This window comes from Limnothrix sp. PR1529 (assembly GCF_002742025.1).
Lineage (GTDB): Bacteria > Cyanobacteriota > Cyanobacteriia > CACIAM-69d > CACIAM-69d > CACIAM-69d.
Genome location: NZ_LIRO01000035.1, coordinates 1 through 57671, shown reverse-complemented (window position 1 = coordinate 57671; position 57671 = coordinate 1). Strand labels below are relative to the sequence as shown.

40 protein-coding genes (1 of these 40 running past the window's edge) are annotated in these 57671 nt (G+C 54.5%); 24 read left to right on the top strand and 16 right to left on the bottom strand.

What is annotated here, in order from left to right; all coding sequences use genetic code 11:
• The 4 genes from AMR42_RS05545 to AMR42_RS05530 form a co-directional block, all read right to left on the bottom strand.
• On the bottom strand, nt 1–645 hold the 5' portion of the coding sequence (locus AMR42_RS05545) for an aldose epimerase (RefSeq protein ID WP_099532465.1). Its footprint begins 231 nt before the window's first position; only the first 645 of its 876 coding nucleotides appear in the window; its start codon is at nt 643–645; its stop codon lies beyond the left edge, outside the window.
• A gap of 174 nt (nt 646–819) precedes the next feature.
• Complete coding sequence (locus AMR42_RS20260) at nt 820–2145, bottom strand: CAP domain-containing protein (RefSeq protein WP_158234373.1); 1326 nt, start codon at nt 2143–2145, stop codon at nt 820–822.
• 86 nt (nt 2146–2231) lie between these two features.
• Nucleotides 2232–3710, bottom strand: coding sequence for a DUF4335 domain-containing protein (locus AMR42_RS05535; protein ID WP_099532464.1), 1479 nt, complete (start codon nt 3708–3710; stop codon nt 2232–2234).
• Nucleotides 3707–4342 (bottom strand): DUF3038 domain-containing protein, encoded by a 636-nt coding sequence (locus tag AMR42_RS05530; RefSeq protein ID WP_099532463.1) that lies wholly within the window; start codon nt 4340–4342, stop codon nt 3707–3709. The genes AMR42_RS05535 and AMR42_RS05530 overlap by 4 nt, the downstream gene beginning before the upstream one ends.
• A gap of 362 nt (nt 4343–4704) precedes the next feature.
• On the opposite strand from AMR42_RS05530, the gene AMR42_RS05520 reads away from it, so the two are divergent.
• Together AMR42_RS05520 and AMR42_RS05515 are read left to right on the top strand one after the other, a co-directional pair.
• Nucleotides 4705–5241, top strand: a complete 537-nt coding sequence (locus tag AMR42_RS05520) for an adenine phosphoribosyltransferase (RefSeq protein ID WP_099532461.1) — start codon at nt 4705–4707, stop codon at nt 5239–5241.
• A 593-nt stretch (nt 5242–5834) separates the two neighbouring features.
• On the top strand, nt 5835–6755 hold the full coding sequence (locus tag AMR42_RS05515; protein WP_143472949.1) for an NF038130 family PEP-CTERM protein: 921 nt from the start codon (nt 5835–5837) through the stop codon (nt 6753–6755).
• A gap of 282 nt (nt 6756–7037) precedes the next feature.
• On the opposite strand, the gene AMR42_RS05505 is transcribed toward AMR42_RS05515, so the two are convergent.
• Complete coding sequence (locus AMR42_RS05505) at nt 7038–7712, bottom strand: VWA domain-containing protein (protein WP_234406659.1); 675 nt, start codon at nt 7710–7712, stop codon at nt 7038–7040.
• Nucleotides 7713–8423: 711 nt separating this feature from the next.
• Between AMR42_RS05505 and AMR42_RS05500 the strand changes: the two genes are divergently transcribed.
• On the top strand, nt 8424–11012 hold the full coding sequence (locus AMR42_RS05500; protein ID WP_099532483.1) for a glycogen/starch/alpha-glucan phosphorylase: 2589 nt from the start codon (nt 8424–8426) through the stop codon (nt 11010–11012).
• Between the two features lie 444 nt (nt 11013–11456).
• Entirely contained in the window at nt 11457–12896 is a 1440-nt protein-coding gene (locus AMR42_RS05495; protein ID WP_099532457.1) for a sensor histidine kinase, read from the top strand.
• Nucleotides 12897–12911: 15 nt separating this feature from the next.
• On the opposite strand, the gene AMR42_RS05490 is transcribed toward AMR42_RS05495, so the two are convergent.
• Both AMR42_RS05490 and AMR42_RS05485 read right to left on the bottom strand, forming a co-directional pair.
• Entirely contained in the window at nt 12912–14876 is a 1965-nt protein-coding gene (locus AMR42_RS05490; RefSeq protein WP_099532456.1) for an FAD-dependent oxidoreductase, read from the bottom strand.
• A 117-nt stretch (nt 14877–14993) separates the two neighbouring features.
• Entirely contained in the window at nt 14994–16535 is a 1542-nt protein-coding gene (locus AMR42_RS05485; protein WP_199858096.1) for a DUF2079 domain-containing protein, read from the bottom strand.
• Nucleotides 16536–16630: 95 nt separating this feature from the next.
• Here AMR42_RS05485 and AMR42_RS05480 point away from each other — a divergent pair, with 95 nt between their 5' ends.
• The 13 genes from AMR42_RS05480 to AMR42_RS05415 all read left to right on the top strand — a co-directional run bounded on the left by AMR42_RS05480 (nt 16631) and on the right by AMR42_RS05415 (nt 37974).
• Nucleotides 16631–17272, top strand: coding sequence for a hypothetical protein (locus tag AMR42_RS05480; RefSeq protein ID WP_099532454.1), 642 nt, complete (start codon nt 16631–16633; stop codon nt 17270–17272).
• A gap of 96 nt (nt 17273–17368) precedes the next feature.
• Nucleotides 17369–17959 (top strand): Uma2 family endonuclease, encoded by a 591-nt coding sequence (locus AMR42_RS05475; protein ID WP_099532453.1) that lies wholly within the window; start codon nt 17369–17371, stop codon nt 17957–17959.
• A 717-nt stretch (nt 17960–18676) separates the two neighbouring features.
• A complete protein-coding gene (locus AMR42_RS05470) occupies nt 18677–19174 on the top strand; it encodes a DUF2231 domain-containing protein (protein WP_099532452.1) in 498 nt (165 codons plus the stop codon).
• Entirely contained in the window at nt 19174–19791 is a 618-nt protein-coding gene (locus AMR42_RS05465; protein ID WP_099532451.1) for a DUF2231 domain-containing protein, read from the top strand. The genes AMR42_RS05470 and AMR42_RS05465 overlap by 1 nt, the downstream gene beginning before the upstream one ends.
• The gene (locus AMR42_RS05460) at nt 19788–20726 is read left to right on the top strand and encodes a cytochrome c oxidase subunit II (RefSeq protein ID WP_099532450.1); all 939 of its coding nucleotides are present in this window, start codon (nt 19788–19790) and stop codon (nt 20724–20726) included. Before AMR42_RS05465 ends, AMR42_RS05460 begins: the two co-directional genes overlap by 4 nt.
• An 84-nt stretch (nt 20727–20810) precedes the next feature.
• Nucleotides 20811–22493, top strand: a complete 1683-nt coding sequence (ctaD, locus tag AMR42_RS05455) for a cytochrome c oxidase subunit I (RefSeq protein ID WP_099532449.1) — start codon at nt 20811–20813, stop codon at nt 22491–22493.
• A gap of 94 nt (nt 22494–22587) precedes the next feature.
• Nucleotides 22588–23115, top strand: coding sequence for a heme-copper oxidase subunit III (locus tag AMR42_RS05450; protein ID WP_199858097.1), 528 nt, complete (start codon nt 22588–22590; stop codon nt 23113–23115).
• Nucleotides 23116–23246: 131 nt separating this feature from the next.
• On the top strand, nt 23247–24758 hold the full coding sequence (locus tag AMR42_RS05445) for a GMC oxidoreductase (protein ID WP_099532447.1): 1512 nt from the start codon (nt 23247–23249) through the stop codon (nt 24756–24758).
• Between the two features lie 408 nt (nt 24759–25166).
• Nucleotides 25167–26972, top strand: a complete 1806-nt coding sequence (gene aspS / locus AMR42_RS05435; RefSeq protein ID WP_099532445.1) for an aspartate--tRNA ligase — start codon at nt 25167–25169, stop codon at nt 26970–26972.
• Nucleotides 26973–27623: 651 nt separating this feature from the next.
• A complete protein-coding gene (locus AMR42_RS05430) occupies nt 27624–33707 on the top strand; it encodes a PAS domain S-box protein (RefSeq protein WP_158234371.1) in 6084 nt (2027 codons plus the stop codon).
• A gap of 172 nt (nt 33708–33879) precedes the next feature.
• Nucleotides 33880–37116, top strand: a complete 3237-nt coding sequence (locus AMR42_RS05425; protein ID WP_099532443.1) for a valine--tRNA ligase — start codon at nt 33880–33882, stop codon at nt 37114–37116.
• 78 nt (nt 37117–37194) lie between these two features.
• Nucleotides 37195–37650 (top strand): hypothetical protein, encoded by a 456-nt coding sequence (locus AMR42_RS05420; protein ID WP_099532442.1) that lies wholly within the window; start codon nt 37195–37197, stop codon nt 37648–37650.
• A gap of 15 nt (nt 37651–37665) precedes the next feature.
• Nucleotides 37666–37974 (top strand): DUF3593 domain-containing protein, encoded by a 309-nt coding sequence (locus tag AMR42_RS05415; protein WP_099532441.1) that lies wholly within the window; start codon nt 37666–37668, stop codon nt 37972–37974.
• A gap of 80 nt (nt 37975–38054) precedes the next feature.
• On the opposite strand, the gene AMR42_RS05410 is transcribed toward AMR42_RS05415, so the two are convergent.
• A complete protein-coding gene (locus AMR42_RS05410; protein ID WP_099532440.1) occupies nt 38055–38936 on the bottom strand; it encodes a DUF1838 domain-containing protein in 882 nt (293 codons plus the stop codon).
• Nucleotides 38937–39205: 269 nt separating this feature from the next.
• On the opposite strand from AMR42_RS05410, the gene AMR42_RS05405 reads away from it, so the two are divergent.
• Together AMR42_RS05405 and nadA are read left to right on the top strand one after the other, a co-directional pair.
• Complete coding sequence (locus AMR42_RS05405) at nt 39206–40495, top strand: glucose-1-phosphate adenylyltransferase (protein WP_099532439.1); 1290 nt, start codon at nt 39206–39208, stop codon at nt 40493–40495.
• Nucleotides 40496–40906: 411 nt separating this feature from the next.
• Nucleotides 40907–41863 carry a quinolinate synthase NadA gene (gene nadA / locus AMR42_RS05400; RefSeq protein ID WP_099532482.1) on the top strand — a complete coding sequence of 319 codons (957 nt, stop codon included), beginning with the start codon at nt 40907–40909 and terminating at the stop codon, nt 41861–41863.
• A gap of 141 nt (nt 41864–42004) precedes the next feature.
• Here nadA and AMR42_RS21055 read toward each other — a convergent pair whose 3' ends face one another.
• Both AMR42_RS21055 and AMR42_RS05390 read right to left on the bottom strand, forming a co-directional pair.
• Nucleotides 42005–43060, bottom strand: coding sequence for a septal ring lytic transglycosylase RlpA family protein (locus AMR42_RS21055; RefSeq protein ID WP_099532438.1), 1056 nt, complete (start codon nt 43058–43060; stop codon nt 42005–42007).
• Nucleotides 43061–43377: 317 nt separating this feature from the next.
• Nucleotides 43378–43770, bottom strand: a complete 393-nt coding sequence (locus AMR42_RS05390; RefSeq protein ID WP_099532437.1) for a hypothetical protein — start codon at nt 43768–43770, stop codon at nt 43378–43380.
• 365 nt (nt 43771–44135) lie between these two features.
• Between AMR42_RS05390 and purM the strand changes: the two genes are divergently transcribed.
• The 3 genes from purM to AMR42_RS05375 all read left to right on the top strand — a co-directional run bounded on the left by purM (nt 44136) and on the right by AMR42_RS05375 (nt 47714).
• Nucleotides 44136–45164 (top strand): phosphoribosylformylglycinamidine cyclo-ligase, encoded by a 1029-nt coding sequence (gene purM / locus AMR42_RS05385; protein WP_099532436.1) that lies wholly within the window; start codon nt 44136–44138, stop codon nt 45162–45164.
• A gap of 107 nt (nt 45165–45271) precedes the next feature.
• Nucleotides 45272–46138 (top strand): prolipoprotein diacylglyceryl transferase, encoded by an 867-nt coding sequence (gene lgt, locus AMR42_RS05380; RefSeq protein WP_099532481.1) that lies wholly within the window; start codon nt 45272–45274, stop codon nt 46136–46138.
• Between the two features lie 211 nt (nt 46139–46349).
• Nucleotides 46350–47714: an esterase-like activity of phytase family protein gene (locus tag AMR42_RS05375; protein ID WP_234406658.1), complete on the top strand. Its 1365-nt coding sequence runs from the start codon at nt 46350–46352 to the stop codon at nt 47712–47714.
• Nucleotides 47715–47767: 53 nt separating this feature from the next.
• Here AMR42_RS05375 and AMR42_RS05370 read toward each other — a convergent pair whose 3' ends face one another.
• The 5 genes from AMR42_RS05370 to AMR42_RS05350 form a co-directional block, all read right to left on the bottom strand.
• Complete coding sequence (locus tag AMR42_RS05370; protein WP_143472948.1) at nt 47768–48847, bottom strand: hypothetical protein; 1080 nt, start codon at nt 48845–48847, stop codon at nt 47768–47770.
• An 11-nt stretch (nt 48848–48858) separates the two neighbouring features.
• Nucleotides 48859–52425 (bottom strand): DNA polymerase III subunit alpha, encoded by a 3567-nt coding sequence (locus AMR42_RS05365; RefSeq protein ID WP_099532434.1) that lies wholly within the window; start codon nt 52423–52425, stop codon nt 48859–48861.
• Nucleotides 52426–52511: 86 nt separating this feature from the next.
• Entirely contained in the window at nt 52512–53585 is a 1074-nt protein-coding gene (cheB, locus tag AMR42_RS05360; protein WP_099532433.1) for a chemotaxis-specific protein-glutamate methyltransferase CheB, read from the bottom strand.
• Nucleotides 53586–53811: 226 nt separating this feature from the next.
• Nucleotides 53812–54795 carry a DNA polymerase III subunit delta gene (gene holA, locus AMR42_RS05355; RefSeq protein ID WP_099532432.1) on the bottom strand — a complete coding sequence of 328 codons (984 nt, stop codon included), beginning with the start codon at nt 54793–54795 and terminating at the stop codon, nt 53812–53814.
• A gap of 58 nt (nt 54796–54853) precedes the next feature.
• A complete protein-coding gene (locus AMR42_RS05350; protein ID WP_099532479.1) occupies nt 54854–55849 on the bottom strand; it encodes an aspartate carbamoyltransferase catalytic subunit in 996 nt (331 codons plus the stop codon).
• Nucleotides 55850–55953: 104 nt separating this feature from the next.
• On the opposite strand from AMR42_RS05350, the gene AMR42_RS05345 reads away from it, so the two are divergent.
• Complete coding sequence (locus tag AMR42_RS05345; RefSeq protein WP_099532431.1) at nt 55954–56136, top strand: hypothetical protein; 183 nt, start codon at nt 55954–55956, stop codon at nt 56134–56136.
• A 193-nt stretch (nt 56137–56329) separates the two neighbouring features.
• Nucleotides 56330–56866, top strand: a complete 537-nt coding sequence (locus AMR42_RS05340; RefSeq protein WP_099532430.1) for a hypothetical protein — start codon at nt 56330–56332, stop codon at nt 56864–56866.
• Between the two features lie 84 nt (nt 56867–56950).
• Here the strand turns inward: AMR42_RS05340 and AMR42_RS05335 are convergent.
• On the bottom strand, nt 56951–57671 hold a 721-nt coding region (locus tag AMR42_RS05335; protein ID WP_099532429.1), incomplete at its 5' end, for a lipoyl synthase.

Here is a 57671-nt window from a genome sequence, read left to right as displayed (position 1 = left end):
ATCAACCACAGGAAATCGCAGATCTAATTCATCTTGCTCAAAATCCAAAGTGCCATCAAACGCCCCAGTTGATTGGCGCTTTTGATCAAAATATTCAGTAACCGGAAGATCGATCGCCAGGGCCGATTTATCCGCCACGTTGAAGTAGGGATGCAACCCAGAAGAAAAGGGCATGGGGCGATCGCCCAAGTTGTGATGGTTTTGAATAATTTCTAACTGATTGCCCTGCAATCGATAGGTGAAATCCAATCGAAACTGAAAGGGATAAACGGCGAGGGTTGCGGGCGTGGCATCGAGGGTGAGGGTAATGCTCGCTGCGTCGCGCAAGTCGGAGCCAGTGACCATCCAAGGCAAATCGCGCGCAAAACCATGCTGCTTGAGAATGCCCGCTTCTCCACTGGGTAGCTGATAGCGATTGTCCGGCAAGTTCCCGCAAATGGGAAACAGAATGGGGATCCCGCCACGAATGCTGAGGTTGGGATCTTGATAGCGATCACGATCGAGATAAAGCAACTCTTGGCCCTGAATTGCCCAGCGGGTGATGATGCCGCCGCGATCGGGAACCACTTCCAAAACGGACTGGGCAGCCCCATCGGTCAAGCGAAAGACCGGCCACTGTTCAGCTAATTCTTCAACTTGAAACATGAGGTTCTGAATCCTGAATGAGTGGCAGATGCTAGAACGGGGCTGCCCTAGTTCATAGGGTCAAGGTTGCGGGATCAGTCGTTATCACAAGGGGCTTAAGCTCCTTGCTGCCTAACCGTTTGGCGGCGGCAACAGTCATTGGGCCTGACCTATCAAAATCCGCTTGCCGTGCGACTAGAACGGGGCTTGACCCGTGAAATTCCCCGGCGGTGAATAGCGACAAACTAAGGTATCGTTACCACCGCCCGAGGCCAGACCGCAGCCCACTTGCGTTGTGTTGCGCCAAACGATTTGGGTGTAGTGTCCCACATCGGCCCAGTTGCCGGTGGTGCTAACGTTGGGGAAAATTCCCTGCTTGAAAAACCGCTTTTCGGCTCCCCACAAATCCACCAGCGCTTTGGTGGAATAGGCCCCACTGGTTCCTCGGGCTAAATTTTCGCCCTGGCCGGTGTTTTGGGCATGGTTAAAGGCTCCGGTGGATGCCAACTGGTTTGCCCAGGCCTGGGCATCCCTGGCCAAGGAGTCTGACCAAGTGAGAGGAGCAACGCCCACCGCCGATCGATAGCTGTTGTGGGTGGTGAGGATGTCGTTCGTGAAGGTGCTGGTTCCGCCGCCGCTGGTTCCGCCGCTGTTGGTGGTAGTACCGGCCGCGCGGGCCACAGCATCGGGAGCAGCCCCCAAAAAGAAGGCAATTTCTTGACCGGCCGCATTGGTCACCAATGTGCCGGTGATGGAGCCGTCGCCGTCGGGATCAATGTCCACGCCCACGGTGCTCTGGATCGTTTGGCGAATGGTGGCGGCGGTGGCATTGGCCGGCAGGGTTAAACCCGGAGGCAAGATGCCGCTGCTGCCTTGCAGGAGGGTGACCAGGAAGCTGAGGGAATAGCTGGTGGCTTGGAAGCGCATATCGCTGGCATTCAGATTGTTGAGTTGCAGGCGATCGACCGTGGGATCAAAATCCAACACCACGTCCACATTGCTGAGACCGGTGGCATCACCCCGCAGGCTGAAGGTATCGGTTCCTGCACCGCCGATCAGCACATCGCTGCCCAAATCGCCGCTCAGGAAATCATTGCCTGCCCCGCCTAAGAGCAGATCAGAATCGCGCCCTCCCACTAGCGTATCGTTGCCGTCGCCACCTGCAACCCAATCGTTACCCAAGTTCCCAGCCACGAGGTCATCCCCCAGCCCGCCATCGAGGTCGTCTTGGTCGCGACCGCCCAACAGGCTGTCGTTTCCACCGTTGCCCCGCAGCCGATCGTTGCCCAAGTTGCCATAGATAAAGTCGCCCCCTTCGGAACCTTGAACGCTGTCTGCACCTTCCAGGGCCCGCAATCCTTGGGGGGCGGTGGCGAGCAAGTTGGCCGGAACGGTGTAGTTATCGTTACCGGTACTCAGATCAAAAAATCCTTCGGGAGAAAGACCAGCCATAGCTAAGGACACCAGGGGAATGGAGGATTGGGATTGGGGCGATCGAGTCGGTGTGGGTGCTTGAGCCAAATCAACCCAGCCATGAACCCAGAGATCGACCCAGTGATCGACCTAACCCCAAGGCCAACATACCCAGGAAATCCCCAAGAATCAGGTTAGGAACGCACATCGATCGACCCGTCGGGCCAAAAAACCACTCGAAACTGAGCCAAGGGAGCCAGTTGCACCTTGCCGTTGTCGCCTTTGATGGCGCTGGCGGCCGGGTTCAGCAATGGGCCCAGGGGGAAGGGTTTTTGGGCCGCATTGCGATTGGCGGGATCCGCGTCTACGGCGATGCCAACAGCGTTGGTGCGCACGTCATACATCAGGGGCATACTGGGCGCAGATTTGCCCTGCCAGGCGGTTCGCAAGCTCTTTTCGAGCTGGGCGCGGGCAGTTTCACGGGCGATCGCGTCGCTGAGGCTGGGATTCTGAATTCGGTTAACAGCGGCATTGCTGGCGTTCACCGATTCCATGGGGATCACTTGCACCCCCTGGGCAGCACTGAAGGAGACCTGGAAAGTGGCTAGGGGTTCCCCGGTATTAGCCCGATCGAGGGGCTTAAACAGCAATTTGGGCAACGGGGTACGGGCGATCGCCTCTTGGGCCATGGCGTTTTCCGGCAAATAGCCCACGATCGAGCCATCCTCGCCCACACTCACCCGGTAGTTCAGGGTCAGGGCCAAATTCTGGCGATCGGTCCAAGCCTGATCCAACTGACCGAGGAGATATCGCTCCAAGGCCGCCAACTGTTTGGGATCCGTCACCGGCTTGGCGGGAGTCAACAGCGTATCGGCTCCTTCTCCGGCCAAGGGCGAGGGCACTGAAACCGATGAGGGGGGAATGGCTGCACTCGTGCTGGTTGGGGATGCCGCCGGGAGCGATCGGGTTTGGGTTTGGGGTTTGGCGGGACTGGGTGCGGTGGCCGGTGAGGGCGAGGGCAAGGCCGACTGATTTTGAGGCGTGGGTGTGGGCGTGGGCCGCAACAGATCCTTGGGTTGTTGCACCTTGGGCACGGGCAGCATGAACAACAACCCCGCCGCCACGGCCAACCCGGAAGCGCCCAAGGCCACGGGAGCCGCCCGCTGCACCAGCGGTTCCGCCTGCACCAGGTCATGGCGAGACACCGGAGAGAACACCTGCTGGATGTCAGGCAAGGTTTTGGGATCGCCGTAGAACTGGTCGATCGTTTCCACCAAGTCAAACAGTTGCAGCGGGGTCAGCAATAGCTCGATCGGCTGCGGCGGGCCATCGCCGGGCCCCTCCGGATTCGGCGGCGGCATCACCAACAATCGATGTTTGCCTCCATCGGCTGACACAACCGCCACATTGGGCTGACTGGGATCGATCGCTGTGGGTAACTGGGGCGATTGAATGCCGCTGAAGCAACCCTGGGCGTATTGACTCACCACCTGGGCAAACCGCTCAAAAAAGCTGCGATCGCACAAAAATCCCTGGCCATGGGCAGGAAACTGACAATTCACCGTCAACAGCACCGATAAAGTCGGTCTTGCTTCCCCCACCTCTGCCAATGAATCCATGCCCTCCAGGGTCAGGACACAATTGGGCAAGCTGTACTGTCGTTGAATTGTCACGCCACTTCTCCGTCAAACAAACTAATCCAAAAGCGTTCCAGCCCCGCCGTTGACGAACAGTACAGTAACTGTTCCAGCAAGCGGAGGGCCAGGGTATTCAGGGCCTCGTCGGTGTTGTAAACCGTCACGGCCGATCGGCGTGGATTCATCCGGGCCCGGAAGTGGGCCCGGAACCGCTCCAGATAATCCGCCAGCCGAAAATGGTGCTCGAAGGATAGATCCTGCTCCTCCAGCCGCTCGCAAGCCAGAAGTAATTGCCGAATCAGCACCGTCAGTCGCTTGGCCAAATAAACCACAATCGTGGTCAGGGCCTTGGCCTCATTCAAGCTCAGGGGCCGCCGTTGCACCGCCCGCCGCAAAGGATTCGTGGCTCGCAGTCGCCACAGGTTAACCTTTGTGCCAACCACGCTCGTGATTCCCAGCTCTTGGGCACAGTAAAGAATCGCCTCAGACCCGCTGAGATCGAGGGCTTCGATCGCCAGGAGCATCAAGTCCAGTTGTTGGCGGGCCCGCCGGGGACATTCACCATCTTTCACGGGCGGGTTGGGCAACCGCTCCAAAATCGGCGGGATCTCCGGTGAATCTGCGGGAACAGGCGATCGATCGGCAAACATTGCACTCGAAGAAGTCATCGGCACAGAATCACATCAGCAATTCAATGAAACCATTGATTAGAAAATCATTTCGATCCATCGGTCAATCCGTCCAATTGTCCTTGCGGGGGCTGGGGGTCAATCCCGCCCAAACGAAGACCCCAGGGATCTGGGGCGATCAGGGAGGATCAGGCAGCCTGTGCCACTTGGGAGATCGGACTCTGAACAATCCTGCAATCATCCCGTAAGCACCACCCCCCGGACGATCGGTTGCGAAATTCAGCCCTGCAATTCAGCGATACTGATTTCGCGCTGAATTTCACACTGAACTTCGCCATGATTCCGCCGAACGATCCCCACCAGTTTAAGCAGTTTTAGGCAATCTCCTGGAGAAAACTCAGATGACCACACCCCAATCCCAGCCGACGGATTTGCATCGTCTGGTTCGTGCTATTCCTGATTTTCCACAGCCCGGAATTGTTTTCCGAGATATTACAACCCTTCTGCGCGATCGGGATGGTTTGCAACAGGCCGTGGATCACCTACACGATCGTTGTCATGATCTGCGCCCGGATTTTGTGGCCGGCATCGAAGCGCGCGGGTTTCTGTTCGGCCCGGCCTTGGCGTTGGCCTTGGGTGTGGGCTTTGTGCCCCTGCGCAAACCGGGCAAACTTCCCGCCGCCACCCATGGTGTGGAATATGACTTGGAATATGGGCGCGATCGCCTGGAAATTCACCAAGATGCGATCAGCCCCGGTTCACGGGTGTTGGTGGTGGATGACGTAATCGCTACCGGGGGCACTGCCGCCGCCGCTGGGCAACTGATCCATCAAATCGAAGCAACCCTAGTGGGCTATGGCTTTTTGATTGAACTCCAAGACCTGAAGGGGCGCGATCGCCTGCCCGATGTGCCGGTTCGATCGGTGCTGGTTTATTGATCAGCAAATTGACCGGCTCCTCACCCCTTTGACTGGGCCCTGAATCAGCGCTGGTTCGTTAAGCGGGAGATTAGGAACTAAAGATTGGTCTATTGAGCAAGGATGTTGATTGGGTGTGACCAGTTGGGATGGACTCCGATTGGTAACTCTTAACCATTCTTAGCAACTTGATCGAGATGCGTATTGGCAACCTTATTTTCTTGACTTGCTTTGGAATGGTCCATTCATTGCGATTTTTTTCGCAACCTCATTCTGTTTGATTCATCCGAGCATGTGATGTGTGATCGAAATCAACGATCAAAGAGATCAATCTCAGATCCCCATCGCAAGGTGTGATCAAGATCAATCATCGAAGCTTTCAGCAGAGCTTCATCAACTCCTTAAGAACCATCTGCACAACTTTATCCAGTCTTTACCTAATCGCCCTGGCCCTTCCCATAGGATTACATCAGTAGCAGGTTAAGTCAGCCCAGTGCGCCCAAAACCCTGATGGCTGACCAGCGCAAAAACAAGCGCGTCCTAGCTGGGTGCTCCTTAAAAACAAGCCCAAAATTTTTAGCCCAAGTTAGCTCAAGACTGTTGGAGTCGAAAACATGGTTGGACTTTTCCCCAAACTGGTCGTAAGCGCCTCAATGGCCGCTGGCGTGGGGTTGTTTGCCGGAGCACCAGCCCTCGCCGCTAGCCTCCAAGGTGCCAGCACCACCGGCAATATTCTGGTGTATTGCTCGAACGGCACCAACACCTTTCTGTGCGATAACAGCAACCTCGGCACTGCCCTGCAAGGGGATTTGACCGCGCCGGGTGGCAACGTCGAGCTATTCGCAGACAGCGAAACTGCACCCGGTCTAGCCAAGTTCCTGAGCGGTACCTACAGCACCCTCACTGGCACTCTGAATGGTCAAGCCATTGAGTTCCGCAGCCTGGTTAAGTCCGACTGGACAGCCCAATTTACCCAAGCTTGGCTGACGGATGTGGCTGCCCAAAACGGCATTAGCAGCATTTTGACCGGTAATTTTCTGTCAGAAGCGGTTGGTTATTTCACCTCCAACACGACGGAAGCCAATGCCGCTTTGGCCAGACTGAGTGACCCGAACGTCGCCTTCGTGAACCAAGACCTGGTAAGCGGGATGATTTCGGTGGGTCTAGCGGGTCACATGGACGTGACCAGTATTGTGTCGGGGCTGATTGCCACCAGCAAAACCCTGACGAATATTCAAAAAACTCAGTACAGCAACGTCATCAAAGCCCTGGGAACCCAAGGGGTGAAGCTGCAAGCCAGCGAGCTGGTGAAGGTGCTTTACGATGGCCAAGAAACTGTCCGCTACGGTGGTCAGGGGATCGCTTCTGGTCAGGTGGAAGCGGGTGATGGAAAGTCCCACAACGGAACCTACTTGGTGCAGTTCCAAGGCAAGTTGCCGGAACCGCCGGCCGCTACGCCGGAACCGTCGCTGATGGTTGGTTTGGCTGCGGTGGGTAGCTGGGTGGCGCTGAAGCGTCGCCAAAACCGCGCCTAATTCGCCTCAGAAAGTCGCTCTTGAAAATTGAGCTGAAAAATGGGGGGTGATGCCAAGTTCATGGCATCACCCCCCATTCGTTTTGGGACTTGTTTTGAGTCTGATTTTGATTCTCTGGGATCAGCGATCGGGTCTGGGATCGCTGATTTTGACTGTAGTTGGCAATCTGAATTGAGTATTGACATCCTCCCCAGCCTAAAGAGGATTGAGCAGTCAGTACTGACCAAACTGACCAATCTTGACCAGTACTGACTAATATTGAATCTGCCCAGTTGACGATCGCTAAACTTCGCTCCAACCCGTGGGGGAAGGGAGAGGAACCTGTTCGCCGGGGCGCGATCGAGATACTTGCTGCATACTGGCCGAAAGCCACAGAAACAGCTCTTGGAAGCTGAGACCTTTGAGCTTCAGGGGCGATCGCACCGTGAGGGATCCCAGCCGCTCCATGTCTGCACCTTCAACACCCACAGCAAAAAAGGCGAGTGCTTTACGGGCTTCTTCATCGCGAATTCGGGTGGCGGCGGCTCCGAGCACTTCCGCATCATCACTGGGCGCACCGTCAGTAATTAAGAAAATCCAAGGACGGTAGTAAGCCACGCCATTGCTGCGATACTGGGCTTTACGATCGCGCAGCAAATCCAAGGCCGCATGGATTGCAGCTCCCATGTAGGTCATGCCGCCGGCTCGGAGCCGAGGCGCTTCAAAACTATCGGCCGTCACAAAGTCTTGAAGCACTTCCACCCGATCGGCAAAGGTTGCGATCGCCACTTCCACCCGTTTCGCTGCTAGGGAGTCGCCGTTGAGATCAGCCTGGAAAGCTTGCAAGCCAGCTTCCAGAGCGGTTAAAGGCGCGCCCTGCATGGAGGTTGAGACATCCAGCAGCAGCACGCAAGGGCAGCGCGGCTCTGGGTTTTCTGCGAAGGCGATCGCCTCTTCAAAGTCAAAATTTCCAGACACCATTAAAACTTCTAGACACGACGGAAGCGACGAAAATGACTCGGCTAGACTAGGACTCAACCTGAGGATGATCAACCGCTGACTCCCTGCGGACTGCCAGAGCTGACCACAGCTCTAGTTTTCCAAGCAAGACGAGGTTAGAGTGCATCCCAAGGCCTGATCCGCATCATTTGTTTGAGGAGTGGGGTCATAACCCAAGCCAATAACTTCAGTTATCAACTGCTCCCCACGCACCATTGAGTTTCCCAGACCCGGCTTTTGGGTGTTACTTTCCCCTAGACCCGGTTTGGGGTGATGGGTTCCACTGGCCACAATCAACTAACTCAATTAGACAACATCAATCCAGTTAGAAAACAGTCAGCCAGCGCCAGTGACTCCTCCGACCCGATCGCCCTGTTCGATCGCCCTGGTTAATCCAGGCCTCGATCGGGAACCCCGATCGCCACACCCGATCACCACGATTGAGATTTCCTAAGATTGAGATTTCCGAAGGTTGATACCCCAAAGGTTTGATTCACTGCACTGGTTGATTGAGTTGATAGGCAGTTTGGATATCCGGTGGGGATCGCTACGATCGGGATCAAGTCTATTTTCCCTTGAACCTTGGGCAGTGCCAGGGCCGGTTCCGGCTCCCTGCCCATGCCCGATCGTCCCCTTGGCCCCCACGGCCGTTCGGCCTCTCACCTGATTTCTTTACCCACCGCCGCCCCTATGACCTCTACCGGACAACCGCTCTCGAATTACACGGAATCATTTGACATTCAGGGAAACTACTGCCCGATTACCGTTCACGTGGAGGACGATCGCACCGGGATGGCCCCCGACACGTTGCGGCGTGCCTTTGCCGACAACCTGTACTACATCCAAGGCAAAAACGAACTCACCGCCACGCCCTTTGACTACTACATGGCGCTGGCCTACACGGTGCGCGATCGCCTGTTACACCGCTGGATCGCCAGCAACACCACCTACATGCAACAGGACGTGAAAACGGTCTGTTACCTGTCAGCGGAATTTTTGCTGGGGCGACAGTTGGGCAAGACCATGCTCAACCTGGGGATGTACGAAAAAGCCAAGCAGGTGGTTACGGAAGCTGGCTTAGACTTCAATCACCTGTTGGAATTGGAGCCAGAACCGGGGCTTGGCAACGGCGGTTTGGGTCGGCTGGCGGCTTGCTTTTTGGACTCGCTAGCCACCTTAGAGATTCCGGCGATCGGCTACGGCATCCGCTACGAATTTGGCATCTTTGATCAGCGGATCGAAGATGGGGCCCAGGTGGAGCGGCCCGATAAATGGCTGCGGTTCGGCAATCCCTGGGAAATTCGTCACCCGGAATTGACCGTGGAAGTGGGCTTTGGGGGACACACGGAACAGTACGTGGACGAGCATGGCCATGGTCGTTGTCGCTGGGTTCCAGCCCGACGCATTTTGGGCACGCCCCACGATGTGCCGATCGCGGGGTACAACAACAACACCGTCAGCACCCTGCGCCTGTGGAAAGCCAGCGCCAGTGAAGAGTTTAATTTCCAGGTGTTCGATCGGGGTGACTACACCGGAGCCGTGGCCGACCAAATCTTGTCGGAAAACATCTCCAAGGTGCTTTACCCCAACGACAACACGGCCCAAGGAAAGCAACTGCGCTTTGAGCAGCAATACTTCTTCGTGAGCTGCTCCCTGCAAGACGCAATCAACCGCTACCGGCGCGATCGGCGGCGGGGACTGGAATACCTGCACGAAAGCATCGCCATTCAGCTCAACGACACCCACCCCGCGATCGCCGTGGCCGAACTAATGCGGTTACTGATCGATCGCTACGATCTGGGTTGGAACCGCGCTTGGCACGTCACCCGCCAATGTTTGGCCTACACCAATCACACCCTGTTGATGGAAGCCCTGGAACGTTGGCCCGTCAACCTGTTCGAGCGGCTCTTGCCCCGCCACTTGGAAATCATCTACGAAATCAACCAGCGCTTCTTGGACGAAGTGCGGCTGCAATATCCCCACGACGAAGCCCGCGCCGGTCGGATGTCGTTGATTCAAGAAAATCCAGAGCGGATGGTGCGGATGGCCCATCTGGCCTGCGTTGGCAGCCATGCGATCAATGGGGTTGCGGCCTTGCACACGGACTTGCTGCAAAAGCACGTCCTCAACGACTTCTATACCTTCTGGCCCGAAAAGTTCCAGAACAAAACCAATGGCGTAACGCCCCGCCGTTGGCTGCTGTTGGCCAATCCTCGGCTGTCCAAGCTGTTTACGGAAAAAATTGGGGACGATCGCTGGGTCAAGGATCTGGAGTTGTTGCAATCTCTGGAGCCGTTGGCGAATGATCCCGAATTCCGACACCGCTGGGCCGAAATCAAACAGGCCAACAAGCGGGAACTGGCGGACTATCTGTTGCTGTACAACGATTTGGAAGTGGATCCCCGAGCCATTTTCGATATCCAAGTGAAGCGAATTCACGAATACAAGCGGCAACTGCTGGACATTTTGTATGTGATCTCGCTCTACCAACAGCTCAAGCAAAATCCCAGCATGGATTTGCATCCTCGGGTGTTTATCTTTGCGGGCAAGGCGGCCCCTGGCTATTACTTGGCCAAGCTGATCATCCGATTGATCAACGGTGTGGCGGAGGTGGTGAACAACGACACCTCGATCGCCCGGCGGTTGCAGGTGGCCTTTGTGGCCAACTACTCCGTATCCTTGGGCCAGCGCATCTATCCGGCGGCGGATTTGTCGGAGCAAATTTCCACGGCAGGCAAGGAAGCGTCTGGTACGGGAAATATGAAGTTTGCGCTCAACGGGGCCCTAACGATCGGGACGTTGGATGGGGCAAACATCGAAATTCGCGAAGCCGTGGGGCCCGACAACTTCTTCCTGTTTGGACTCACGGAAGCGGAAGTGGTGGCCCTCAAGGCCGAAGGCTACGATCCCATGGGCTACTACTACGGTGATCCGGAAATTCAAGGGGTCTTGAATGCGATCGCTGAGGGACAATTCAGCCGGGGCGATCGGGAGCTGTTCCGCCCCCTGCTGGATGCCCTGCTCTATCGGGATGAGTACATGGTCTTGGCGGACTACCGTGCCTATGCTGAAGCCCAAAGCAAGGTCGATCAGGCCTATCGTGATCGGGAATGGTGGACAAAATCCTCAATTCTCAATTCCGTGCGGATGGGTCGCTTCTCCAGCGATCGCACCATTCGGGAATATTGCCGCGATATTTGGCATGTGTCGCCCGTGCCCGTGTCCCTGGAGACCTATTCCCAATCCAATGCCGGTCTGAAAGTCAGCAACAATGCCTAGCTGATCCCACTGATCTCTTGAAGATATTCCCTATCCCAACACCGCCCGATCGCAAGATTTGGCGGTGTTTTGTCGTTTTATGCCTATGGGAATAGAATCCAAATTTGAAACCAAAGGTTTAAACAAAGTTCAAATAGAACAAGAAATATTCATAGAGAAAATCAGTATGATCTCCTAATGATCTCCTATTAATTGTTCATTAAAATAATCAACATTCATGGTTTTCATCAAATACAGTCAGTTCAAGCCCTTTCAGCACATCAATCCAAACATCGATCCAATTCGATCCATATCTGACTTGTAGCATTAATTACATCGTCTGAACATTATCAAGACCTGCCTTGTAGCATTAATTACACTGCTCATCACCTATTCTGCACTCTCTTTCCTAAAAACGAGGCTCGGTCATTGGATATTAATTCGCACTGTTCTCAGGAATCAGTTATGGTTACTAATAATAATGCTGCCAATAATGCTGCTGCGTTTAATATCAACGCAAATGCATTTCATGATCTCCAAAATGCCAACAGTCTGGGTGGAAAAGCAGAGGGAGATGATAAAACCTTTGATGCTTGGTTGGGCGATTGGGAATATGCGATCGATCGGACAGCCATCGTGGCCATTACCGATCACAAGGGTCAGATCATTTATGCCAATGACTATTTTTGCAAGCTTTCAAAATATGAACTCTCGGAACTGATGGGGCAGAATCATCGAATTCTGAACTCTGGCCATCACTCTGCGGAATTTTTCACGGAACTGTGGCAAACCATTTCACGGGGGAAAATCTGGCGCGGCGAAATTAAAAATCGTGCCAAGGATGGATCTGAATATTGGGTTTACACCATCATTGTGCCAATTGTGAGTCAACGAGGAAAACCCGTGCGCTATTTGTCAGTGCGCACGGACATTACCGATCGCAAGCGCATTGAAGAGGCCCTGCAAGCGTCAGAACTGGCCCTGCGGCAACGGAACGAGGAGCTACAAAAAGCCCTGGCGGATTTGAAGGCGGCCCAGGCGCAAATTGTGCAACAGGAAAAAATGTCGAGCCTGGGGCAAATGGTGGCGGGCGTTGCCCACGAAATTAATAACCCCTTGAATTTCATTGCGGCGAATATCAGTCCCGCCCAGACCTACACGAAAGAACTGGTGCAGTTGGTGGAGCTATATCGCAAAAGCTATCCCCAGCCAACACCGGAAATTGCTGCCAAAATTGAAGAAATTGATTTGGATTTCATGGAATCCGACCTCTTGGATATTTTGAATTCCATGAAGTTGGGCACTCACCGGATTTGTGGAATCGTGAAGTCGTTGCGCACGTTTTCACGCTTGGATGAAGCAGAGTTGAAATTAGCAAATCTGCATGATGGCTTAGACAGTGCGCTGACCATTTTGGGGCATCGTTTGAAAGCCCACGACGATCGCCCTGAAATTCAAGTCTTGCGGCAATATGGTTCGCTGCCCAATGTGATGTGCTATTCGGGCAATATGAACCAGGTGTTTATGAATATTTTGGTGAATGCGGTTGATGCGATCGAGGACTATCACCAGCAGCTCAAGCGGGGATTGATGCACCCTCGTTCCGGCAATGCAATTCCCTACAGTATTCAGGTCAGCACGCGCCTATGTGATCAAAATTGGGTTGAGGTGCAAATCACGGACAGTGGTTTGGGCATGAATTCCAAAACGATGGAGCATATTTTTGATCCCTTTTTCACCACCAAGCCGATCGGGAAAGGCACGGGTTTAGGCCTTTCCGTCAGCTATCAAATCATTGTCGATCGCCATCAGGGCGAACTGATTTGCACCTCTGAACCCGGCGAGGGCAGCACTTTCCTCATTCGCATTCCCGTAACACCGCCCCCAGGCTCATTCACGTCCTAAGGCGCTGTTTTGTGCTTACCACCACCAGCGCAATCCTTGGGCTTTCATATGTTCACGCACCAAGGAAAACCGATTTTGGGGCACAATTTCGGCCGCAATTAAACTCTTGGGTTGCCGGTGCAACCAACCGGCGATCGAACCAGCAGCGGCCCCCGAACTCCATTCGCTGTAGTGAATGCGGGTGACCCCGTTCACAATGTGGGAAACGGCGATCGCCTTGCCACCAATCAACAGATTATCCACGCCCCGAGGAATCAGCGCCTCGATCGGGACAGCCACCGGGCGCACATGAGCAATATCCGCGCTGGCGTTGGTGGCCTCGCCGGGGTCTTCCCAGTTGCGATAGGCACAGCCCTGGATATCGATGTCGTAATGCACCATGGAGATTGAGGTGGCGGAAAAGTCGCGCATATTCTCAATGCCCCGATGCACGTCGTTTTCCCGAATCATGAAGGCATTTTGGCGATAGGCACTGCGGCCCAAAATGCGTCGCCCCTCGCGGATATAGGGCATCAGGCTCAAGCCCGATCGCGTCCCCATCGGCGTGTTGGGCCCCGCCAAGTGCATCAGGGGAAATTCTTTTGTGGCCAGGGTTTTCAGCACCCATTCTGAAAAAATGAGCGCCCGCTCCTCGCCGTGGTGCAAGGCTTCCGTGGAAACGCCGCCCATCCAGTTGCGGTACTGATCCGTATCCATCAGCCGATCGCCCGTCAGGATCAAAGGCGGGTTCATCAGGTTCCAGTTATTGCCATAGCCCCAATTGATCATGGCCATGTCCCCGGGGCTGGGCTTGCCGGTAATTCGGTTATCCAGCCGCATACTCACGATCCGCCGATATTTGAAAAAGCTGCGATCGAGAAAGGGCGGAAAACCCCAGAGGGAAAAGGTGCGTTGGTGTTCGTGCTTGGGGAAAGTGGGTTGCAGTCGGCCCAGTTGCTTCAGGCTGCGACCCTCATCATTGGCGATCGCCACCACAAAGGGGAACGTAAAAGCCTGGGTGCATTGGGGATTGTCCCAATTGGCCGCATTCGGCTCACCCAAGGTGCGGCGCGATTCCGATCCCAACCGGTGCGGCACACGGGCCCAGGCCACCAGCTCACCGGTATCCGTGGCATCAATTACCGTGAACCGCTTGCCCGGCACTGGTTCTAGGCGAATGGGTGTTTTCCGAAACGTGTCATCGCTGTTCCAGGAATACCAAGCCGGCAGTTCCTGAGACAAGCGACCCGAGGGCACATAGTCCGCCCGAGGTGTGCGCCGCACTGCGTAGATCGCCGTAATATTGTGGCCCGTTGCATCAAAAGCTGCGCCCTTGAAGGCTGTGGCACTGCTCCAGCGGCTACCGGGAGCCAATTGGGCGGCCGCGGCCAACGCCTCTCGCGCGGCCACATCGCCGGCCGAAGCGGGAAAGCATAGGGAACCAACCCAGCAGCTATCCACCTCGCGCACGGTTTTGATCGGCTGGTTGCGATCGGCCCAGCGTGGAATCTTGACCGGTTGGCGATAGATGCGCGATTTAAAGGCTTTCCAGCTTTCCGAGAGGTTGCCGGCCAAAATCATGTCCGCCGACTCATCGATCGCCGACACGCCTTGGGTGCTAATTTGCCCTCCAATCCAGGGCGACACCTCAATCACGCAGGTTCGTGCGCCCGACTGCATGGCATGAACGGCGGCCCCCACGCCCCCCAAGGATCCGCCCACCACTACCACTTCGCATTGCCAAACCTCTTGGGCCTGGGGCAGGGGCGACAATACGGGCCGGCCATTGCTGCCAAAGGAAGCCGTGATCCGGAGTTCGTTGGCCAAGTCCTTGGCGGGGCCCGGGGTGACGCTGAGGGGTTGCAGATCGTTCGGCGGTGGCAACTGTGAGTTGATGGCATCGGGGCGATCGAACGCAGCCAGGGTTGCGCCCGCCACAACAACCCCCAGTCCCAGGGTCACTTGTCCAAACCGTTGCCACAACCCAATCAGTCGCTGCATGTTGCCGTCTTATCCTTGGTTGCCGAAAGGCGAGGGGAATGGAAAAGGGTGCGATCGCCCGCGAAAATCACAGAAATTACGGAAATTAATGCTGACTGGCGATGCGCTCGTACTAGGCTAGCGCTGAAAGAGGACGATCCCACCGCGATCGAAGGCGATTTTGTAGGCCGGATTCGATCGCAATTCCCGATCCAATGATTGAGCAAACTCATGGGTGCTGCCCCAGCCCGGATGTTTCAGGTTCAGCAACACCCAATCGTATTCGGCCCAGTTGGGCGGCGGCGCGGTGGCGATCGTTTGGCGCAGCATAGTGCGGTGGCTGAGGTGGGGCCCCAAATCAGCGGTGGTGAGGATGCCGCCTCGTTGATTGGCGGGGATCGATCGCTCCTGGGTTTGGATTAAGGCGATCGCCGCGCGACTGTCCGCCCAAGTGTCCAGTTCCGCCAAATAAATGGAGCCAAAATAGCCGAATTTGGCCAGGGCTAAAAAGCCAATCAGTGACCAAACCCAAATGGCCCGTCCGCTGGCGATCCAACTACGGAGCCGATCGCCCATTGATCCCAGGCGATCGAGCCAATCCCAGCGTCCCTGCGCCAAGCTATCGATCGCCGCCACCAGCAAAAACGGCAAAATCGGCAGGGAATATTGATGCACCAAATCCCGCTGCTCGGCCACCGTGGACAGGGCATTCAACCCGATCGCCGGAGCCGCCGCCGCCCAGGCCCGCAGCCGGCCGCCCCCGAACCAAGGCAGCAACGGCCCCAAGATCAGCAGCAAATAGATCAGCGTATCCCCTGAGAACAGCTTCCCCAGCACCAGTTGTGGCTTCAGGAACAGATTCAACGCCGCCTCGGAAACACTGGAACCCAAGTAGGCATAGCGCCCGATCGCATCGTGGCTCAGGCCATGATTAAAAGCGGGGATCACGGCCTGGTTCACCACCACAAACCAACCAACCCCCATCCCCAGCGCCACCAGCCCGGGCCACCGTTTGCGATCAAGCAACAACAACCAAGCGCCCATGGCTGCCACCGTAATCGACAGCACCGCCTTGCAGCCCATCACCCAGACCAGCACCAGCGCCAGGGCGATCGGCCGGTTGGCTCGCCCCAGCCAAATCGCCCCCAGCAGCCCTGCGATCCCCATCACCTCCGGGTGGAAGTCAAACAAATTGACGTTGAACACCACGGGATAGAGCAAATAGGCCCAGGCGATCGCCAGGGATTGGCCCGGATTCAGCCCCGCCTGTTTCGCTAGCGCCCAGGCCGGGATCGCCCCCGCCGCCAGCCCGATCGCCTGCACCAAAAACAGCCAGTAAATACTCGGAAAAATGGCGTAGAGCAGCCCCACCCCAAAGAAGCTGTAGGCCGCATGGTTGCCCATGTGGTGCATGTCCGACACGGTGGAAAACGGCGTTTCGCCGCGCCCCATCAGGTAGGCCACTTGGTCATAAATTGCCAAATCAAAGGCCGTTGATTGCAGCAGCTCATGGCGCACCACACTGCAAACCAACAGCACGATCGCCCAAATGCCCACCGACCACCAGAGCGATCGGGGGATCGATCGAAACCAGCCGGCAATCTCTGTGGTGGCGATCCAGTTAGAGATCCAGGTTATAGATGTCCAGCGGGGCGATCGCATCTCGGGTTCCTGCGGCACAAATCGCCAACAGCCTACCACCGCCCGGCCCGTCCGCAGGGGGCAATGGCTAGAATCGATCGAGCCGCCGCCCCATTCCTCAGCCGCTCCCGCCCATGAACTATCAACAATGGCGCGATCAACTCTTTGGCCAGCCGGAACAAGCCGATCCCGTTTGTGCTGAGATGAGTCCCGAGTTTGATCGACTGCCACGAGATCGCGCTTTTGATTACATTGATCAGGTTTTGGTGGATGCGGAAATTCACCAGCGATTTTCCCGCAATCAAATTGGCTTCGGCTTGAACTACATTTTTTCTAATAGCTGTAGCGATCTGCCCTTTTGCTATTTGCGCTGCCCAGAATCTCGCATCATTAAGGGCATTCAAAACCTCAACTATCTCTATCAAAACTATTTTGATCGATACTGTTTTGCGTCGAGTCAGTCGATCCAAGAAATTGGGGCAATTCAAGCGGGCGATCGCCTAGAGTTTCTGTGCTATATGTTCTGGGATTTGTTTGTGGTTTACCCTGGCAGTGCTTCTTCATCGGTGATTGCAGCCAGCTTGGAGGTGATGAGTGCCGCTCTCGATCGCAAAAATGGCAACGCGATCGTCTCGGCAATTCATGGATTAGGTCATTGGGCATTACATGATCAGCAAGCCGTCGCCATTTTGGAGCAATGGTTAATGAGTCCCGGCACGCAAAATTCCGTGATTCGCAACTATGCCCTCCAGGCCAAAACAGGCTACATTCAGTAATTGAAAGTTGTCTATGATGACTCATCAACTAATCTTCATTACTTTCCCAAGATAGTTACGATATGCTGGGAAAAATTGCGCGATTGTTCCACAATCATGATTGCTGCTCCCCAATTCCTTAGCCCTGACGAGTATTTGGCTCTTGAAGCCCAAAGCGATATTCGGCATGAATACCTCGATGGGCAAGCCTATGCCATGGCCGGTGGCACAGATGCGCATACGACGATCGCGCTAAATTTGGCGAGCGAACTGCGATCACACCTGAGAGGAACTGGTTGCCGTGTCTTTATGTCGGATATGAAGGTGCAGATTAATCAGGGCACGAAGTTTTTTTATCCCGATGTGATGGTGACTTGTGATCCGGGCGATCGCAATCAGCCGCTTTATAAATCAGCCCCTTGTTTGATTGTGGAAGTGTTATCAAATTCTACGGAAGCATTCGATCGGGGACGCAAGTTTGCCGCCTATCGCCATCTTGAGAGCCTGCGAGAATACGTTTTAATTTCTGCTCAACAGCCCCAAGTGGATATTTTTCGGCGCTCCGCAGCGGGTCAATGGGTATTAGAAAGTTACGAAGGCATCGATGCGAAATTGGTTTTGGAAACTGTAAATTATCAAGCTGGGTTCGATCACCTTTATGAAGATGTGATTTTTGATCAGATTCCTCCGGAACTACTTGAAATTTAAAAAATTTCAGTTCCTCTCTCTGGCGATTGATTCCAGAGTTGGAAATTTTCAGAGGCTAGTGAATGACTAGGCCAGCATTTTGAACTAAATAGAATTTCAGCTAAGAAAACCTAAAAATCAGCTCTGCCTTGAACTAAATAATTAATTTTGAATTAATCAAAGTGTTATTCAACATACAAAAACCTTAATTTTTAGTATGAAGACATTATTGAATTAGTGTTCAATGAACCTGACATTGAGGCTTGGTCGCACAGATTGATAGATAGAGAATCTATAGAAAAATGAGCAAGTTGGCATCCAACTTTCAAAAAATTCTGAAAAATGTGAAGCAATTGGTAATAATTTGGATAAAAATCTTAAAAAAACCAGTATAACTTACTGACATTTCCTATGTATCCACTAAACTAATAGGCGAAATGGTCAGCATTCATTTCAATTAAACAGTAGCCCAGTTTACAAAATACCTTTTTGCGTTGAAACCTTTGATCAACACGCAGCGGTCAGTTTTTGATGAATTTATCATCACTGGCTGTCAGCCTCATGAATTGTGTTTCGTCGAGTAATCGGATTTTGAAAAATCGGCTTGCAAACGGTTGTTCCTTCATGAAATATCGTTGCCATTGGTGACAATGTTAATAGTGACTAAATTGCGAAATTTATGATAATTATTGACCAATAGACCGGTATATTCAATCAATTGACAGACTTTTGACCAATATGTTGGAGTATCTCCCCCCGCTCAACGATCATAATTTGCCTTATCCAGATACGATGCACCCAATCGTGGTGCATTTTGTCATTGCGATGGTGTTATTTTCGGTTTTATGCGATGGTATTGCCTACTTCACGCGCAATCCACGATTCTATGAAGTGAGCTGGTGGAATTTGTTTTTTGCAACCATTTCTATCTTCGTTGCCATTATTTTTGGGCAAATCGAAGCGGGCTTAGCTGAACCCTACAATGCTGCCGAAGCCACTTTGAATCTGCACACGCTTCTGGGTTGGTCTCTGTCGGGAATTATCGCAGCAATGACCGCTTGGCGCTATGTGTTGCGATCGCGCGATCCAAAAACCTTGCCCAATGCTTTTTTAGGGGTGGGAGTTTTGATGACCGTAATTGTGTGTTTCCAAATTTATCTGGGTGATGTTTTGGTTTGGGTCTACGGACTTCATACCGTGCCCGTGGTTGAGGCAGTGCGGGAAGGATTGTTGTAATGAATAATGATTTGATTGAGCAATTACAAAATCAGTTGGGGATCAATGGACTACCCTACACGATTCCGATTCATCCCAACTTGGTGCATTTGACCTTGGGCTTGTTTATTGTGGCGATCGCCTTTGATATTGTTGGGGTTTTGTTTCCCCTCGAAAAGCCGGTTTTCAAGTTTTTAGCGATTCCTGCCACGCGCTCTAATTTTTTTGATGTGGGCTGGTACAACATGCTAGCCGGGGCGATCGTCACCTTTTTGACGGTGGCTGCGGGCTTTTATGAAATGTTATTAGCTCGTCCACCAGCAGATGTGAAAAGTGCCTGGGGTTTGCAGGCCATGGAAACCATGTTGTGGCATGGCGTGGGTGGCGTTGTCCTGTTGTTATTAATTGTGGGCATGACCGTTTGGCGAGGATTTCAGCGATTTGTTTGGATGAAAGATCGATCGCGCCAAGTGCAATGGAGCTATCTTTTAGTGGGGCTAATCATCTTTGGTTTGATGTTTGTTCATGGAACCTTGGGGGCACAATTAGCCGCTGAATTTGGTGTGCATATCACCGCCGATCGCCTGTTGGATTTGGGTGAAAATCCTAACCTCGTTTTGAAATCATTCAATCCATGAAGATTCGCACCATCCTCACCCTAGGAACCCTAGCGATCGCCCTGGCCCTCGTCAGTTGGTGGATGGGGGAGCAGTCCTATACCTGGTTTCCTCCCCAAGCCTCGGCGGAATCCCAACTGATCGATCGCCTATTCAGCTTTTTAGTGGCGATCGGGACATTTATTTTCCTAGGCGTGGTCGGAACGATCGTTTATGTGGCGTTGTTTCAACAAGCCAGTAAATATGACACCAGCGACGGCCCGCACATTGAAGGAAACGTCACGTTGGAAATAGTCTGGACGGCGATTCCCTTCATTCTTGTCGTTGGAATTGCTGGCTACAGCTACCACATTTACGATCGCATTTCTATCTTGGGCCCCATGGAGCATGTGCATGAATCAATGGCACATAACATGGCATCAGAGACTCCAGCGATCGCTCCGGTTGCTGCTGAATCAAATGATAGCAATGCGATCGCAAATCCAGAGGTCGTGATTGCTGTGAAGTCTCGACAATGGGCTTGGGAATTCTATTACCCCGATCGGCAAGTCACCACGGCTGAATTGCATTTGCCAGCCGACCAACGGATCAGTTTGCAACTCACCTCGGAAGATGTCATCCACGGGTTTTATATTCCAGCCTTTCGGGTGAAGCAAGATATTATTCCAGGGCGTGCTATTACCCTGAAATTTACGCCCATCCGCGAAGGTCGATATCGTTTGCGCGACTCTCAGTACAGCGGCACTTACTTTGCGGCCATGCAAGCCGATGTGGTGGTGGAATCATCCGATTCCTATCAGCAATGGCTGACGGATGCGGCAAACCAACAGCCCACCGCCGCCTATAACCAAGCCTTTGATGAATTCCAGCGCTCCCCCGGTGGACGCACTGGCTGGCAAACAGTGCAACCAGCGCCGCCGCCCCTCGTGAACTATCCCGGCAAAGGAACCAGTTAGCGATTAGCTGTTTTGCTCAACCCAGTTTCATTAGGTTTTGATCGAAGATCTCGGCATTCCAGAATCATTTCCTCCAACCGATTTATGACCAATCTTGCTACCGAATCGATCGCTGCTTCTCAGCCACCCATGCCCGGAACGCCCAATGACTGGAAGCGCTTTTTTAGCTTCAGCACCGATCACAAAGTGATTGGGATTCAGTACCTAGTAACCTCCTTCTTTTTCTTTCTGGTGGGTGGCATTTTTGCCATGATTATTCGGGGCGAATTGATCACACCGGAGTCGGATTTGGTTGATCGCACCGTTTACAATGCCATGTTCACCATGCATGGCACAGTGATGTTGTTTTTGTGGACATTTCCTTGTCTGTTGGGTCTAGGAAACTATCTCGTGCCCCTGATGATTGGCGCAAGGGATATGGCTTTTCCTCGGCTGAATGCGATCGCCTTTTGGATGGTGCCCGTCTTCGGCACAATTTTGATGGCGAGTTTTTTGGTGCCGGGCGGCCCGGCCCAAGCCGGTTGGTGGGCCTATCCACCCGTCAGCCTCCAAAATCCCACGGGCAACCTGATCAATGGTCAGATGCTGTGGCTATTGGCGGTGGCGATTTCCGGCGTTTCGTCGATTATGGGCGCGGTGAATTTTGTCACCACGATCGCCCGCATGCGTGCCCCTGGCATGACTTGGTTTCGGATGCCGGTTTTTGTGTGGACGGTGTTGGCGGCCCAAATTATTCAACTGTTTGGTCTGCCCGCTTTGACCGCTGGCGCGGTGATGCTGTTGTTGGATCTCACCGTGGGTACGACGTTTTTTGATCCGGCCAAAGGTGGCGATCCGGTGCTGTTTCAGCACTTTTTCTGGTTCTATTCTCACCCGGCCGTTTATGTCATTATCTTGCCGATTTTTGGCATCTTTTCTGAGGTTTTGCCGGTCTATGCTCGCAAGCCCCTCTTTGGCTACAAAGTGGTTGCCATTTCATCCCTCATCATCACGGGTTTGAGTGCCATTGTTTGGGTTCACCACATGTTCGCCAGTGGCACACCGGGCTGGATGCGGATGATTTTCATGGCCACAACCATGCTGATCTCAGTGCCCACGGGGATTAAAGTTTTCGCCTGGGTTGCCACCATTTGGGGGGGTAAATTGCGCCTCAACACAGCCATGCTATTTGCCCTGGGTGGGCTGGTGATGTTTGTCTTTTCAGGCATCACCGGCATTATGTTGGCAGCAGTCCCGGTTGATATCCATGTGAACAATACCTATTTTGTGGTGGGGCATTTTCACTATGTGATTTACGGCGCAGTGGTGATGGGAATTTATGCAGCGATCTATCACTGGTTTCCCAAAATGACCGGGCGAATGTATTCCGAAGGGCTGGGGAAATTGCACTTTGCCCTAACCTTCATTGGCACTAATTTGAACTTCTTTCCCATGCATCCTTTGGGGTTGCAAGGGATGCCGCGCCGGGTCGCGTCTTACGATCCTGAATTTACGTTTTGGAATGTGGTGGCGAGCCTAGGAGCTTTTTTGTTGGGCATGTCTACCCTGCCGTTTATTTTGAACATGATTGGTTCTTGGGTGCAGGGTGAAAAAGCGCCCAAAAATCCCTGGCGGGCGATCGGGTTGGAATGGCTGTTGTCTTCGCCACCAACGGTTGAGAACTTTGAGGAACTCCCGATCGTGGTTTCTGAGCCTTATGGCTATGGCAAATCTGATCCCTTGGTGTCTAATCCCGACGAATTAGAGGTGGCCCATGAACCCAACTGAAACGGACTTGCGAGATGATGCATTGCCGGGAATTGCTGAGACCCATGATGACGCACACCATGCGGCCCATGGCCATGGCTCTCCTGGCGATCAAATGTTTGGTTTTGTGATTTTTTTGCTGTCTGAAAGTGTCATTTTCTTCAGCTTCTTCGCGGGCTACATTGTCTACAAAACCACTGCCCAAACCTGGTTACCAGAAGGTGTTTTGGGACTGGAGGTGCGCGAGCCGGCCATCAACACGGTCATTTTGGTGTCTAGCAGCCTCACGATTTATCTGGCGGAGCGCTATTTGCACGTTAAGCAGCTCTGGGGCTTTCGGGCATTTTGGCTGCTGACGATCGCCATGGGTAGCTACTTCTTGTATGGCCAGGCGATCGAGTGGAGCCACTTAGACTTTGGATTCACCGACGGGGTGTTTGGCGGCACGTTTTATTTGCTCACGGGGTTCCATGGTCTGCACGTCTTTGCCGGTGTATTGCTGCAACTAATCATGTTGGTGCGATCGTTCATTCCGGGTAATTACGATCGCGGCGAATTTGGCGTGGCTTCGACCTCATTGTTTTGGCACTTTGTGGATGTGATTTGGATTATTTTGTTCCTGTTGATTTACATCTGGCAATAACCCAAAAACAATCAAGATGAGGATCACAGGCGATTTTGAATAAGGTCAGCGATCACCCACCCAACCCTTCCCAATGTCAGTGAATCGGCAAGCAATTGTTTCAGTAGCTGAGTAGTCAGGACGATCTAATTATGATTATTGATGATTGCCATTACGACGTGATTATTATTGGTACTGGCGCGGGTGGCGGGACGCTAGCCCATAAATTAGCACCCACCGGCAAGCGTATTTTGATTCTTGAACGGGGAGATTTTATGCCCCTTGAAGAACAAAATCGCAGCAATGTGGATGTTTTTAAACGTGAGCGATATCACGCGCCGGAACAGTGGTACGACAACACGGGTGAACCCTTTTCGCCCCAAATGAACTACGCGATCGGGGGCAACACCAAAATCTATGGAGCCGTGCTGATGCGGCGGCGAGAACAGGACTTTGCTGCCGTTACCCATCGCGAGGGAATTTCACCGGCTTGGTGTGTGGACTATGCAGAATTCGAGCCTTATTACACCGCTGCCGAAGCGCTTTATAAAGTGCATGGCCAGGCTAACCAAGACCCCACCGAGCCATTTCGGAGCAGCGACTATCCCTTTCCAGCGATCGAATCTGATCCGCAAATTGCCGCCATTACGGGAGCGATCGCCCAGCAGGGATTGCACCCATCTGCCTTGCCCTTGGGGTTAACTCGCCAGGACGATGACCCCACCAATGATTCCGAAGTGAGTGGCGTGTTGCCAGCGGTGGAATATCCCAACGTCACCCTCAAAACCAAGGCCAAAGTCGTGGGGTTACATACCAACTCCTCAGGACGCTTGGTGAAAGCCGTTGAAGCAGATATTAACGGCAAGCCCTATCTCTTTTTGGGAGATTTGGTGGTGTTGGCCTGCGGGGCGGTGAACTCTGCGGCCCTGTTGCTGCGATCGGCTAATGATTGCCACCCGCAAGGACTAGCCAATAGTTCAAACTTGGTGGGTCGCAACCTCATGAAAAATCTGATGACCGCGATCGTGCAGGTCAGCAGCAAAGCCAATTCTGGTGCGTTTCAAAAAACCGTTTGTGTGAATGATTTCTATTGGGGAGATGCGGATTTTCCCTACCCCATGGGTCATATTTACAATACGGGCGGCTTGCTAACCGATGTGATTTTTGCGGAAGCGCCGCCGATGTTTTCAGTGCTGGCGAAATTCATGCCGGGATTTGGGTTACAACAACTGGCGACCCGCTCGATCGGTTGGTGGATTCAAACGGAAGATTTGCCCAATCCCAATAACCGAGTTTACCTGGATCAACACAAGCTTTGCATTGACTATCAACCCAACAATACGGAAGCCCATGATCGCCTCACCCACCGCTGGATTGATGTGTTGAAATCCCTAGAAAAGCAGCTCGATGGTTTCCCGGTGGGCACAATCCATCCTCGCGGAGAAATTCCGGTGCAGGTGATGGCCAACCAATGCGGCACTTGTCGGTTTGGGGATGACCCGGCGACTTCCGTGCTCGATCGCAACTGCCGCGCCCACGATGTGGACAATTTGTATGTGGTGGATGGCAGCTTTTTCCCCTCGAACGCCAGTGTTAGCCCCGCCCTGACGATTATTGCGAATGCGCTGCGGGTGGGCGATCACCTGCTCGATCGACTGGCTTAACTGGCTGAATCAAAGTCTGAGGGCGAATGACTCGCAGCAAGACGGGGCGATCGCAACAATCCTTTACAATCAATCTGGGTGATCGGGCGCAGTGCCAAACCGTCGCCGGTTGTCGGCAAGTTGCGGCATTTCTCAGCGGGCCAAGCCGCGCGATCGGGGTAGGATATTGGACTTGCACCCCAGCGCATTTGCGTTTCGTCAAGATTTTTGCGAACTGACGCAACCGTCACGAGTGGCTTGGGGCAAGGGGCAACTGATCATCTAAAACCCTGATCTGCCAGTGCGAGATCGTAGGGAGCAAGGGGCTTAAGCCCCTTGTCTAGGTCGTAGCAACAGCTCCTTTCCTATCCAGCAACCGCGTCAGTTCTGAATTCGTCCAGTTAAGTTCCAGTCCCATTTTGAGTCACCATGCGTACCCACTACTGCGGTCAACTGCGCGCCGAACAGGTTGGTAAAACCGTCACCCTTTGCGGTTGGGTCGATCGCCGCCGCGACCATGGGGGAGTCGTGTTTGTGGACTTGCGCGATCGCTCGGGGATCGTTCAGGTGGCCTCGAACCCGGACTTGCCCGAATCGTTTCAAATTGCCGACTCCCTCCGCAATGAATATGTGGTGCGGATTACGGGAACCGTCACCCAGCGGCCGCCCGAGTCCGTGAACCCCAAGTTGGCTACTGGGGAAGTGGAAGTGCTGGCGGATCAAATCGAAATCCTCAGCGCCGTCAGCAAGCAACTGCCGTTCCAGGTTTCCACCTCCGAAAACGAAACCGTTCGCGAAGAGTTGCGGCTGAAATATCGCTATCTGGATTTGCGCCGCCCCCGGATGCAGCAGAACCTGCAACTGCGCCATGCGGTGGTGAAGGCCATGCGCCGGTTCCTGGAAGATGCCCAGGGCTTTATGGAAATCGAAACGCCCGTCCTAACCAAATCCACGCCAGAAGGGGCGCGCGATTACCTGGTTCCTTCGCGGGTGAATCCGGGCGAGTGGTTTGCCCTGCCCCAGTCGCCGCAGTTATTTAAGCAATTGCTGATGGTGTCCGGGTTCGATCGCTACTACCAAATCGCCCGCTGCTTCCGCGATGAAGATTTGCGGGCCGATCGCCAGCCCGAGTTCACCCAGCTCGACATGGAAATGAGCTTCATGTCCCTGGAAGAAATCCTGGACCTGAATGAGCAACTGGTTTGCCACATCTTCAAAACCGTCAAGAACATTGACCTGCCGCGCCCCTTCCCGCGCCTGACCTACGCCGAAGCCATGGATCGCTACGGCAGTGATCGCCCCGACACCCGCTTTGGGATGGAACTGGCGGACTGCTCGGATCTGTTCAAGGGCTGTGGGTTCAAGGTGTTCTCCGGCTCGATCGCGGCGGGTGGGATCGTCAAAACCCTGCCCGTGCCCGGCGGTAACGATGCGGTGTCCAACGTGCGGATCAAGCCCGGTGGGGATCTGTTCGCGATCGCCTCGGAAGCCGGAGCCAAAGGACTGGCCTTCATCCGCGTGCGCGACAACGGCGAAGTGGACACGATCGGAGCGCTCAAGGATAGCCTGACCCCGGAAATCACCGCCGAACTGCTGCAACGCACGGGCGCACAGGCGGGCGATCTGCTGCTGTTTGGCGCGGGCCCGGCGGAGATCGTGAACAAGACGCTCGATCGCCTGCGGTTGGCCCTGGGCAAAGAACTGAACCAGATTGATCCCGAAGCGATCAATCTACTGTGGGTCGTCGATTTCCCGATGTTCGAGTACAACGCCGACGAACAGCGCCTAGAAGCCCTGCACCACCCCTTCACGGCCCCCAACCCAGAAGATTTGGCGGATCTGAAAACCGCCCGCGCCCTGGCCTACGACATCGTGCTCAACGGCACGGAAATCGGCGGCGGCAGTCTGCGGATCTACCAGCGGGATGTGCAAGAGCAGGTGTTCGCGGCGATCGGGCTGACCGACGAAGAAGCCCGCGCCAAGTTCGGCTTCCTGCTCGATGCCTTTGAATACGGCACGCCGCCTCACGGTGGAATTGCCTACGGTCTCGATCGCCTGGTGTCGATTTTGACCGGCGAAGACTCGATCCGCGACGCGATCGCCTTCCCCAAGACCCAGCAGGCCCGCTGCTTGTTGACCGATGCGCCATCATCGGTGGAAGCCAAGCAACTGAAGGAATTGCAAGTGGCTTCGACCTACAAACCCAAGAAGCCGGAAGCCGAAGCCTCGGCCTAGGAGGGTGTCGCAAAAGCCTCAATTGCGACCTTGCGGATCTGGCAAACCGATGAAGACCAGAAGCTTCATCGGTTTGCCCCACGGCCGTTGATGCTTGGCCCTTGTCACCAGACAATTGGGCAGACCTCCTCTCAGCCTCATGACCTAAATCTCATTGCCTAAATCTCGTCGCCTAAATTACAAGGGCTGTCATCAGTAACTCGGTGACAGCCCTCTGTCTTTTTAAAGTGTTTTTAAAGATGGCTTGCGTTTGAAATCACGCAGACCTGTGACCTGTGACAACGGATCTGTTTCCCGATTGATGCAAATTAATCAGTACAAATAGACTGACTCGCTGTGCTTTTCTGGAACTACAATAAATTTCAAGGAAAACTCAGTAGAATTAATTCCTGAAAAAGGTTGAAAACCATACAAAAACATGATCGACCGTCATTTCTTGGGTTTCAACTACTTAGTTTGATTTGATACATGCTTTACATTTTTACTCTTTTTTACTAATTTTTTCGCTAATTTATATCTGTTTACAATTTGCCTGACTGACAATTAACGAAAGAGTTGGATAGCCTTGAGAAAATCAATGGGCGAAATGAGCAGCCCAGCGCTTTTTCCTGGGGTAGTAAATAATAGAAGAACTTCCCTTCTGCGATGCATATGGCTGCCTTGTCTGTCACCCTGACTCCTTTGGATCCGCAGGCTGCCTTGATTCAGAACCCGCTGATTGTTTCACCGGACACACCCGTGGTAGCGGCGCTCCAGCGGATGAGTCAGGTGCGATCGAGCTGTGGAATTGCGGAATCCACCGATCCTGAAAACAACAACCAGCAGGTGCTGCGAGAGGCTCGGGGGAGCTGTGTGCTGGTGGTGGATCAAGACCGCCCGATCGGGATTGTGACCGAGCGAGATGTGGTGCGGCTGTTGGCCGCACAAACCTGCTTGGATCAACTCACGGTCTCCCAGATCATGATCCAGCCCTTGGTGACCTTGCAGACCAAAACTTGTGAAGACCTGGACGTGATGGCGGCCATCACGCTGTTGCACAAACATGGCATTCGCCATTTGCCCGTGCTGGATGCAGATCGCCGGTTGGTGGGCTTGATGACCCACGAAAGCCTCTGCCAAACCACCCGCCCGATCGACCTGCTGCGGATGCGGTTGGCCTCAGAGGTGATGACCCAGCATGTGGTGGCGATCGCGGTCACCAGTTCCATGCTTGATGTGGCGCGGCTGATGGCTGAGTGCCAGGTGGGATCCGTGGTGATTGTGGAGCCGGGTGCAGCAGATGCAGGACAGCAGCCCGTGGGAATTGTGACGGAACGGGACTTGGTGCAGTTTCAATCCCTGGGTTTGGACTTTCAGCAGTTCACGGTGCGAGAGGTGATGAGCACACCGGTTTTCACCGTGGCCGCCGATAGTTCCCTGTGGTTGGTTCATGAGTTGATGGCCAAGCGCAACATCCAGCGCGTTTTGGTCATGGGCGATCGGGGCGAGTTGGTGGGCATCGTCACCCAAACCAGTTTGCTGCGGGTTCTGAATCCCCTGGAGCTATACAAACTGGCGGAACTGCTAGAGCACAAGGTGAACCAGCTCGAAGCGGAAAAACAGGCCCTGGAAACGCTGCATCACCAGGAACTGGAGCAGCGGGTGGAAACCCGCACGGCGGCCCTGCGGGCCAAGGCAGAACGGGAACTGCTGTTGGTGGCGTTGGCCACTCAGATTCGATCGTCCCTGAGCTTACAGAGCATTTTGGATACCACGGTGCAGGAGGTGCGGCGGGTCTTGCAGTGCGATCGGGTGAATATTTGGCAATTTCAAACCGCCGACAAGGCCCGGGCCCGGGTGGTGGCAGAATCAACGGACTTGCCCATTTCCATGATCGGCACGGAACTGGAGGGTACCTGGTTTCAGCATGACCAAGAACCGGTTTATCGGCAGGGCTACATCCGGGTTGAACCTGACGTGGCCGCCAGTGACATGGGCGGGTGTCACCTCCAGTTACCGATCGAGCTGCGGCCCCGCGCCAAAATTCTGGTTCCCTTGCTTTATCAGGAGGAACTGTGGGGATTGTTGAGCGTTTCCGAAAGCAAAACCACCCGAGACTGGTTGCCCGACGAAGTGAAATTGCTCAAGGGCCTGTCGGTGCAATTGGAAGTGGCCCTCAAACAGGCCATCACGCACCAGCAACTGCAACAGGAATTGGAAACCCGCACGCAAGCGGAAGCCTTCCTGCGGGAAAGCGAGCAGCGCTATGCCAATCTCGCGGCCGTTGTGCCCGTGGGCATCTTCCGCATGGATTTGCAGGGACGGCCCACCTACGTGAACGAACGCTACTGCCAAATTTTAGGCTGCTCCATTGAAGAGGGTCTTGATTGGGATTGGGAGCAAACCCTGCACCCGGACGATCGGGATTGGGTGTTGGCTCTGCGGGAGCAAAATCTGCGGGAACAATCCTCCTGTCAGTTGGAATGCCGGTTCCAATCGCGCGAGCATCGCCACGGCCCCGACCCCGATCGGGCCGTCACGTGGGTGGATATGCGGGTGGTGGTGGAGCGGGATGCCACGGGTCAATCGATCGGCTATGTGGGAACCCTCACGGACATCAGCGATCGGAAGCGATCGGCCCTCGAACTCCGCGAAAGTCGCCAGCGATACGCCAGTCTGTTGGCCGTGGCCCCCGTCGGGATTTTTCGCACCGACACTGCCGGCCATTGCCTATACGTCAACGATCATTGGTGTGAAATGACCGGCCTCGACCATCGGGCCGCCCTTGGTCATGGTTGGCAGCTCACCCTGCACCCGGACGATCGCGCCTTAGTCACCAATGGCTGGATGCAAGCCATCCAGACCAATCGCCCCTGGAAGGCCGAATATCGCCTGGCGCGTCCCGATGGAGAAGTGCTTTGGGTCTATGGCCAATCGGTGGTAGAGCGCAATTTCAACGGCGATATCGTGGGCCATGTGGGAGCCATCACCAACATCACCGATCGCAAACAGGCTGACTTTGCCCTGCAAAACCTGATCGAAGGAACCGCCGCCACTGGCCTCGATTTTTTCCCTGCCCTGGTCAGACATCTGGCCACCGCTCTCAATGTTTCCCACGCTTTTGTGGCCGAGCGCATGGGCAATCGAATCCAAGTGTTGGCCTTTTGGAATGCGGGAACCGTAGAAACGATCGCCACCTGTGCCCTCAACCACTTCGATCGGGAACTGCCCTACCCCTGGCACGGGGACTGCCACCCGCAGTTGCTTCAGTCTTTGTTTCCCCAAGTGCCTGGTCTGACGCAAATCACCGACAACAACTATCTGAGCGTTCCCCTCCAGGATTCCCACGGTCTGGAAATTGGTCACCTCTGCATCTTGAACCAAGGGCCCATTCAAGCGCCCCGCCGAGCCGAAACCGTCTTGCGCATCTTTGCGGCTCGGGCTGGAGCCGAACTGGAACGTCAGCAAGCCACCAACGCCCTTGAGCAGCTCAATCAGGATCTAGAAATTACGATTCAACGGCGAACCCAAGAGCTTTGGCGCGTTCACAATCTGCATAAGGCCATTCTGAACTGTGCCCCCTATGCGGTGATCGCCACCGACATCCAGGGGCTAATTACCACCTTCAACCCGGCCGCCGAGCGCATGTTGGGATATCGGGCCGCCGAAGTGATCCGCCAGCTTACACCGGAAATTTTCCACGACCGTCAGGAGGTGGCCGCCCGGGCTGCCCAGCGATCAGCAGAGTTGGGCGAGCCGATCGACCCAGGGTTTGAAGTGCTCGTGGCCCGGGCCCGCCAAGGCATTGTGGACGAAGATGAATGGACCCACGTTCGCAAGGATGGTTCCCGGTTTCCCGCCGCCCTTTCCGTGAGCTGCCTGAGGGATCGCAATGATCAAATCATTGGCTTTTTAGGCATTGCCCAAGACATTACCGATCGCAAACGTACAGAACAGGAAAATCGACTGCTCAAGGAACGGTTGGAGTTTCTGTTGGCTTCCAGCCCCGCTGTGATCTACAGTCGCAAGCTCGATCGACGCTACACCACAACCTTTGTTAGCCCCAATGTGGAATCCATCCTCGGCTACACGCCCCAGGAGTTTATTCAGGATGCAAACTTCTGGATTAGCCGAATTCATCCCCAAGATGTGGACAGGGTGCTCAGTGATCTCAGTGGTTCATTTGAAGCAGATCGCTACAAGTATGAGTACCGATTACTTCATGCGGATGGCTATTATTTGTGGGTGCGGGATGAAATTTACCTGGTGCGCGATGAGCAGAATCAGCCCCTAGAAATTGTGGGCTATTTTGCGGACATCAGCGATCTCAAGCAAACGGAAGCGATCGTGGTTCAGCAGGCCAAGCGCGAGACCCTGCTATTAGAAATTACCCAGCGAATTCGTCAGTCTTTGGATCTTTCGATCGTGTTTGAAACGGCTTGTCAGGAAATTCGGCAGCTCATGGAGTCCGATCGAGTTGGCATCTTTCAGTTTAATCCCGAGTCTCAATGGCAAGATGGCAGGTTTGTAGCGGAATCCGTTGATGACAAATATCCATCGGTGATTGCGGTTTCGATGGATGATCGCTGTTTTGGCGGAAGCTATTTCCAGCGCTATGCCCAAGGACAATATTGTGCAACCGACGATATCTATGACGGCAGCCTCAGCACCTGCCATGCGGATGTTTTAAAGCGGCTTGCGGTGCGGGCTAATTTGGTGATGCCTCTGCTTTGTAATGGAGCCTTGTGGGGGCTGCTTTGTGTGCATCAATGCATGAAAGTCCGGCATTGGGAGCTTTCGGAAATTGAATTAATTAAGCAAATCGCCAATCAATTAGAAATTGCGATTCAACAGGCCAGCCTCTATGACCGAATGCAAGCCGAATTATTAGTTCGCAAGCGAGCGGAAAGGCGAATCGCCCTTCAACTCCATCAACAGGAATTATTAGGCATTATTTCCCAACGAATTCGAGAATCGTTGGATGTGGCTGAAATTCTGCAAGTGGTCACCGACCAAGTGCGGCAGGTCTTTCAGTGCGATCGCGCAATCATACTTCAGGTGTTCCCAGATGGCCACAGCCAAATTTTTGAAGAATCTGTTGCGCCAGGTTTCCCAGTTCTCAAAAACCGCCAGTGGGCTGATGAGCATTGGTCCATAGAAATCTTGGAGCATTATTGGCAGGGAGAGCCACGAATTGTGCCAGATGTGATGAGCGATCGGTGGACAGATTGCCTACGGGAATATTCCCAAGCAGGACAAATTCAGTCCAAAGTGGTGGCTCCTATTTTGCAGGAGGTGCATGTTCACAGCGAAGATCGCTGGGTTTCCGTGGGGCACAATAACCGCCTGTGGGGAGTGTTAGTAATCCATGCTTGCCAGGAACAGCGGGTGTGGCAGGGGGCCGAGGCCAAACTTTTGCAACAAATTGCGAACCAGTTGGCCACAGCAATTCAACAGGCTAATTTATTTGAACAATTACAACGGGAGCTTCAAGAGCGCCAGCAGGCTCAACAGCAATTGACCGATCGCAACCAAGAATTGGCCGTTTCTAATCAAGAATTGGCGCGGGCCACTCGGCTAAAAGATGAATTCCTAGCGAACATGAGCCATGAGCTGCGAACGCCGTTGAATGCCATTTTGGGAATTACTGAAGGGCTTCAGGAGTCAATTTTTGGTCCCATCACTGAGCAACAGGAGCGCGTGCTGCAAACCATTGAACGCAGTGGCTCCCATCTTCTATCATTGATTAATGACATTCTCGATGTGGCCAAAATTGAAGCCGGACAGCTAGAGTTAGACATTGCAGCGGTTCCTGTTTCGCCCCTGTGCCAATCTAGTTTGGCGTTTGTTAAGCAACAGGCTTTCAAAAAAGGAATTCAACTGGCGATTCAGCTACCCCCCAAGTTGCCGGACTTGTTGGTGGATGAGCGCCGGGTGCGTCAGGTGCTGATTAATCTGTTAAATAATGCGGTTAAATTTACCCCCGACCACGGATCTGTTTCTTTGGAAGTTTGTTTGGGAACATCACGACGAGTCCCTAAACTGAACAGTAGTTTGGGAGAAACAGAAGTTCACCAGTTTTTGGAAATTTCGGTGGTGGATGACGGGATTGGAATTGCGCCAGAAGATGTCCGCAAACTCTTTCAGCCCTTTATGCAGGTGGACAGTGCTTTGAATCGGCAGTACACCGGCACAGGGTTGGGGTTAGCGCTGGTGAAGCGAATTGTTGAATTGCATGGTGGAGAAGTATCCCTCGTGAGTGAAGTAGGTGTTGGCAGTCGATTTACGGTCGATTTGCCCTGTGCAAGTACGCTGTCTGGGCCGGATCAACCGGCAACGGGGGCGATCGAGGCGGCGGAACCCAGTCCGGCCGTACCTTTGGAATCGCCGTTGATTCTGTTGGCGGAGGATAACGAAGCCAATGTCAGCACGATCGTGGCGTATCTGCAAGCGAAGGGCTATCGCCTGACCCTGGCCAAAAACGGCGAGGAGGCCGTTGCTTTCGCCAAGGCCGCGCCGCCGGATCTGATCCTGATGGATATTCAGATGCCGGTGATGGATGGTTTGGAAGCCACTCGCCAAATTCGCCAAGATCCAACCCTGGCCAATGTGCCGATCATTGCCCTGACGGCTTTGGCAATGGCGGGCGATCGGGAACGATGTTTGGCGGCGGGAGCCAGTGATTACTTGAGCAAGCCGGTGCGACTCAAGCAGTTGGCAGCCATGATTCAAGAATTCCTCGCGGCCATTTCCTAAGCTAAGGGGACGGCCGTGGGCGCTGCGGATCTCACGGGATCCCCAAAAATCTGCCGATCGCGGCGATCGTGCCCAGGAAGCCGGTTCCGGGATCGAGCGCGAACAGGGGTGCGCAACCGGGTAAGATAACAGCCTGAATCATTGACCTTCATTTGCCCCAGCCCTCGTCGCCATGACTGCCCCGGTAGACGCGCTTCCCACCCAATACGATCCCAAAGCTGCCGAAGCCAAATGGCAGAGCACCTGGGAGGACTCCGCTGCCTTTGCGGCCGATGTCGATGCCGCTGGCGAGCCGTTTTGTGTGGTGATTCCGCCGCCGAACGTCACCGGCAGTCTGCACATGGGCCATGCCTTTGAGCATTCTTTGATTGATGCCTTTGTGCGCTACCACCGGATGACCGGGCGCAACACCCTGTGGCTGCCGGGGACGGATCACGCCAGCATCGCCGTGCAATCGATCCTGGATAAGCAACTGAAGGACGAGGGAACCGATCGCTTTGCCCTGGGCCGGGAAGCCTTCCTCGATCGGGCCTGGACTTGGAAAGAAGAATCCGGCGGCACGATCGTCGGGCAAATGCGCCGCCTGGGCCTGTCCGTCGATTGGGATCGCGAGCGGTTCACCATGGATGAAGGACTTTCCAATGCCGTGTTGGAAGCCTTTGTGCGGCTCTACGAAGATGGGCTGATCTATCGCGGCAAATACATGGTCAACTGGTGCCCCGCCTCCCAGTCGGCCGTGTCCGATTTGGAAGTGGACAACAAAGAGGTGGATGGCAGCCTCTGGCATTTCCGCTACCCGCTGACCGATGGTTCCGGCGAAGTGGTCGTCGCCACGACCCGCCCGGAAACCATGCTGGGCGATACGGCCGTGGCCGTGAACCCCAAGGACGATCGCTACAAGGCCCTGATTGGCCAAACCGTCACCCTGCCCCTGGTGGGCCGGGAAATCCCGATCATCGGCGATGAGTTCGTTGATCCCACCTTTGGCACGGGCTGTGTGAAAGTCACGCCGGCCCACGATCCGAACGATTTCGAGATGGGCAAGCGCCACAACCTGCCCCAAATCGAAATCCTGAACAAAGACGGCACGGTCAACGAAAACGGCGGCGAATTCTGCGGTCAAGATCGCTTTGTGGCCCGCAAGAACCTTGTGGCCAAGATGGAGGAGCTGGGCTACCTGGAAAAGGTGGAAGCCTATCGCCACTCCGTGCCCTACAGCGAGCGCGGCAAAGTGCCCGTGGAGCCGCTGTTGTCGTCCCAGTGGTTCTTGCAGGTGCGCCCCTTGGCGGAAAAAGCCCTGGCGGATCTGGAAAACAACCGGGAGCCGCTGTTTGTGCCCGATCGCTGGACGAAGGTCTATCGCGATTGGCTGCTGAACCTGCGCGATTGGTGCATTTCCCGCCAGCTCTGGTGGGGCCACCAAATCCCCGCTTGGTTCGTGATCAGCGAAACCAACGGCCAAGTGACGGAGCACACGCCCTTCATCGTGGCCCGCACGGAAGCCGATGCCCTCAAGCAAGCCCAGGCCCGCTACGGCGAAGGTGCAGTGCTGGAGCGGGATGAGGACGTACTGGATACCTGGTTCTCCTCCGGTTTGTGGCCCTTTTCGACGTTGGGTTGGCCCAATGAATCCGCGGCCGATTTCCAAACCTATTACCCGAACACGATGCTGGTGACGGGTTTTGACATCATCTTTTTCTGGGTGGCCCGGATGACGATGATGGCGGGCTATTTCACTGGTCAAATGCCCTTCAAAACGGTCTACGTTCACGGGTTGGTGCGGGATGAAAATAACCAAAAAATGTCGAAATCCAAAGGGAACGGCATTGATCCCTTGCTGTTGATCGACAAATACGGCACGGATGCGGTGCGCTATACCCTGGTGCGGGAAGTGGCCGGCGCGGGTCAAGATATCCGCCTGGACTACAACCGCAAAACCGATGAATCGGTGTCCGTGGAAGCGTCGCGCAACTTTGCCAACAAGCTGTGGAATGCGTCGCGGTTTGTGTTGATGAATTTGGCGGGGGAAACGCCGGCCAGCTTGGGTGCGCCGGAGGCCGATCGCCTAGAGTTGGCCGATCGCTGGATCCTGTCGCGGTTTAACCAAACGGTGCGCCAAACCCGCCACGACATCGATCACTATGGCTTGGGCGAGGCGGCCAAGGGTCTCTACGAGTTCATCTGGGGCGACTTCTGCGACTGGTATATCGAGCTGGTGAAACCCCGGTTGAATGGCGATGATCCGGCAGCTCGGCGGACGGTGCAGCAGGTGTTGGCGCTGGTGTTGGATGGGACGCTGAAGCTGTTGCATCCCTTCATGCCCCACATCACGGAAGAGGTGTGGCACGCCCTGACGGGGGCGGCGGCGACGGACTTTTTGGCCCTGCAAGCCTACCCGGTGGCGATCGAACAGGCGATCGATCGGGAGCTAGAAGCCCAGTTCGAGGCGATCATCAACGCGATCCGCACGATCCGGAACCTGCGGGCCGAGGCAGATATCAAGCCCGGTCAGAAAGTGCCGATCGTCCTACAACCGGAGACCGATCGGGAGCGGACGGCCTTTGAAATTGGTCGCGCCTACATTTGCAACCTGGCCAAGGTGTCTGACCTGACGATCCAGGGCGGTGCAACCTCGGTGGCTCCAACGGCAGACCCAGAACCGACCCTGATGGATGCGGACACGGCAGCCCTGCTAGAGGCGATCGCCACTGACGAAATGAATCTGGATGCGGACGAACTGGCTTGGGAGCAAAGCGAAAAACGGCGGGTGGCCCTGCTGACCCTGGCCATGATCGGGACAGCGGTCTTTGCGCTCTATTTGGCGCACAGCACCCTGGACGCGATCGACGAAATCCCGTTGCTGCCCTCGATCTTCCAGTTGATTGGTTTCTTCTGGACGGTCTACCACCTGCCCAAGACCCTGCTGTTTGCGCGCGATCGAGCGGCCTTTGCCAACGGCGTTCGGCAAACCAAACTGACCTACATCGGCGAGGGCAATCCCTTCGCGGTGCGGGCCTATCCTGGGGAAACCCCGGCCGCCGCTCCGACCAAGCCGCAGCCGCTCCAGTTGCCGGCCGCCCAAGCGCCGGAAGTGACCTTGCCGATCGACCTGGGCCAGGCGGAACCGGAAGCTGTCCCGATCGAGCGGGCCATGGCCGGCGTGGTGGGTACGACCCAAGTGTTGCTGCCCCTGGTGGATGGTGTGGTGGACTTGGCTGCCCTACGCGCTAAGTTGACCAAGGCCCTGACCAAGGCCGAAGGGGAAATCAAGGGGCTGTCGGGTCGCCTCAGCAATCCGGGCTTTGTGGACAAGGCTCCCCCGGAAGTGGTGGCCAGCGCCCGGGCCGCCTTGGCAGAAGCGGAAACCCAAGCCCAATTGCTGCGCGATCGCCTGGCCCAGTTGCAATAAATTGCCCCGAAAATCCTGAATTCCAGCAATTTCCTGAGTTCAAGAAACAAATCAGCGTATGGCTTCACCGGAGGGGACATGGTGCTTTATTTAGCCCAAGTGCAACAACAGGAAACGGATCACTCCCTAGCCCTGATGCCGCTGGCGGTGCAGTCCGTCGATCGGGGATGGCAAATTACCCGAGAGCGCCAACGCCAGACCCTGCCCTTGCCGGAACAGGCCCAATGTCATCCCCAGCAGTTGGTGCTGATTGAGGTGGACAACGCCCAATTGGTGACCGACTGCCAGGATGCAACCGATTGGATTTTGGAGCTGATTAAAACCTACTTGAGCTTGGGAGTCACGCCCGAGGAGTTGGCCCACGAAGCCAACCGCCTAGAGCAGTGGAAACAGTCTCTGACCCTGCAAAATCAAGAGCTATCGCGGCGATCGCTGGAGTTGGAAATTCGCCGCGATCAGCTACAGGCCCTGGAAGCGGCCCTCAAAACATCTTCCCCGGAAGATGAGGAAGCCGCCGAAGCCACTGAGGATTAGTGGGGGAAATCAGTAATGTCTTTTTTATCCAAAGAAACCCTGTTTGGTTTATCTCTGTTTCCCTATTTGGGGTTTCTGTGGTTTTTGACGCGATCGGGTCAAGCGCCCAAGCTGGGTCTGATTGGGTTTTACCTGACCCTTTTATTCGTGGCGATTACCATTCCCGTCGGTATCTACGCCCAGGTGCATTACAACCAAAGTCTTGCCGATGTGGACTGGCTCCATGGCAGCGCGGAGGTTTTCTTGACCTTGGCGAATTTGACCTTGGTGCTTGGGTTTCAACGGGCCATCAGCCAACTGAAAGCCACCAAAAAGGCCCCATAGGCCCGCTAGCCCGCTGAGTTGGGGCCCCAAACTGGGGTTGCCCAGGATTGATGCGGTGGGGATGGCTCAGCGGGCGGCGGCTAAACCGCTAGTTCTGGCAGCGGGAACATTTCACCCCGCAGATAAGCTTCAAAGTGCTCTTTGAAGTAGCGCCAAGAGGTCATGTTTTTCTGGGTGCTGTGGTGATCAGGCGCGTGGCGATACTTCGGGAGACGATCGCGGATTTCCGTTTGCAGCAGGGGCGGCAAGGCCTCGAAGCCCGCCACCCGCTGACCACAGGCGCTGTAGACCAACTGCCCGGAGCGATCGCCCATTTTCATCCAAGGCAACCAAGGGCCAATCCGATGCCAGGCAACGGTCATGGTTTCAACGGCGGCCAACTCCGGATTGGTTAGCTCCGAAAGCGGAACGGTCAGCTTGAAAAACTCAGCGGCGCTGTAGTGGGGGCTGGGGCTGTAGTCCTGAAAGCGCGGGTCATTGCCCAAGGGGTTGGGATAGGCCGGAAACACGTCACAGGTAAAAATCACCGCATCGCCCGCCAGGGTCGCTCCGAACGTGCCCGTGAGGCGACTTTGCACCGGGTCATTGGCCACATGCACCACCGGCACGGTTTCCCCCGTCCAGGGATTATCCCAACTGTGGAGCACGGCCCCCGTATCGGGATCCAAATAGTAGGTCAGTTCCCGGGACACCAAGCTCCAACTACCATCTCCGTTGTTCACACCCCGGGCCACGTTCATGCCCACGATGTCAAACAGGTGGCATTGGGTTTGGTCAGGCAGCATGGCGTAGATGGAGCCAGTCCATTCCACATACACGTCCCGATCGTCCGTGGCGGCTCGGGCCTTGAGGAAAGTAGCCGCATCAAATTCCGATCGCCCGGAGCCAGGCGCGATCGGGTGAGGGCGGGCCGGTGCTGGGGAACTGCGCAAGGAACTAGGGTTGCCGGTCTGGATACTCATGGTTCAGCCTCCACCTCGGGGGATTGGCCCAAGAGAACTGTGGCGTGGTTGACACGCTTGTCACAATTTCAATATATCGCAACAAATTTTAACAGTAACCCTCGCTACGGTTTTTCTGGACTTCAGAATCTGCTTGGGATCGCGAATTCCCGTTCGATCGGCCCGGGAGCGATCGGGCTGAAATGGCTTTACTGTCAACCCCTTGTCAATTGCCACCGAGCAACGGACACTGGACGTGGAAGTGGATTGGCAGCGCTAGAGGTCGTCTTGTGAAAAGAGTTTTAGGCATCATCCTAGGCGGCGGAGCAGGAACCCGCCTGTATCCGCTGACCAAATTACGGGCAAAACCGGCAGTCCCCCTGGCGGGCAAATATCGGTTGATCGATATTCCGGTTAGTAACTGCATCAATTCCGAAATTCTTAAAATCTACGTCCTCACCCAGTTCAACTCTGCCTCGTTGAACCGTCACTTGTCCCGGGCCTATGCCATGTCCGGGTTCACCGATGGTTTCGTGGAGGTTTTGGCGGCCCAACAAACCCCCGATAGTCCCAATTGGTTCCAAGGCACTGCCGACGCGGTGCGGAAATATCTGTGGATTTTTGCCGACTGGGACGTGGATGAATACGTCATCTTGTCCGGCGATCATCTCTATCGGATGGACTATCGAAAATTTGTGGAGCATCACCGCGCCACCAATGCCGACATCACGTTATCGGTGATCCCCATTGATGAGAAGCGGGCCTCGGATTTTGGCCTGATGAAAATTGACGGCAACGGCCGGGTAACAAGCTTTAGCGAAAAACCGAAGGGGGATGCCCTCAAGACCATGGCGGTGGACACCACCGTTTTGGGTTTGCCGGCTGACCGGGCCCAGGAGATGCCTTATATCGCCTCCATGGGTATTTACGTCTTTAAGAAAGAAGTTTTGATTGACCTGTTGAATGAGTCCGTAGATCGCACGGATTTTGGGAAAGAAATCATTCCGCAGGCGGCTCCCAATTACAACGTTCAAGCCTATTTATTTGACGGTTATTGGGAAGATATTGGAACGATCGAAGCCTTCTTTGATGCAAATTTAGCGCTGACCAAGCAACCGCAGCCACCCTTTAGTTTTTACGATGAACATGCGCCGATCTATACCCGATCGCGCCATTTGCCCCCCACGAAAATTTTGAACGCCCAGGTTACCGATTCGATCGTGAGTGAGGGTTGCATCCTCAAAAACTGCACGATCGAGCATTCCGTGTTGGGGGTGCGCTCTCGGGTTGAATCTGGCTCTGTGATTGACAACGCCCTGTTGATGGGAGCGGATTACTATCAACCCTTCCCCGAGCGGATGGACTGCCTTGAGCGGGGCTACGTGCCGATCGGGATTGGGCCAGATTCCACAATTCGCCGCGCCATTATTGACAAGAACGCCCGCATTGGCCAAAAGGTGGCGATCGTCAACAAGGACAATGTGCAAGAGGCCAACCGCGAGGAGTTGGGCTTTGTCATTCGCAGCGGCATCGTGGTGGTTCTCAAGAACGCCACCATTCCTGACGGTATGGTCATTTAAGCCATGAGCATTTGACCCGGCAATCCGGTTGACCGGAAACCGGGTTATTAAAACGGCTGAATTGAAGTGCTCAGGTCGATCGGGCAGTGCTCGATCGAGTATTGGTCGGTCAAATATTGGTCGATCGGGCAGTGCTCGATTCAATCGATCGATCCAATCAACTGAATTGACCGGATCTATCGGATCTATCCGATCGGGAGTGGGCATTCGCTGGCTCCCGATTTTGTTTTGCTGGCGGTGGGATGGTTGCCTGCTCGATTGTGGAGCGATCAGGCCAACAGCGGATCAAGTCCCGAGTGCCATTCGATCAAAGCGGACTCGAATCGCGATCGCCCGGCAACGGGGCTGGGTGTATATTTTGGTGAAAAGTACTATAATTGCCATACTTCACCCGCCTATCTTCATACTGCCGTGTTTGCAGCCGCGCTCGATCGCCCCACCGCCGTTCCTCACGATCTTTTTGCTGCCATTCGCGACCTCAAGCGCGAACTCAACGCCGTCATCTTGGCCCACTATTACCAAGAATCGGAAATTCAAGACATTGCCGACTATATTGGCGATTCGTTGGGCCTCTCCCAGCAGGCAGCCCAAACCGATGCGGATGTGATCGTGTTTGCGGGAGTTCATTTCATGGCAGAAACAGCCAAAATTCTGAACCCCCACAAGCAGGTGTTGTTACCGGATTTAGAAGCGGGCTGTTCTTTGGCGGACAGTTGCCCGGCGAGTGAATTTGCCGCTTTCAAGGCTCGCCATCCCGATCATTTGGTGATTAGTTACATCAATTGCACCGCTGAAATTAAGGCCCTGAGTGACATTATTTGCACCAGTTCCAATGCGGTCAAAATTGTGCAACAAATTCCCCCAGAACAACCCATTATCTTTGCGCCCGATCGCAACTTAGGTCGCTACGTGATGCAGCAAACGGGTCGCGAGATGGTGCTTTGGGATGGTAGTTGCATTGTCCATGAAACCTTTTCGGAACAAAAATTGGTGCAACTTCAGGTTCAATATCCTGAGGCGGAAGTGATTGCCCATCCTGAATGTGAACCGCCCCTGTTGCGTCATGCCAGTTTCATTGGTTCCACCACGGCCTTGCTCAACCATGTGCAGCGGAGCGATCGGGCGGCGTTTATTGTGGCCACGGAACCTGGAATTTTGCACCAAATGCAAAAGGCAGAACCCCAAAAGCAATTCATCCCCGCGCCACCCGAGGGCAATTGTGCTTGTAATGAATGCCCACACATGCGGCTGAATACTTTAGAAAAGCTCTACTTCTGCATGAAGACGCGATCGCCTGAAATCACGATGGATGAGTCCGTGCGATCGGCAGCTCTCCAGCCCATTCAACGAATGCTGGCGATGAGTTAGTAGCTGTTGATTTCTAAACCAGTCATGCAAAAAGGGGCTAATTCTTAAAGAACTAGCCCCCCTGTTTCGGAAAACCGAAGATTAAAGTTTTGCGGGAAAGTTTTACGAGCAAGCTTTGCGGGAAAGCTTTACGGGAAAATTCTACGGGTTAGGAACCGATGCCACATCACCCGGGAGAGCTTGCAGGACTTCCAACCGGACGGAAGCCACTCCGGAACTGTACATGTCGATTTCGCGAGCAGCAGCCACCGACAGATCAACAATGCGGCCACGGGTGAAAGGCCCGCGATCGTTAATCCGCACAATCACCGATCGACCGTTGCGCAGGTTCGTGACCCGCACCAACGTGCCAAAAGGCAGGGTTCGGTGAGCAGCGGTGAGGGCGTTTTGGTTAAAACGCTCGCCGTTAGCTGTGCGGTTGCCGTGGAAACCGGGCCCATACCAGGAAGCCTGTCCCGTTTGGCTCGATCGCACCGCGTAGAGCACCCCGTTATGTCTCAGGCCATTAGCGTTGGGATTGCCCAAAGCATCATCGCCCGACTGGTTCGAGGCAGCCCGCATCCGCAACTGGCCGTTGTAAGCCAAGGGTTGAGCATTGCCCAACTGGCGGCGCAGGCGGTTGGTGACCTGCACTGCATCGGCTGAGTAGCTGGCAGTGGGTTGGGGGGCAAGGGTGGTTTGGTCGATCGCAACCAGCGGCTGGCCGCCCATCGTCACCCAATAGCGATTTTCGCGGTTGCTCCACTCGTAACGAATGGCCTGGGGATCCACACCGTTGGCGTGGCGTTGGTCAATTTCGCGAGCGGTGGCGGTGGCCCGTTCCAGGGCGTTGGTGGTGCTGGCTTCGTCGTTGGCCAGGAAAGTTACCACGGGGATGTTGCGAACATAGAGCGTCACTGCTGGCCGGTTGCCCAGTTGGTGGGCATGAACCTTGGTGATTCCGTACAGTTGCGACCCGATCGCGGTGGGCTGTGGAATCGCAGCAGCGGCGCTGATGCGCGCGCCAGTCATTTCAGCGGCTGGCTGGAGGGCCAGGGTGGGAGCGGTCAACTCCGCTGCCAAGATGACTGAGGGGGTGGGCTGAGCTTGGGCCGGAATGGGTTGAATTTCTTCCCCAAGGGCGGGAGCTTCAGCACCGAAGGCGACGGCGGCCACCGAGGCAGCCAACAACGTCAATTTTTGAATGGAATAATTCATGGCGTGGTGGGGTAAACGTCACGCGCGCCTCAAACTAGGTTCAGTGATCAGGCTCTGGCCGTCCGATGCTCACGAACATGCAATGGTCGAAGGGAAACGAAGTGGGAGCTAGTTGGAGTTAACTGACAAAAGACCACCAAGGGGCGATCGGGAAAGTTAAAGACGTTGGCGCAAAATGCACCGGAGCATCAACAGGTTTTGGAGTATCAGTTAATCGCTGGGGAACTCAGGGGGAGTTCATGGAGGTTAGTCAGGGGCGATCGAACTCGATATTGCAAAACCGGGAACCTAGGAGGTCTGTCGGTTGGTCATGCACCCTAGCAGAGCATCAACACAGCGGTTCCGAAGTAACCAAGCGTCCGTCTAAACTCCAGCGCAACATTCAGCACAGTGGAGACGGCGGCTTTGGTGAACTCGGAGGCTGGCCAATGCCGGAACCCAGTTAGCAATAGTTTCAAGGAACCAAAGCTGGGAACCAACGCTGCACAGGGCAACAACACAGTGGACAGAAAGCGATTGGCCGTGGCGATCGCAATCAATGGGTGGATAGCTGAATCGGCAAGAGTTCCAACCGCTTCGCACTCTCCGGCAGTTGCCACCAAGGGTTTTGTTAAGAACCGCAAAGTTTTGACTGCAAGATTGACGTAGGTTACCACAGTCAACCGCAGCAGACCGCCTGATCCCCAGTGGCGGCGCTCTGGGTCTGGCATCGGTGGGGATCGCTCCCTGCTCGATCGCCATGGAAAACAAAGGATTTCAGCCCCTTAGGCTCGATCGTCGTTTTAATAAAAATTTAAGATTTCCCGACCCCAAATTAGTTCCTTTGGGAGCGCCCACAGGACAGAATCGCAACTGGCTGAAGGCTGGGCTAAACGCTTGGAAGGCTGAAGGTTCATAGTGCTTGCGGCAACCTGAATGCTAAAATCCATGCCGTTCAGCGCCCCGCCCCCAACGATTTATTTCTCAAGGGTTATTTCTCAAGGGACTATTTCTTAAGGGATTACTTCTCAAGGGATTATTTCTCAAGGAAAGTCTCCCTCAGGAGCGGCGGGCGACTTCGAGAGGAACAGCAACCGTGGACTATCGGGAAGCAGGGGTCGATATTGAAGCGGGTCGCGCCTTTGTGGATCGCATTCGCGATCGCGTGCAACGCACCTTCCGTCCTGAGGTGCTTGGGGGACTGGGCGGCTTTGGCGGTTGTTTTGCGCTGCCCACGGGCTATCAGGAGCCGGTATTGGTTTCCGGAACCGATGGCGTGGGTACAAAGCTGGAAATTGCCCAAAAAACCGGTCAACACAACACCGTGGGCATTGATTTGGTGGCCATGTGCGTCAACGATGTGCTGACCTCTGGAGCCGAACCCCTCTTTTTCTTGGACTACATCGCCACGGGCAAACTGCGCCCGGAGGCTATGGCTGATGTGGTGGAAGGCATTGCGATCGGCTGTGAGCAGGCGGGTTGTGCTCTGCTGGGCGGCGAAACGGCCGAAATGCCGGGATTTTATAGCGAAGGAAAATATGATTTGGCGGGCTTTTGCGTGGGCATTGCCGAGCGCAGCCGCCTCCTGACCGGTGCTCAGGTACAGGTGGGTGATGTGGCGATCGCCCTGCCCAGCTCAGGACTGCACAGCAATGGGTTTAGCCTGGTGCGCAAGGTAGTTGAACAGGCGGGCCTAACTTGGGGCGATCGAGTGGCAGGGCTGACGGGCGATCGCACCTTAGGTGAGCTGGTACTCACGCCCACCCAAATCTATGTTCAGCCCATTTTGAACTTGCTGAAGTCTGACCTGTCGATCCATGGCATGGCGCACATTACCGGTGGCGGACTGCCGGAGAACTTGCCGCGCACCTTGGGGCCGAACCAAGCCGTAGCGGTCGATCGCAACAGTTGGCAAATTCCCCCCCTGTTCCAGTGGTTGGCCCAAACGGGCGATGTGCCAACCGCGGCCATGTTCGATACCTTTAATATGGGCGTGGGCTTCGTGGTTTTGGTGCCTGCTGCTGAAGCTGCGGCTGCCTTGACGCAGTTCAATCAATTGGGAATTGCTGCTTGGCAATTAGGCGAAGTGGTGGCAGGTCAGGGCGAAATTCTAGGGCTGTTGTAATCAGGGCTGGTTCATTAGCTTTTTGGCTATTTTTGCCGATCTTTTCGCATTCTTCCTTCTGATTGGAAGCGGCTGAAAGGCGGTTTGGAAGAAGTTTTGATCCTGTCATTGCTGTTGCGTTTGAGAGAGCTGCTGTGCTGCCACTTGCCTTGCAATTCACTTCGCCAGGGCCCGTTTTTCTGAAATTTGGCCCCCTCATCATCCGCTGGTATGGACTCTTAATTGCGATCGCCCTGATGACGGGCGTGAGCCTATCTCAATGGCTAGCAACTAAGCGTCGAATTGATCGGGATTTGGTTGCCGATGTCTCCATTTGGTTGGTGTTAGCTGCCTTGCCGGCCGCTCGGATCTATTACGTGCTGTTTAATTGGTCAGCCTACGCAGCCCATCCGGAGCGGATCATCGCCATTTGGGAAGGCGGCATTGCAATTCATGGCGCTATTTTGGGTGGCCTGGCGGCATTGTTGCTGTTTTCTCGCCTCAACAAAATTCCCTTTTGGCAGTTGGTGGATGTCATTACGCCTTCGTTGATTTTGGGCCAAGCGATCGGGCGGTGGGGCAATTTCTTTAACTCCGAAGCTTTTGGGCGGCCAACGGATTTACCTTGGAAGCTTTATATTCCGCCCGATCGTCGTCCCTTGGGCTATGAAGGATTTGAGTATTTCCATCCCACATTCCTGTACGAATCGCTCTGGAATTTGGGAGTTTTTGGGTTATTAATGACCCTCTTTTTGCGGTTACCCAATTTGCGACCCGGGACGATCGGTTGTGTTTATGCCGTGACCTATAGTTTAGGTCGAGTTTGGATTGAAGGTTTACGCACCGATAGTCTGATGTTTGGCCCCCTGCGCATGGCCCAGATGGTGAGTTTGACCGGGGTAATTTTGGGCGGTTTGGGTTTGTTTTGGCTCTATAAACTTCGTCGATCGCTGCCTGATGTGGTGAGCGTGGGTCACGAAGCTTCCAATGGTTAAGACTCCATTCTAATAATTATCAGAGGTAACCCAGAAAAACAGGAATTAGGCTGAAAAATTAGGGCAATAAAGCTCCCCAGTTAAGACCCCAAAATAGAGATCTTCAACGGCCAAAAAATCAAAACCAAGCCAACTCAACTCAAAACCAAACTAACAAAGCTACAGAATTACCAGCCAAGTAAACCCGTTTCCTTGATCGTTGGAGATCGCCATGCACAGCAGCCCACCCGATCGCAACTTCTTGGAGCCTTGGTTCCGATCCCTATCCAAAATAGCCAGGCTCGATGGCTTCGGCTGGCATTCTGGACTGCAAGCGATCGGCAAGGGACGCTTGGCCCATCGCGGTCTGGCCTTGCTCATCTGTTTTGGATTGATGGTGGGCGGCTGTGGATTGCCCCAAGTTAGTGCAGAGTCTCGGTTGCTATTGCCATTGTCCGTTGATTTTTTGGGGGCCTATTTGTTGCCCACTCAAGAAATTATGGACACACCCGTGGGAGGGCTTTCGGCCTTGGCATACGATCGCCAAACCGATCAATTTCTGGCCCTTTCTGACGATCGCTCTAACTTGGCTCCCGCAAGGTTCTATACGTTCAAAATTTCCTGGCGATCGACCGACAATCCTAATCCTTCTAGGGCCTCTATTTCTAATCAAAATTCAGTACCTTCATTGGTCAAAGCGGGGCAGACGATCGATCGCGTGACAGTTGAAAATGTCACCATTTTACGAGATGAATCGGGTGAGCCTTTTGCAGCAGGAGAAATTGATCCTGAAGGGTTAGCAATTACCCCACGAAATACGGTTTTAATTTCCAGCGAAGGCGACGTAAAACAGGGCATTCCGCCCATGATTCGCGAGTTCGATCGCAAAACGGGCATGGCCACGCGATCGCCCCTGCCCTTGCCCAGTCGCTATCTACCCGGCAACGCGGCGGACGGTTCGCCCCAAGGAATTCGCGATAATTTGGGTTTTGAGGCGCTGGGCATTGTGCCCGTGGGAGCGAATCCTTCCCCTGTGGAGCCGTTTCGGGCGTTCACAGCCACCGAAGAAAACCTGGCTCAAGATTTGGAGCCGAAACCCGAGAAAGCCGAGGGCGATCGTCCCACGATTCCGCCCCGATCGCGCATTTTACATTTCAGTTTGGGCGACGGGCCCCCATTTCCCATTTCTGAGCATTTGTACGAAATGGATCCGGCCAGCAGCACCGCCATTAGTAACGGTTTGGTGGATTTGATGCCCCTCGATCAAGGCGGCCATTTCCTCAGTTTGGAGCGCACCTTTGACCCCCTAGAAGGCTTTGGAGCCAAACTCTTTCAGGTGGAATTAGGAACCGCCACAGACACCTCCAGTTATGCCAATTTGCGGGGGGCTTTGCCCGATGTGAAACCCGCTTATAAAAAATTACTGCTGGACTTTAAAACCCTGGGCATCCCGATCGACAACTTGGAAGGATTGACCCTTGGCCCTCAATTGCCGGACGGTCGCCAAAGCATCATTTTGGTGAGTGACAATAACTTTCGAGAAGCACAAGTGACCCAGTTTATCTTGTTGGCACTGGATGGTTTTAAGGCTCAGTAAAAGGCTCAGTAAGCAGTTAGCTGAGTACTGAAGTCGTGGAGCAAGCCATCAAATCATCCATTAGGAAAATTGTTGGCTGCATAGGAAACCACTTTGGGCTGAAATTGCACTAAGTGCAGGTTATTCAGCAAGTCTTGGCTGTTGTACTGTCCCCAATGCTCAATTTCCAGAAAGTTGGCCCATGATAGCGCCGGTTTATAGACCCGAAAATAGCGCATGAGATGGAGCGAAGCAGCACTTTCCAAGGGGCCAATAAACTGATTGCTGGGTTGCCCAAAGTCCACTGTCGAAGCCCAAAGGGTCATTTGCGATCGGGTCAGAAAAAAGCAACCCGCGTGGGGATTTCCCGCTCGTTGGAATTGGATCGGTTGACCGAGAAACTGGCCAACCAAAACGCGCCGCTCAGTGAAATGGTGGGCAAATCCCGGATTTTGGCCAGTTTTGCTTTCAAAGTCTGGATCAACATAGACCTTGTGATAGTTCGCTGAATGATGGCTTTCTGGATGATTGCTGCCTAGTACATCAGGATGGGTTGAGCTGACCAAATGCGAGGTAGATGAGTCAGAGCATTCACCGACTTCACCGGTTGCCAAAGAACCGGCTGCTAAAGAATTATTGAGCCATGGATTTGACCATTCAAAACGATGGGGCTGCAAGATGGCGGCCTCACCTAGGAGTGATTGAAACCATTGTTGTTTCAGAAAAAATAGGGGATCACGAATGGTTAAATCGTCTTCCAAATAACAATAATAGTCATAATTTTCCGAGAGCCGATCGCCCAAAACTCGCTGGCAATAAAACCCTAATTCCCGATCGGGACAATCCAGGGCAATATGCTGAAAAAGATGGCGACTGACGGGTAATTGTGACAACAAATGGCGATCGCCCGTTGTGCAAAGCAGAATATTTAGTTCACAACTTGTCCATTGGTTTACCTGTTGAATTTGTAGTCCCTGTTGGGGCTGATCTTGGAAAGCGATTTGGCGAGTATTGAAAAGGCTATGCAGTGCCTGAATTCCTTGGCTGAGGGCAGCAATTCGCGGCCGGGGATCGCGCCTGGCGGAACCATATTTCCCATCAGCGTCAGGACGAAAAAAGTGCGGAATTGCCACCAAAATTCGCATTTTATACAACCCTCTCAACCCTAGGACGCACTGACCAAGGCCATCGATCGGGCAGCGAATCCCGCGTTGGAAAGCGCGTGGGTGACGGCTCCCGGATCGCGCACCCGGAATTGGGGGCCAAACCGCACTAATTCACGGCGGCCATCCTCCCCGCGCACAATCGCAATCACGGGCGTTTTGGCATCATCCCCCGCCCAATTCAGCAGCAAGGTTCGTAACTGGTGTTGTTGTTCAATGTTGCCGGCCAAATCGGCAGAAATCTCGATCGTTAACAGTTGAATTTGATCAATAGGTTCCGCATCTTCAATGATGAATTGGGGTTGATCATCACGGCGATCGACCTTGCCCCAAATCATCAACTGTCGATCGGGCTGAATCAGTGGGTGAATTCGCTCATAGGCCCGGGGAAACACAATCGCCTCCGCCTGAGCCGTCAGATCTTCAATTTGCACGATGGCCATTCGATCGCCCTTTTTGGTCACCACCGGCTTCACGGAATTCAACATCACAATGGCGCTGACCGTTGCCTTGTCATCGGGTCGCTCGCCCAGTTCTGACAGGTTCATGGGAGCCAACAATCGAGAGGGTTTTTGAATATCCTTCAAGGGATGATCGGAAATATAAAATCCGAGCAATTCCTTCTCCAAATTCAACCGTTCTTGTTTGGGATAATCTTCCATCGGTTGCGCTTTGGGAGCCAAATCCAACACATTGTCTGGCGTTTTGGCATGGCTTGCGGATTCCAGTCCCATGGACAAATCAAACAGATTGCCCTGGCCGCTGGCTCGATCCTTGGCCCGGCTATGGGCCCAGTCGATAATTAACTCCAAATCAGCCATCGATTGACGGCGATTAGCCTGCAAGCAGTCCAATGCACCGCACTGCACCAATGCTTCCAAGGCCCGCCGATTGACCGATCGCAAGTCAATTCGATCGCACAAATCAGCCAAAGATTTAAAGGAACCACCTTCCGATCGCGCCTGCAATAAACACTCGATCGCCCCCAATCCCAAGTTCCGAACTGCGCCTAAGCCAAACAGAATTTTGCCCCGTTTTCCTGACGCATCCTTGAGCGGTGTGAAGTCCACATCCGATCGATTAATATCCGGTGGCTCCACATCAATTCCCAGGCGCAAACAACTGGCAATATACATTTGCACCTTATCCCGATCGTCGCTGTTGGAAGTCAGCAACGCCGCCATATATTCAACGGGATAATTGGCTTTCAAATAAGCCGTCTGGTAGGTCACATAGCCATAGGCTGCCGAGTGGGATTTGTTAAAGCAATATTCCGCAAACTTCACCATCTGGTCAAACAAACTTTCGGCAATTTTGCTCTTGATGCCATTGCGTGCGGCCCCATCAACAAAAATGCTTTGGTGTTTTTCCATTTCCTCCTTTTTCTTTTTCCCCATGGCCCGTCGCAGCAGATCCGCTTCACCTAAGGTATAGCCCCCCAACTCTTGGGCCACCTTCATGATCTGTTCTTGGAACACCAAAACCCCGTAGGTTTCATTCAGAATGGGTTCCAACATTTCATGGTCATAGGCGATCGCCTCTCGACCGTGTTTCCGGTTAATAAACTGTGGAATCAGACCAGCATCAAGGGGGCCTGGTCGGTAGAGGGCCAAAATTGAAGAAATATCAGCCAAATTGGACGGTTTCAAATCCCGCACCACCTGGCGCATTCCGGAAGATTCCAACTGAAAGATCCCTTCCAAATCACCACTTGCCAGCAGTTTGTAAGCATTGGGATCATCTTCCGGCACACTGTCAATATCAATGGTTTTGCCACTGGTACGCTCAATGAGGTCAATGGTTTTTTGGATCATCGTTAGGTTTTTCAGACCCAAAAAGTCCATCTTCAGCAATCCAACGGCCTCAATATCTTCCATGTAATATTGAGTGATCACTGAGCCATCATTGTTCCGTTGCAGCGGCACGATTTCATCCAGGGGATCTGCGGAAATGACCACGCCGGCCGCGTGAACCCCAAAGGTTTTGTTCGTGCCTTCAATCCGCATTGCCATATCTAGCCAGCGGCGATAGGTCACCCCCGGTAGCGCGCCGGGAACCTGCTCATCTTTGTCATATTTTTCCTTAAATTCGGGAGCAGGCGTTTCACTGGAAACCATCACTTTCAACTTGGCCGGCTTGCCCCGCGAAACAGGAATCATTTTCGCCATTCGATCGGCTTCCCCGTAGGGAATATCCAACACCCGCGCCACATCCTTCAACACGGCTTTGGAGGTCATCCGGTTGAAGGTAATAATTTGCGCCACCCGATCAGTTCCGTATTTTTGGGTGACGTAATCAATTACTTGATCTCGTTTTTCAATGCAGAAATCCGTATCCACATCGGGCATGGATTTCCGTTCTGGGTTCAAGAATCGCTCAAACAGCAAGCCATGGTGTACTGGGTCAATGTTGGTAATGCCGAGGCTATAGGCAACTAGGGAACCGGCAGCGCTGCCCCGACCGGGGCCCACGGGAATATTGTGATCGCGAGCAAATTTGATGTAGTCCCAAACTACGAGGAAATAGGCCGAAAAGCCCATGCGTTGCAACATTTCCAGCTCGTAGGTTTGGCGTTCCACATATTCAGGATGTCGATCGATCAATTCCTGCCGCGAGGCCAAACCCAAGCGTTGACAAAGGCCTTGCCAAGCCACTTCTTCCACGTAGGTGTCAGCGGTGTGACCGGGAGGAACCGGAAATTCAGGAATCCGGGGTTGACCCAAGATGTTGTAATCTTCAATTTTTGCAGACACCTTGAGGGTGTTATTAATGGCCTCTTGAATTACGTCATCGGTGAGGTGATCGCGGAACAGTTGGGCCATTTCTTCGGCCGATTTCAGATATTCCGTGCCGCTGTAGCGCAGTCGTTTATCTTCTGTAATTAGTTTGCCGGTTTGGATGCAAAGCAATGCGTCGTGGGCTTCCACATCAAAACAGGAAATGAAATGGGAGTCGTTGGTAGCAATCAGTTGAATATCGAATTGGCGGGCTAACCGAACCAAGGCCACATTTACCACCCGATCTTCCTGGGAGCCGTGGTCTTGCAGTTCTAAATAAAAATCATCGGCAAAGATTTCTTTGTACCATTGGGCAACCCGTTCCGCCACGTCAAAACGCCCGGCCAAGATGGCTTGGGGAATTTCGCCCCCTAAGCAAGCACTGGTGACGATTAGGCCTTCGCGATGGGTTTCTAGTAGTTCTTTATTAATACAAGGACGGGCAAAAATGCCTTTTCCGCGCACCCCTTGCAGGTTGGAAACGGTGGTTAATTTAACGAGATTTTTATAGCCCTGTTTATTTTTCGCCAGGACAACTTGGTGATATTTCGGTAATTTTCGTTTGTCATCAAGGCTGCCATTGATGACATACATTTCGTTGCCAATGATCGGGCGAATGGGTTTGCCGCGACAAACTTTCAGCAGTTCGATCGCCCCATACATGACTCCGTGATCCGTCAGGGCGATCGCGGGCATTCCCAATTCCATGGCCCGATCGATCAAGGCGGGCAGTTGACTCGCCCCATCGAGCAGGCTGTAATCGCTGTGGATGTGGAGACCAACAAAAGACATGGCAGGAGAACCCGATCGAACCGATGGATGATGCGCTCTCCATTGTGGCCTATCGGGTTCCCGGGCGCGAGTGCCTCCAAAAGTAATCAGCCGGAACGAGCCAGGCTGCCGCTGCGTTCCACTAAATGCAGGGCGATCGAGCTGAGGGGAAGCACCTGTTTGGCCGCGCCCAGCTCGATCGCCGCTCGGGGCATTCCAAACACCACGGAACTGGCCTCATCTTGGGCGATCGTCCAGCCGCCCGCTTGGGACAGTTCCAACAGGCCCTTTGCGCCGTCGTTGCCCATGCCCGTCAGTAAAATCCCGATCGCCCGTTTGCCAAAGACCCGAGCCATGGCGCGAAAGGTGGCTGTCACCGAAGGGCAATGGCCATCCACCGGCTCCGTGCGAAAGGTGACGAACCGCCCTTGCAGATCAAACTCCAATTGATGACCTTCCGGCGGAAAGTAAATCACGCCCGGCTGCGGGGTTTGGCCCGCTTGGGCAATTTGAATCGACAGCGCGCAATTGAGGCTGAGCCAATCCAGCAATCCCCGCAAGAAACCCGTGCTGATATGTTGCACGCAAACCAGCGGCAGGGGAAAACGCGATGGTAATTGGCTCAAAATCTCCCGCAGGGCCTGGGGGCCGCCCGTGGAAGCGCCGATCGCCCCGATCGCCCGTTCGATCGCTGGCCCTTGCACCAGCACCGACGGCAGCGCGATCGTGGGTGACGGTGAGGGGGATAGCGATCGCCGCAGCTTGAAAACCTTCACCCCCGCCAGCACCCGAATCTTGGCAATTAACTGGGCCGCCACTTGAGCATATTGTTCCGGCGAACTCATCACCGGTTTGGGGAACACATCCACCGCACCCGCCTCCAGCAACTCAAACACCGTGCGCCGATCGTCTTCGCGAACGGAGTTGCTGATTACCAAAATGGGCCGGGGCGATCGTCCCATCACCTCGCGGGTCAATTCCAGCCCATTCATGCGCGGCATGTGCAAATCCGTGCAAATCACATCGGGATAGGTTGTTTCCAGCAGTTCCAACCCCTCCAGCCCCGTGCGGGCCGTGCCCACCACTTGCAGCGCACCGGTACTCTCGATCGCCCGCCGCAGGAGCCGGATGGCAATTTCGGAATCTTCAACCAACAGCACTCGGATGGGGGGTGGAGCCACTGGTATTCCCTGCCTGAAATTTTGGTGCTGCAAATCGGGAGGCAATTAATCTTTGTCTGATTTTTTGTCCTATGCCTATTGTCGCAAATTTCTGGGGGTTTGAAGCTAAAATCAGCAAGGATTTAATCAATTAGCCGATCCATTAGCCGACCATTTGCCGATTATCTTTTTGAGATTCTGATCCTGTCCGAGCCATTGCTTTTTTTGAAGACAATGATTCTGCTGCTTAGTTTTTTTGGAACAGCAAACAGAGTTCAATCGCCTTAGATTGCAGCGTTTCGATCGGGTCGCTGCCCCGCTTCAGGAGGGTTTCCTGCTCCAAGAGAAGCTGGAGGCTTTTTTGAAGTGCTTTGAGTCCCATAGGTTGCACTTCTTTCTTAATGAAAAAAAGTCGCTTGGGGTTGCCCAAATCTGCCGCCTTGGCAATCACCAAATCATCCCGCTCGCCCCGATCGAGCATCAGCTTCACCCACAGCCACAGCCGAAACTGGGTGACCAGAGAAGCATGAATTCGCAAAGGATTTTCATTCCGCGCGATCAAATCCGCAATCAGCTTCAAAGCTTGGGAAATTTGCCCCAGGGAAATGGCCTTCGCCAGCTCCAAACTGCTTTGGGTGGAAACGGAAACGAGGTGGTGAATATCTTCCTTGGCGATCGGGCGATCGCCCACAAATAATTGCAGCTTTTCCAGCTCGCTATAGAGTTGGCGCGTGTTGTTGCCCACCGCATTCACCAACAGTTCCGCCGCTTCGGGTTTAATTTTCACTTTCATCGCTTGGGCGGCCCGTTTCACCTGTTGCAACAGCTCCTCCGTTTTCCAGGGAGGAATCGGGGAAAATTCCTGAATTTCGGTGTTTTTGGCCTTCTGGAGCAATTTAGTGGACTTGAGGCGGCCATCGGGCTTTTGGCGGGAGGTGAGCAGCAAAATGGCATTGTCGGGAATTTGGGGCAGGGTGCGTTCCAGCTCTCGCAACCAATCGTCGGGACAGCGCTGGGCCAAGGCCGTTTCCGCCAGCCACACCAGCCGATCGCCCGCACCAAAGGGAGGAGTCACCGCCTGGGCCAGGGCCGCCAGCAGGCCATCCTCGTGATCGGGCGGGATTTTTTCAAAATTAAAGCTTTCCCAAGCCGCATCCACACGCGATCGCAACGGGTCGATCGCCCGCTGCATCGCAAAATCATCCTCACCCCAAAACCAATAAACCGGCATTTCGTTAAACGGTGGCGAACTCGCCCTCGGATGCTTGACTGGAGAATGGGCTAATGGGTTAGCCTTTGCCGCCCCCGATCAGGTAAAGCAACGCCATGCGCACCGCAATGCCGCTGGTCACCTGATCCGGAACCAAGCTCAGGGCCGGGTCATCCATCACATCGGAAGCCAACTCCACGCCGCGATTCGTGGGGCCCGGGTGCAACACCCGCACTTGGGGCTGACAGAGCCGCAGTCGATCGCGCGTAATGCCATAGCGTTGGTGATATTCCCGCAAGCTGGGCAGCAGGTGTTGGCTCATCCGTTCCTGTTGCAACCGCAAAGTCATCACAAAGTCCGCATCGGCCAAGGCCGGCTCCAGTTGCCAATGAATTTGGAGGGGCGATCGATCGGCCGTTGGCGGCAAAAATTGGGCAAATTCCCGAGGTAGCAAGGTTGGCGGCCCGGCCAAATGCACGGCTGCCCCGGCGGCCGTCAGGCTCCACAGATTCGATCGAGCCACCCGTGAGTGCAAAATATCGCCCACGATCGCCACCTTTTTGCCCCGCAAGTCCCCGATCGACGGTTTTTGGGGATTCAACACCTGGCAGATGGAGAACAGATCCAACAATCCCTGGGAAGGGTGTTCGTGTTGACCATCCCCCGCATTCAGCACACTCACCCCGGACTGCAGCCGATCCATCTCCGCCGCGATCGACTGGGGCACGCCGGCCTGCTTGTGCCGGATCACCATAATGTCCGTCCCCATGGCCAAATAGGTTTTGGCTGTGTCTAGGATCGTCTCTCCCTTGGTGAGCGAAGAGGATCCCGGCGCAAAATTGAGAATATCCGCTGACAGGCGCTTGGCCGCCAGCTCAAAACTGCTGCGGGTGCGGGTCGAGGGTTCAAAAAACAGGTTGGTGACCACTTGCCCCTGGAGGGTGGGCACTTTTTTGGTGCGACGGGACAACACCTCGCGAAAACTAGCGGCGGTGGTCAACACAGTGTCGTAGTCTTCGCGCGAGAACTCCGCCAACGATAAGACGTGGCGGTGCGTCCAGCTTGCAGTGGTCATGGGGCGAGGGGAAATGCGGGCCAGCAATCCATTGAAGCGCAAATGCAGCGCAAACGGGTGCGCTGGTGGAGGGGATTTGACTGGGCGATCGAATCAGGGGCCGATTGATCGTTCACACGGGAACTGGCACGGCGGTTTGTACGGTGGTTTATCTGCGCGGTGGTTTATACGGATTGGGCGATCGCGCCTTTGAAGAACCGATCAAGCACCGGCCAATCAACGACCAAGCACCCAATCAAAACAGCGACTCAGCACCCAATCAACACCCAATCAGCACTAGATTTTAAACACCCCATTCAGCCCCCGACCCAGCGCCACCCCGCCACCGACCAATCAGGGATCTGGCCCCCATTCAGACTCCATTCAGACCCAATTCAGAAAGCTTTCCAGTTCGGAGACGCTGGCTGACCCAAACCGGCAAGATTGAGTCACCTTCTTTTCAGCCCCCCTTCAGCACTACTCCTCGTTGGAATTTTCGCCATGATGCTCGATCGCCCCAAGTTTTCTCAGGCTTCGCGACCCGCAACCCCTCGCCACGCTCCTTTGGCCTTGGCGCTGCTGGCCCTGGCCGCGGTTCCGGGGTTGGCGGGCTGTAATTTGACCGGCGACCCTTCCGCCCAGGCAGCGGCAATTGATTCGGATCCGCTGCCCGACACGGTTTCGGTGGATCTGTATAAGCCGGACGGTGCTTGCAAAGGCTTGGTGGCCCAGTCGGTGAAAGTCCCGCGCGATCGGCCCTTGGAAGCGGCCGTGGGGCGGCTGTTGATTGAAGCAACCGGCGACAAACCCGATCCGGCCTTTGACCTGCGCCACTATCGCATCAGCTTGGACACGGCCAAGCGATCGGTCACCATTGACCTGCGCTTGAATCCCGATGGCCGCCGCAAGTTCCAATCCCTGTCCAGTTGCGAACAGTTAACCCTGTTTGGCAGTTTGCAAGCGACCCTCACGCGCAATCGACTTTGGCCGGTCGATCGGGTCTATTTCACCGACGGCGATCGCCCCTTGAGCCTATAAGGCAGTGACCAGGCGAGATCAACCCATGGGCAATGATTGGGGCAACGATGGGCAATCATCGGCAACTACGGGAAATCATTCAGCTCAATCCGCCTCCCCCGCATGGTAGGAACTGCGCACCAAGGGACCCGATCGCACCTGGGTAAATCCCAGCTCGCGGGCCAGCGCTCCCAGGCGGTCAAACTCTGCCGGTGTCCAATATCTCTGGACGGGTAAATGGTCTAGGGACGGGCGTAGGTATTGGCCCAAGGTCAGCCGATCGCAATTCACCGATCGCAAATCTTCCAGGGCTTGCAAAATTTCCGCTTCCGTTTCTCCATGGCCCAACATCAGCCCGGACTTGGTGGGAATGGTGGGATCCAGTTCTTTCACCCAGCGCAACACATCCAGCGATCGGTGATATTTAGCGCCGCGCCGCACGGGCCCTTGCAGCCGCTCCACCGTTTCCAGGTTGTGGTTATAGCAAGCGGGCCGCAGGGCCGCCACCGCTTCCACCCGCGATCGCTGCTTGGCCTGGGGGTCGGGCTGGCCGCCCCAAAAATCCGGGGTCAACACTTCAATTTCCGTGCCAGGGGATTGCGATCGAATGGCGGCGATCGTCTGTGCAAACACATTCACCCCCCCATCGGGCAAATCATCCCGCGCCACCGAAGTCAGCACCACATAGCGTAACCCCAACAGCGCCACCGATTCCGCCACCTTGCGGGGTTCTTTCGGGTCGATCGGCATTGGCGCATGGCCCTTGTCCACCTGGCAAAAGCCGCACGATCGGGTACAGACGGGCCCCATCAACAAAAATGTGGCG

Excerpts from the sequence above, each read along its gene's own strand:
- AMR42_RS05350 (WP_099532479.1), bottom strand. The coding sequence starts at position 55,849 with ATGACCACTGCAAGCTGGACGCACCGCCACGTCTTATCGTTGGCGGAG.
- AMR42_RS05500 (WP_099532483.1), top strand. The coding sequence starts at position 8,424 with ATGACCTCTACCGGACAACCGCTCTCGAATTACACGGAATCATTTGAC.
- AMR42_RS05410 (WP_099532440.1), bottom strand. The coding sequence starts at position 38,936 with ATGAGTATCCAGACCGGCAACCCTAGTTCCTTGCGCAGTTCCCCAGCA.
- AMR42_RS05480 (WP_099532454.1), top strand. The coding sequence starts at position 16,631 with ATGAACTATCAACAATGGCGCGATCAACTCTTTGGCCAGCCGGAACAA.
- AMR42_RS05515 (WP_143472949.1), top strand. The coding sequence starts at position 5,835 with ATGGTTGGACTTTTCCCCAAACTGGTCGTAAGCGCCTCAATGGCCGCT.
- AMR42_RS05340 (WP_099532430.1), top strand. The coding sequence starts at position 56,330 with ATGATGCTCGATCGCCCCAAGTTTTCTCAGGCTTCGCGACCCGCAACC.
- AMR42_RS05430 (WP_158234371.1), top strand. The coding sequence starts at position 27,624 with ATGGCTGCCTTGTCTGTCACCCTGACTCCTTTGGATCCGCAGGCTGCC.
- AMR42_RS05420 (WP_099532442.1), top strand. The coding sequence starts at position 37,195 with ATGGTGCTTTATTTAGCCCAAGTGCAACAACAGGAAACGGATCACTCC.
- AMR42_RS05495 (WP_099532457.1), top strand. The coding sequence starts at position 11,457 with ATGGTTACTAATAATAATGCTGCCAATAATGCTGCTGCGTTTAATATC.
- AMR42_RS05490 (WP_099532456.1), bottom strand. The coding sequence starts at position 14,876 with ATGCAGCGACTGATTGGGTTGTGGCAACGGTTTGGACAAGTGACCCTG.
- holA (WP_099532432.1), bottom strand. The coding sequence starts at position 54,795 with ATGCCGGTTTATTGGTTTTGGGGTGAGGATGATTTTGCGATGCAGCGG.
- AMR42_RS05520 (WP_099532461.1), top strand. The coding sequence starts at position 4,705 with ATGACCACACCCCAATCCCAGCCGACGGATTTGCATCGTCTGGTTCGT.
- AMR42_RS05425 (WP_099532443.1), top strand. The coding sequence starts at position 33,880 with ATGACTGCCCCGGTAGACGCGCTTCCCACCCAATACGATCCCAAAGCT.
- AMR42_RS05470 (WP_099532452.1), top strand. The coding sequence starts at position 18,677 with ATGTTGGAGTATCTCCCCCCGCTCAACGATCATAATTTGCCTTATCCA.
- AMR42_RS05445 (WP_099532447.1), top strand. The coding sequence starts at position 23,247 with ATGATTATTGATGATTGCCATTACGACGTGATTATTATTGGTACTGGC.
- AMR42_RS05465 (WP_099532451.1), top strand. The coding sequence starts at position 19,174 with ATGAATAATGATTTGATTGAGCAATTACAAAATCAGTTGGGGATCAAT.
- AMR42_RS05450 (WP_199858097.1), top strand. The coding sequence starts at position 22,588 with ATGTTTGGTTTTGTGATTTTTTTGCTGTCTGAAAGTGTCATTTTCTTC.
- AMR42_RS05530 (WP_099532463.1), bottom strand. The coding sequence starts at position 4,342 with ATGACTTCTTCGAGTGCAATGTTTGCCGATCGATCGCCTGTTCCCGCA.
- AMR42_RS05390 (WP_099532437.1), bottom strand. The coding sequence starts at position 43,770 with ATGCCAGACCCAGAGCGCCGCCACTGGGGATCAGGCGGTCTGCTGCGG.
- AMR42_RS21055 (WP_099532438.1), bottom strand. The coding sequence starts at position 43,060 with ATGAATTATTCCATTCAAAAATTGACGTTGTTGGCTGCCTCGGTGGCC.
- AMR42_RS05460 (WP_099532450.1), top strand. The coding sequence starts at position 19,788 with ATGAAGATTCGCACCATCCTCACCCTAGGAACCCTAGCGATCGCCCTG.
- aspS (WP_099532445.1), top strand. The coding sequence starts at position 25,167 with ATGCGTACCCACTACTGCGGTCAACTGCGCGCCGAACAGGTTGGTAAA.
- AMR42_RS05475 (WP_099532453.1), top strand. The coding sequence starts at position 17,369 with ATGATTGCTGCTCCCCAATTCCTTAGCCCTGACGAGTATTTGGCTCTT.
- AMR42_RS05365 (WP_099532434.1), bottom strand. The coding sequence starts at position 52,425 with ATGTCTTTTGTTGGTCTCCACATCCACAGCGATTACAGCCTGCTCGAT.
- ctaD (WP_099532449.1), top strand. The coding sequence starts at position 20,811 with ATGACCAATCTTGCTACCGAATCGATCGCTGCTTCTCAGCCACCCATG.
- AMR42_RS05375 (WP_234406658.1), top strand. The coding sequence starts at position 46,350 with ATGCACAGCAGCCCACCCGATCGCAACTTCTTGGAGCCTTGGTTCCGA.
- AMR42_RS05415 (WP_099532441.1), top strand. The coding sequence starts at position 37,666 with ATGTCTTTTTTATCCAAAGAAACCCTGTTTGGTTTATCTCTGTTTCCC.